The 51927-nt window shown below is 34.0% G+C and carries 46 protein-coding genes and 2 tRNA genes; 13 read left to right on the forward strand and 35 right to left on the reverse strand.

The annotated features are described in order from the left end of the window. From A9G07_RS12065 to A9G07_RS04280, 3 genes are all read left to right on the forward strand, one after another. Positions 1-218 (forward strand): hypothetical protein (locus tag A9G07_RS12065; RefSeq protein ID WP_218059995.1); only part of this gene is annotated, 218 nt, incomplete at its 5' end. Positions 219-251: 33 nt separating this feature from the next. Further along, the gene (locus A9G07_RS04275; RefSeq protein ID WP_065734177.1) at positions 252-506 is read left to right on the forward strand and encodes a helix-turn-helix domain-containing protein; all 255 of its coding nucleotides are present in this window, start codon (positions 252-254) and stop codon (positions 504-506) included. A gap of 396 nt (positions 507-902) precedes the next feature. Then, complete coding sequence (locus A9G07_RS04280; RefSeq protein WP_065734178.1) at positions 903-1469, forward strand: phospholipase D-like domain-containing protein; 567 nt, start codon at positions 903-905, stop codon at positions 1467-1469. A 49-nt stretch (positions 1470-1518) separates the two neighbouring features. On the opposite strand, the gene A9G07_RS04285 is transcribed toward A9G07_RS04280, so the two are convergent. The 5 genes from A9G07_RS04285 to A9G07_RS04305 form a co-directional block, all read right to left on the reverse strand. Further along, the gene (locus tag A9G07_RS04285) at positions 1519-2556 is read right to left on the reverse strand and encodes a zeta toxin family protein (protein ID WP_065734179.1); all 1038 of its coding nucleotides are present in this window, start codon (positions 2554-2556) and stop codon (positions 1519-1521) included. A 27-nt stretch (positions 2557-2583) separates the two neighbouring features. Then, a complete protein-coding gene (locus A9G07_RS04290; protein ID WP_065734180.1) occupies positions 2584-2835 on the reverse strand; it encodes a hypothetical protein in 252 nt (83 codons plus the stop codon). 322 nt (positions 2836-3157) lie between these two features. Continuing rightward, positions 3158-3325 carry a hypothetical protein gene (locus A9G07_RS11990; protein ID WP_176713949.1) on the reverse strand — a complete coding sequence of 56 codons (168 nt, stop codon included), beginning with the start codon at positions 3323-3325 and terminating at the stop codon, positions 3158-3160. 282 nt (positions 3326-3607) lie between these two features. Then, positions 3608-7873, reverse strand: coding sequence for an acyl-CoA dehydratase activase-related protein (locus tag A9G07_RS04300; protein ID WP_081303347.1), 4266 nt, complete (start codon positions 7871-7873; stop codon positions 3608-3610). A gap of 161 nt (positions 7874-8034) precedes the next feature. Further along, positions 8035-8751: an epoxyqueuosine reductase QueH gene (locus A9G07_RS04305; RefSeq protein ID WP_065734181.1), complete on the reverse strand. Its 717-nt coding sequence runs from the start codon at positions 8749-8751 to the stop codon at positions 8035-8037. A gap of 650 nt (positions 8752-9401) precedes the next feature. Here A9G07_RS04305 and A9G07_RS04310 point away from each other — a divergent pair. After that, positions 9402-10790, forward strand: a complete 1389-nt coding sequence (locus A9G07_RS04310; protein ID WP_305082835.1) for an EmmdR/YeeO family multidrug/toxin efflux MATE transporter — start codon at positions 9402-9404, stop codon at positions 10788-10790. A gap of 217 nt (positions 10791-11007) precedes the next feature. After that, the gene (locus tag A9G07_RS04315) at positions 11008-11679 is read left to right on the forward strand and encodes an OmpW/AlkL family protein (protein ID WP_065734182.1); all 672 of its coding nucleotides are present in this window, start codon (positions 11008-11010) and stop codon (positions 11677-11679) included. 43 nt (positions 11680-11722) lie between these two features. Here the strand turns inward: A9G07_RS04315 and A9G07_RS04320 are convergent, their stop codons facing one another. The 9 genes from A9G07_RS04320 to A9G07_RS04360 form a co-directional block, all read right to left on the reverse strand. Beyond that, positions 11723-14581 (reverse strand): valine--tRNA ligase, encoded by a 2859-nt coding sequence (locus A9G07_RS04320; protein WP_065734183.1) that lies wholly within the window; start codon positions 14579-14581, stop codon positions 11723-11725. 182 nt (positions 14582-14763) lie between these two features. Then, entirely contained in the window at positions 14764-15609 is an 846-nt protein-coding gene (gene panC, locus A9G07_RS04325; RefSeq protein WP_065734184.1) for a pantoate--beta-alanine ligase, read from the reverse strand. A gap of 18 nt (positions 15610-15627) precedes the next feature. Beyond that, positions 15628-16470, reverse strand: coding sequence for a 3-methyl-2-oxobutanoate hydroxymethyltransferase (gene panB, locus A9G07_RS04330; RefSeq protein WP_065563502.1), 843 nt, complete (start codon positions 16468-16470; stop codon positions 15628-15630). Beyond that, a complete protein-coding gene (locus tag A9G07_RS04335; protein WP_081303348.1) occupies positions 16467-17312 on the reverse strand; it encodes a Rossmann-like and DUF2520 domain-containing protein in 846 nt (281 codons plus the stop codon). Before A9G07_RS04335 ends, panB begins: the two co-directional genes overlap by 4 nt. Positions 17313-17712: 400 nt before the next feature. After that, positions 17713-18018: a hypothetical protein gene (locus A9G07_RS04340; RefSeq protein ID WP_065734186.1), complete on the reverse strand. Its 306-nt coding sequence runs from the start codon at positions 18016-18018 to the stop codon at positions 17713-17715. Positions 18019-18180: 162 nt separating this feature from the next. After that, positions 18181-18654: a hypothetical protein gene (locus A9G07_RS04345; protein WP_065734187.1), complete on the reverse strand. Its 474-nt coding sequence runs from the start codon at positions 18652-18654 to the stop codon at positions 18181-18183. Between the two features lie 747 nt (positions 18655-19401). Continuing rightward, positions 19402-20853 carry a hypothetical protein gene (locus A9G07_RS04350; protein WP_065734188.1) on the reverse strand — a complete coding sequence of 484 codons (1452 nt, stop codon included), beginning with the start codon at positions 20851-20853 and terminating at the stop codon, positions 19402-19404. A gap of 280 nt (positions 20854-21133) precedes the next feature. Next, positions 21134-21592 (reverse strand): DNA polymerase III subunit chi, encoded by a 459-nt coding sequence (locus tag A9G07_RS04355; RefSeq protein ID WP_065734189.1) that lies wholly within the window; start codon positions 21590-21592, stop codon positions 21134-21136. An 8-nt stretch (positions 21593-21600) separates the two neighbouring features. Further along, positions 21601-23079, reverse strand: coding sequence for a leucyl aminopeptidase (locus A9G07_RS04360; RefSeq protein ID WP_065734208.1), 1479 nt, complete (start codon positions 23077-23079; stop codon positions 21601-21603). A gap of 138 nt (positions 23080-23217) precedes the next feature. On the opposite strand from A9G07_RS04360, the gene lptF reads away from it, so the two are divergent. Both lptF and lptG read left to right on the forward strand, forming a co-directional pair. Continuing rightward, positions 23218-24321 carry an LPS export ABC transporter permease LptF gene (gene lptF, locus A9G07_RS04365; RefSeq protein WP_065734190.1) on the forward strand — a complete coding sequence of 368 codons (1104 nt, stop codon included), beginning with the start codon at positions 23218-23220 and terminating at the stop codon, positions 24319-24321. 10 nt (positions 24322-24331) lie between these two features. Further along, on the forward strand, positions 24332-25396 hold the full coding sequence (gene lptG / locus A9G07_RS04370; RefSeq protein WP_065734191.1) for an LPS export ABC transporter permease LptG: 1065 nt from the start codon (positions 24332-24334) through the stop codon (positions 25394-25396). A 191-nt stretch (positions 25397-25587) separates the two neighbouring features. Here lptG and msrB read toward each other — a convergent pair whose 3' ends face one another. Genes msrB through msrA form a run of 3 tightly spaced genes read right to left on the reverse strand, consistent with a single transcriptional unit; the run spans position 25588 to position 27154 of the window. Continuing rightward, positions 25588-26025 (reverse strand): peptide-methionine (R)-S-oxide reductase MsrB, encoded by a 438-nt coding sequence (gene msrB, locus A9G07_RS04375; protein ID WP_065734192.1) that lies wholly within the window; start codon positions 26023-26025, stop codon positions 25588-25590. A gap of 53 nt (positions 26026-26078) precedes the next feature. After that, positions 26079-26603 (reverse strand): cytochrome b, encoded by a 525-nt coding sequence (locus A9G07_RS04380; protein ID WP_065734193.1) that lies wholly within the window; start codon positions 26601-26603, stop codon positions 26079-26081. Between the two features lie 2 nt (positions 26604-26605). After that, positions 26606-27154, reverse strand: a complete 549-nt coding sequence (gene msrA, locus A9G07_RS04385; protein ID WP_065734194.1) for a peptide-methionine (S)-S-oxide reductase MsrA — start codon at positions 27152-27154, stop codon at positions 26606-26608. 152 nt (positions 27155-27306) lie between these two features. Between msrA and A9G07_RS04390 the strand changes: the two genes are divergently transcribed. Then, positions 27307-27579 carry a DksA/TraR family C4-type zinc finger protein gene (locus A9G07_RS04390; RefSeq protein ID WP_065562498.1) on the forward strand — a complete coding sequence of 91 codons (273 nt, stop codon included), beginning with the start codon at positions 27307-27309 and terminating at the stop codon, positions 27577-27579. Between the two features lie 62 nt (positions 27580-27641). Here the strand turns inward: A9G07_RS04390 and A9G07_RS04395 are convergent, their stop codons facing one another. Continuing rightward, complete coding sequence (locus A9G07_RS04395; protein WP_065562497.1) at positions 27642-28298, reverse strand: DUF421 domain-containing protein; 657 nt, start codon at positions 28296-28298, stop codon at positions 27642-27644. A 194-nt stretch (positions 28299-28492) separates the two neighbouring features. On the opposite strand from A9G07_RS04395, the gene A9G07_RS04400 reads away from it, so the two are divergent. Next, positions 28493-29008, forward strand: a complete 516-nt coding sequence (locus A9G07_RS04400) for an endonuclease V (RefSeq protein WP_065734195.1) — start codon at positions 28493-28495, stop codon at positions 29006-29008. Between the two features lie 194 nt (positions 29009-29202). On the opposite strand, the gene aroD is transcribed toward A9G07_RS04400, so the two are convergent. The 6 genes from aroD to erpA all read right to left on the reverse strand — a co-directional run bounded on the left by aroD (position 29203) and on the right by erpA (position 33654). Next, positions 29203-29967, reverse strand: a complete 765-nt coding sequence (gene aroD / locus A9G07_RS04405; protein ID WP_065734196.1) for a type I 3-dehydroquinate dehydratase — start codon at positions 29965-29967, stop codon at positions 29203-29205. Positions 29968-30061: 94 nt separating this feature from the next. Continuing rightward, entirely contained in the window at positions 30062-30934 is an 873-nt protein-coding gene (locus A9G07_RS04410) for a shikimate dehydrogenase (protein ID WP_065734197.1), read from the reverse strand. A gap of 500 nt (positions 30935-31434) precedes the next feature. Next, positions 31435-32631 (reverse strand): MFS transporter, encoded by a 1197-nt coding sequence (locus A9G07_RS04415; RefSeq protein WP_065734198.1) that lies wholly within the window; start codon positions 32629-32631, stop codon positions 31435-31437. A gap of 304 nt (positions 32632-32935) precedes the next feature. Then, positions 32936-33011, reverse strand: a tRNA-Gly gene (locus A9G07_RS04420). Positions 33012-33033: 22 nt separating this feature from the next. Next, a tRNA-Leu gene (locus A9G07_RS04425) sits at positions 33034-33121 on the reverse strand. A gap of 194 nt (positions 33122-33315) precedes the next feature. Beyond that, positions 33316-33654, reverse strand: a complete 339-nt coding sequence (gene erpA, locus A9G07_RS04430; RefSeq protein ID WP_065734199.1) for an iron-sulfur cluster insertion protein ErpA — start codon at positions 33652-33654, stop codon at positions 33316-33318. A 158-nt stretch (positions 33655-33812) separates the two neighbouring features. On the opposite strand from erpA, the gene hemL reads away from it, so the two are divergent. Both hemL and bcp read left to right on the forward strand, forming a co-directional pair. Continuing rightward, a complete protein-coding gene (gene hemL / locus A9G07_RS04435) occupies positions 33813-35105 on the forward strand; it encodes a glutamate-1-semialdehyde 2,1-aminomutase (RefSeq protein ID WP_065734200.1) in 1293 nt (430 codons plus the stop codon). Between the two features lie 69 nt (positions 35106-35174). Continuing rightward, on the forward strand, positions 35175-35648 hold the full coding sequence (gene bcp / locus A9G07_RS04440) for a thioredoxin-dependent thiol peroxidase (RefSeq protein WP_065562491.1): 474 nt from the start codon (positions 35175-35177) through the stop codon (positions 35646-35648). A gap of 30 nt (positions 35649-35678) precedes the next feature. Here the strand turns inward: bcp and A9G07_RS04445 are convergent, their stop codons facing one another. Further along, complete coding sequence (locus A9G07_RS04445) at positions 35679-36764, reverse strand: AI-2E family transporter (RefSeq protein WP_065562490.1); 1086 nt, start codon at positions 36762-36764, stop codon at positions 35679-35681. A 33-nt stretch (positions 36765-36797) separates the two neighbouring features. Then, positions 36798-38315, reverse strand: a complete 1518-nt coding sequence (locus tag A9G07_RS04450) for a helicase HerA-like C-terminal domain-containing protein (RefSeq protein ID WP_065734201.1) — start codon at positions 38313-38315, stop codon at positions 36798-36800. Positions 38316-38417: 102 nt separating this feature from the next. On the opposite strand from A9G07_RS04450, the gene A9G07_RS04455 reads away from it, so the two are divergent. Further along, positions 38418-38633 carry a YdcH family protein gene (locus A9G07_RS04455; protein ID WP_065562488.1) on the forward strand — a complete coding sequence of 72 codons (216 nt, stop codon included), beginning with the start codon at positions 38418-38420 and terminating at the stop codon, positions 38631-38633. A gap of 372 nt (positions 38634-39005) precedes the next feature. Here the strand turns inward: A9G07_RS04455 and mgtA are convergent, their stop codons facing one another. Further along, entirely contained in the window at positions 39006-41714 is a 2709-nt protein-coding gene (mgtA, locus tag A9G07_RS04460) for a magnesium-translocating P-type ATPase (protein WP_065734202.1), read from the reverse strand. A gap of 685 nt (positions 41715-42399) precedes the next feature. On the opposite strand from mgtA, the gene A9G07_RS04465 reads away from it, so the two are divergent. Beyond that, positions 42400-43089, forward strand: a complete 690-nt coding sequence (locus A9G07_RS04465) for a hypothetical protein (RefSeq protein WP_065734203.1) — start codon at positions 42400-42402, stop codon at positions 43087-43089. A gap of 74 nt (positions 43090-43163) precedes the next feature. Here the strand turns inward: A9G07_RS04465 and A9G07_RS04470 are convergent, their stop codons facing one another. The 8 genes from A9G07_RS04470 to hutW all read right to left on the reverse strand — a co-directional run bounded on the left by A9G07_RS04470 (position 43164) and on the right by hutW (position 51353). Next, entirely contained in the window at positions 43164-45056 is a 1893-nt protein-coding gene (locus tag A9G07_RS04470) for a DNA topoisomerase III (protein WP_065734204.1), read from the reverse strand. Between the two features lie 15 nt (positions 45057-45071). Beyond that, entirely contained in the window at positions 45072-45839 is a 768-nt protein-coding gene (locus A9G07_RS04475; RefSeq protein WP_065562484.1) for a GNAT family N-acetyltransferase, read from the reverse strand. Between the two features lie 36 nt (positions 45840-45875). Further along, a complete protein-coding gene (zntB, locus tag A9G07_RS04480) occupies positions 45876-46880 on the reverse strand; it encodes a zinc transporter ZntB (protein ID WP_065734205.1) in 1005 nt (334 codons plus the stop codon). A gap of 77 nt (positions 46881-46957) precedes the next feature. Further along, the gene (locus A9G07_RS04485; RefSeq protein WP_218058400.1) at positions 46958-47731 is read right to left on the reverse strand and encodes a heme ABC transporter ATP-binding protein; all 774 of its coding nucleotides are present in this window, start codon (positions 47729-47731) and stop codon (positions 46958-46960) included. A gap of 16 nt (positions 47732-47747) precedes the next feature. Next, positions 47748-48734, reverse strand: a complete 987-nt coding sequence (locus tag A9G07_RS04490) for a FecCD family ABC transporter permease (protein ID WP_141677474.1) — start codon at positions 48732-48734, stop codon at positions 47748-47750. Positions 48735-48757: 23 nt separating this feature from the next. Next, a complete protein-coding gene (locus A9G07_RS04495; RefSeq protein ID WP_065734206.1) occupies positions 48758-49396 on the reverse strand; it encodes an NAD(P)H-binding protein in 639 nt (212 codons plus the stop codon). Positions 49397-49413: 17 nt separating this feature from the next. Beyond that, positions 49414-49914: a heme utilization cystosolic carrier protein HutX gene (hutX, locus tag A9G07_RS04500; RefSeq protein ID WP_065562481.1), complete on the reverse strand. Its 501-nt coding sequence runs from the start codon at positions 49912-49914 to the stop codon at positions 49414-49416. Between the two features lie 11 nt (positions 49915-49925). Next, positions 49926-51353, reverse strand: coding sequence for a heme anaerobic degradation radical SAM methyltransferase ChuW/HutW (gene hutW / locus A9G07_RS04505; protein WP_081303349.1), 1428 nt, complete (start codon positions 51351-51353; stop codon positions 49926-49928). Between the last annotated feature and the right edge of the window lie 574 nt (positions 51354-51927).

The following is a 51927-nucleotide window of genomic DNA, read 5'->3' on the forward strand; positions in this document are numbered from 1 at the left end:
GGTTTCTTATATTTAAATTTGAATCAAAATTAATTGCACGTTTAGCTAACACAACAGTAACTCATGTTTTTAATACAAAACAAAAAGTTAAAAATTTATTCAATTTACCGATAGATACACTTATTTATAACGATAGTTTTAAAAACTGGATATTTAATTTTCACGTTAATTGTAATATCGAAAACACATCAATTTTATTAGATGAAATAGATATTTAATTAATTTAATTAATTTAAATAAGGATAAGGACAGTGAATATTAGAAATATTAAAAATGATGACATTATTATTAATGATTTAACAAAATTGAAAAACGTTAGATTAAAAGCTAATTTACGTGTGTTAGATATCAGTCTGAGTACTGATATTTCAATAGGTAATGTATCTAATTTAGAGAACGGCAATAGAGGTAATCCCAAAATTGAAACATTAAAAAGATATCTTAAACCATGTGGTTATGAATTAGTACTTATTGCCAGAAGAACTTACAACCCTAAAAAAAAATAAAATTCGATTTAGCTAGTGATAACTCAAAATTTCACAGGAGTAAAACACAAGCTTCAGCTTGTATCCTATTGAGTTATCCTCAGTAAATTTCTGCGTTATTTTTATTTAATATAATTAAGAAATCTTATTAAGATTTAATTAAGCTTATCAAGATGAAAAAAATACTCAACTTCCAATTCATTAATAGAAGGGGTGACAAAGACTCAAAAATATGCAAAATAGAGTTGAAGTACTTTATGATGTAACTAAAATGTTTGTACAAGCCCACCTAAGTGAGAAATATAGCCTACAAATATTTTAAATGACAAAAAACGACTCGTTGAAATCTTACATGCATTGCAATGCACGTAAAAATCATCAACATGGTGAAAAGCAAAATAATGGAATGAAATTGTAATGAATTTTTTAACTAAACTTTTCAATAATGACTTTGTAAAAGTCTGGGGTACTGTTATTTTCATTATTATATTGTTGCAATTTTGGGGCGGTAAATCGCAACTTGAACCTGTTGTTAATATTATAGAGAGTGAAAAAAATAGATTAAGAAATGTTGTGGACAGAGTTAATTATCATTCTGAGTTTTTGATAGATAACTCACAGATTAATTCATCTATTAGCGAGTTGATAGATAATTCTCAATTTGAAATTGATTTAATACTCCCCTCTTTTGACTTAGCTTTATTAGATAGAATTAAAATGGCAAACAACAGGGGGGTGAGAGTAAGAATTATAACCAAAAGCATTTATAAAAATGTTATCGATGATTTAAAGAAACAAGGTATTACTGTCAACTACAATAATCATCTTGATAATGGAATAATTTATATCGATAAAAGAACTGGAGCTAATCTGATTTCATTTAACAATTCTTTTTTATTAACTATATTTCAAGATAACAATAGTTTACAACGATACCAGATACTGATAGACCAACAGTTTTTAAAAAATAGGGAAATTTTTTAAAATTAACAATAGTCTAAAACTGTAAAATATATTTTAAGTTTGTTGGCGCTTAGAGGCTAAAATCAGATTCATTTTGATTTGATTGAGTTAAGTGTTGAGCAATTAATTGTCCATCTTTGTTTATTGTCATATCTTTTAGTAAGCCTTTATTAAAATCATTAGTTAATAAGCAACTTTGTAACTCTTCAGAATAATTTGATAATGATTTATTTTTTAATAAAATAGACAACGTTTCAGGATAATCATTTAGATATTCTCGTCCATCAACACCATTAATTCTCATTAACAATTTGTCAGGCTGTTTTTTGTCTTCATAACTAAACGTCAGTATAAATGTATTAGGTTCCCGATTAATTTCATTGTTAACTCGATTATGAAGTATACATCCCCTATCTAACTTTGAATTAAAAATCAACCCTTCACGACTAAATACTCTAAAAGAATTTATATCAGATTTAGTTTGTTCAAAAACACTAACAACACGTTCAGTTAGAACATTTACAACACTATCATGAAATGATTTTTCCACAAATCGAGGATATTCCCTTATGTTGAAACGTTTTACAATTTCTTTCATTAAATTATATCGTTGTAAACAGCCATGTTCCCAGCTTTCTTTTTGTGGACATGTTTTAATTAGTATATTTATTTTGTAACCAGCTTCTTTGCATTGTTTAACCATTGATAATGGTATTTCTTCTCGCCGAAAAGTTCCTTCAATAACAAAATTATATTTCTCACTAATCGCTTTATCTCTTATAAGATTTGCTATACTGCCGGAAAATAGCCCCGTATGTTTAGACGCTTCATCTCCATATTGGTGTTGAATTTCTTTATATTTTGGATGGAACATACGGTATTCATCCGGATTAATTATAATGATGTTATTATTTGTTTCTTTTTCAGCTAGTTTTAATAAATCCGACTTGCCTGCTCCTGGTTGCCCACCCACAATATATGCTGACGGCTCAAGAATTGGTTTAGCCTCAATTTGTTTTTGTTCCCATAGATCATCGAATGCTTTTTGACATTTTTGGGCATCGTCGGAGCTGAATCCTTCTTTTATTGCTAAGTCAAAAATGTTCATTAGTGTATTCCGTTAACAACTTTTTCCTTATTCATTATTTGGTGTATTGATCAATCTTTTTTCTGCTTCATCATAAGTATCTTTAATTTTATCTAACATTACATAAAAATCTAAATCTTCACATTCTGAAGAATAAATTTGTTTACGAATTTTAACGAGATTAAGCCTAATATCTAAATAATCTTTTTCTGAAAGTCTATCTTTATATTCAGCAAACAATCGACCTAGACAACCAGCTGTAACTTCGATTAATACATCTTTGTGCATGATAGTAGTCATATATTCTCCTAAATTTTATGATTTTTATATTTTGACCATACTTTTTTACTGTAGATAGACTACAACTCAATAACTCTGCGGTCTTTTTTATACTCATGCCAGAAGTTCACTGTTCAATAATTTTTTATGTAATATGATGTTAGCTTAACGCCCTTTATATTTTCCATGCGCTTTAGCAATTGCTAACCCCTCATTTATCGTTATCTTCTAATTTGATAATCGCCCAAAGCAACTTGTAATAATATTTTTAACAACAAGTCTTGCATTGAATCTATAACTATTCTCGTTACACCACATGTTTCAGATTATATTTCTGATGAATCTAAGATATTAGGTGTACGCAGTTTTGCCCTTTTTCTTTACTTGAGTCAAATAACCCTAGTGCTTCATCGATGGGTAAACGAATGATCCTATCCACTCCAGCTATCATAACATCTCCTTGTTGTAAATCACCAATCATACGTTGAAGCTCTGATCTAAATACTCTCATATCAGATGCTTTTTCTTTATACATGATTACAATCGTGATAACATCAATTTTTCGTATGATCAATTATTCTTTTTTGTCGTTCAAGCTCTCGTTCTTTTGTGATGAGTTTTAAATATATTTTAGCAACGTTTATTCTTAGACCTAAATCTTTAGCCCTATTTCGTCGTTATGATTTTATTCTTTTAATCAATTACTGTAGAAATTGATGGCAATATTAACATATCAAAATCGGCTAAACTGTTTTAACTTTTTATTAGATATTTATTAGCCGACTTCAAATCATTAGTTATCATAAGTATACTTTAATGAACTCACCATAAAATGCAAACGGTTAAGCACATTAACTTCACCTGCGCCATCATCAAAATCCAAATAAAGCAAATTAAGTTTTGGATTAAGGTCACGCATACGTTTCTCTACCCCTTTTGAAACAACATGATTAGCAATACAGCCAAAAGGTTGTAGACTAATCACATTATTAATACCGTGTTGAGCAAAAGTCATAATACCAGCTGGAATTAACCAACCTTCACCATATTGATTAGCTAAACTAAGAATTTCTTCCGCTTTTGTCGCCATATCACGAATATTGTGGAATGGTTGATAATATTTAAAGCCCGATAAAATCTGATTAGTTTGATCAATGTACTTCTGCGCTACTTTTTCAAAAAAGTGGACAAAATAAGCAACAAAACTCTTGTTGATAATATAATTATCAACATTACTATCATAGTTAACAAAAGACTGAGCAAAAAACTCGATCATTGGCGGAATAACCGGTTCTATTCCCTGTTCAACTAGCCAATCTATGCTATTTTGATTTCCGAAACCGTTATATTTGACATAAATCTCCCCAACAATTCCAATTTGAGGGCAATCTTTATTTAAGGTTTCGATTTGATTGAAATGATCGACAGCTTCTTTTAACAGCAAAAAGATCGCCTTTTTGCCTTTATGTTGATTGATAATTTGCTGTAACTTTCTAATATAAAGTTCTTTTAACTGATTAGCTTGCTGTTTATATTTTGCTCTAGGCGCAATCGAATAAAACATCTTTGAAATCGAATCGGCAAACAGCATAGCAAAAAAAGTTGTTGGTAATGTTTTGAGCCAGTTAAGTTTAAAGCCTGGTTGTTCGATTTCATTAATATTACCTGTACTTAGCGACACAATCGGAATATCTTCATAACCATTACTAATCATTGCTTTCTTAATTAAAGAGAGATAACTACTCGCCCTGCACTGGCCTCCTGTTTGGGTAATACCGATAGCCACTTCATCACGCTGATATTTACCTGAATTTAGCGCTTTAATAATATCTCCAACAATAATCGTTGCTGGATAACAAATCTCATTATTACAATATTTAAGTCCCCACTCGACCGAACTTTTGTCTGGTTTTGGAAGGATTTCAAGCTTATAGCCAGACAAAGCAAAAATTGGAGGTAACAATGGAGAATAAAAATCTGAAATAAATGGCGCCAATATAGTACGGCGCTGTTTGTCTTGCTTAGCAAAAATAGTCGTATTTTTACGCTTAACTATTTTTAATGGTTGTTGATGATTCATACGGATTGATTCAATAATCGAACGCAAACGCAAACGTACTGAGCCAGTTGCGGTGATCTCATCGACACGAATAATCGTACATGTTTTACCTTTGGATTCTAAAATCGCCTTACACTCATCGGTAACAATTGCATCAGGACCGCACCCAAAAGAATTAAGTTGCACAAACTGAATATTTTTTGGTTGCTCAGCAACAAAACTTGCTGCTGCATACAATAGATTTGGATAACTCCATTGTGAACAGATTTGTAACTCTGGCGATAATCGACTGATTTCACCCAACACGGAATCCTCGGTTATGACATCACAACCTAACGCATTTAAAATCTCAGGTGTTTTATGATTAATTAAACTATCGCTATGGTAAGGTCTACCCGCTAAAATAAACACATAACGACCAGTCTCGTTAGCATTATTCAACACCTCAACAGCTTTTTTATTCAGTGATTGTTTATATTCAGCTTGAGCAACTAGTGCATCTGCAAAAGCCTGACTCGCCACATTTTTAGGAATACCGAGCGACATTAAATAATTGATACATCCTTTTTTCAGTAACTTCTGATCACTAAAATTAATTACTGGATAATCCAACGGCACATTATATTTCGTCTTTGGATTGATCGCGCTATTTATCACCTCAGCATAACTACTCACAATCGGACAGTTATAACTATTAATTGCATTATCAAAATGGTCAGACTCAAATACCACCATCGGCATAAAAATGCGATCAACCTTCTGCTCGATCAACTCCAAAATATGGCCATGAACAAGTTTGGCAGGAAAACAGATGCTATCTGACATCACGGTACCTGCCCCTTTCTCATAAAGATCATATGTCGAATAGGGTGAAAGCGTCACATTTATTCCACTTCTAGTTAACAACGTATGCCAGAATGGAAAATTTTCATATTGCCCTAAAACACGAGGGATTCCGATATGAAGTTTAGCGTCAACATTATGCGTATTAGCTCTATCGAATAACAACGCATTCTTATAATCAAACATATTAAATGCATTTTTATTTTGATGCTGATTATTGCTTAAAAATCGCTCACACTTATTACCGGAATAATAACGTTGACCATTAGCAAAGCGATAAATCATAATATCGCAATTATTCTCACACCCCTTACAGCATGAAGGTTTAGCTTTATTATCTTCAGCTTTCTGTAGATTATCTAAGCCAATAAACTGCGAAGGTGTTTGATTATTTATATAATGATTTTTCGCAACTAGCGCTGCACCATAAGCCCCCATCAATTCAGGAATATTGGACATAGCGATTTGAGCACCAGTTAACTGCTCTAAAGCACGAAACACAGCAGGATTCTTAAAAGTACCGCCTTGAACCACAATATGATCGCCAAGCTTACGCATATCATGAAGCTTAAGCACTTTATGAATCGCATTTTTAATCACCGAAAAAGCAAGTCCAGCTGAAATATCCCCAACAGTCGCATTTTCACGTAGTGCTTGTTTCACTTTAGAGTTCATAAATACCGTACAACGCGTTCCTAAATCACAAGGATTATTGGATTTACACGCTGCATCAGCAAAATCGATAGTATTGGAATTAAGGGATTTAGCAAAAGTCTCAATAAATGAACCACAACCTGACGAACAAGCTTCGTTAAGCTCAATATGATTTACCACGCCATTGGCTATAAAAATGGCCTTCATATCCTGACCGCCAATATCCATGATGAAACTCACCTTAGGATCGATATGTTTAGCCGCGGCAAAATGAGCCATTGTCTCAACCAAACCATCATCGATGGCAAAAGCTGCTTTCAACAACTCCTCTCCATAACCAGTAACACCAGTACGAACAATTACAATCTCTTTACCAGATGCCTCAATCTCATCCTTAAGTACCGTTAGCCCTTTAATTAATGCCTTAATTGAATGACCATTATTGGGTGCATAATAGGTAAAAAGTAGCTCATCATTCTCACTAATTAGCGTAATCTTAGTCGTTGTTGAACCACTATCGATACCTAAATAGGCGTTTTGCTTTTGATAAGAGGTTAAAGCTAGGCGAGGAATTTCGATATATTTGCGTTTTTGTTGCCAATCATTAAATGATAGCGACTGGTTAAATAACGGTTTTAAGCGAAAAGATTGATTGACTTGAATCTTATTTGACGCACTTAGCCTATCAATGAAATCATTGATAGTAAGTTCACTACGTTCAATAGCATGGATTGCCGCTCCCCAAGCCGACAATAACGTAGGATGCTCTGTAGTAACAATTTGTTCCTCATTTAACTTTAACGTTTCTAATGCGGCTTTGCCTAAAGTTGGAATAAATGAAAACGGCCCGCCAATCAGCATCACTTTTGGCACAATATCATAACCACGCGCTAGCGTATTCACTAACTGAATACAAACTGCATGTAGAACAGAGTAAGCAATATTTTCTTTGGAAACATTACGGCTAATTAAATTTTGCACATCGGTTTTCGCAAACACACCGCAACGAGAAGCGATGGGGTAGACTTTATCGTGTTTGGTTGCAAGCAGGTCAAATTCCTGCACAGGGGTATTAAGTAAAGTTGCCATCTGATCGATAAAGGCACCGGTTCCTCCAGCACAACTCCCATTCATACGAATATCGGGCGGACGATCAGGAAAAAAGAAGATCATCTTACTATCTTCCCCACCGATATCAATTAGAGTTCGCACCTCAGGATATTTGCGTTGTACCACTTCCGATGCTGCTACAACTTCCTGAATAAAAGCGATACCGGCCTTCTCAGAAATCCCCATCCCAGCAGAGCCTGTCACCTTAACCGACACAATAGCATCATCACCAATCTGCTGTTTAATTTCATCTAACAGGGATAAAGCGGTATTAACAATATGGGTGTTATGACGAACATAATTGGTATAAATAAAATTATCCTGTTCATCGAGTACAACACACTTAGCTGTTGTAGAACCCACATCCAATCCAAGCCTATATATTTTTGGCATAAACAAACTCACATTTTGCAAAATTAGACTTAACCAATAATAGGATTACAAATAATTATTATTCTTCTTTTATAAAATTATTATAGCGAAATCTTTCAGATTTTTAATCAATTTGTTAGGGAAATGACATTTTGGATGTTTTGAAGAGGATCAATATCGAGTTATACTTTCTCCAGCCCTTGCTTAGCGATAGCAATTACATTCTTCAGATCGACACCTTGTGCTTTTGCAGCAAAAATACAACCGCAATAACATTGACGATAAACATCGTACTCCTTACAAAGTTCGATAGAACGCTTATAACCATTATTCTTTTTGAAATCGGAAGGTAAATAATTAACTGAAAAAATTTCCTGAATTTCGAAACCAAGTTGGTTGATTTTTTGACTATTCTTTTTAGGACTCAGCGTTAACGCACTAGCAAAATAATCAAAGCCCAACTCTTGCGCCTTAATCGCCGCCAAATCTAACCGCATCTTATAACAAAGATGACACCGCTCACCACCTTCTGGCGCATCACGCAAATGCTCTACCTGTTTAATAAACTCAGCCGGTTGATAAGGTGCTTCTAAAAACTGCACCTGGTTGCCAGTCTTTTGATTAAAGTCAGCAATAAACTTCTGTTGAACGACACTGCGATACTCATATTCCACGCGGGGATGAATATTTGAATTGGCAAAATAGATCGTGATATCAGCATACTGTGCTAAATATTCCAGCACATAAGTACTACATGGTGCACAGCAACTATGGATTAACAACTTAGGTCGAGCCGATGCCAACTGCCAATCAGCAATCACTTCTTTTAAAATTGAATCATAATTCACTTTATTATGAGGATTTAATTTTTCGAGAATATCTTTGGCGTTGATTAACATTCGTACTCTTTAACGTTTGCTTAAGTAAATAATGGAAAATAAGGCAGCTATAATATAGCGAACTGAAAAAGCGTTCAAGTTTAAGGCGAAAAGATCGCTTTTTGAAGAAAATTAAAGCTTCAAAAACCCCGCTCCTCAACTTTTTTTTGTGATTATCTCTTCTTATTTCAACATTACTTTTTAAACACTTAAAAAAGATTTATGACCTTTACTTAATTATGTATTGAAATTTTACTATAGCCAAATCATATTTTAATGGATCAAGTTTGATCTTCACGCACTGAAATCATATAAAGATAAGCTATCTTTTTACATAATCACTATAAATGTGTAGTGAAAATTTCATCCTTTTATAATTTGGTGATTAAGATTTAGTTACTTAGAAAAAAGCATCTTCTTCAAGCACCACTTATAACAAGTTCTCTAGAGAAACAGCAATAAGCAGCTCTAAAATTACCTAATCATTTAATTTTTAATCTTAAATATCATAGATTAAAGAGACAATGCACTGACAATGTTGAGTATTATATCAATTAAAATTGATAGCCATTTTTTTAAAACATAATTTCATTTTTATCACATAAAGGCGTTATAATAGCCACAAATTATCGAATAAAACTTTAGGCCTTAAATTGGATGTTCTAAGTCGATTGAAGAATCTTCAACTTTATAAAAAACGACGTTCAAACAATGTGCTATTTTGGCGCGAAATATATCCTTTAGCAATGCCAATTCTGATTGAGAATTTGTCTGTCATTTTAATGGGTATATTCAGTACTTTTTTAGTAAGTTGGATTGGTAAGGCCGAGATGGCTGCCGTCGGTTTGGCCGAAAGCTTTAATATGATTGTGATGTCCTTTTTTATGGCGGTTGCACTCGGAACATCCGTCGTAGTCGCGTTTAGTTTAGGACGACATAATCGTAAAAAAGCGGTAGTAGCAGCAAGACAATCTATTACGCTATTAGTAATAATCTCAATTTTACTATTTTTGTTCGTTGAGTTTTCAGGCTATTGGATTGTTGAGATTATTGCCGGTAAGGCTGATCCTGAAGTTAAGGAATTAACACTAACCTTTCTAAGATTAACCGTTTTAGGTTACCCCGCCCTTGCCTTTATTTTAGTTGGTTGTGGCGCTTTGCGTGGCGCTGGCAATACTAAAATTCCAATGTATCTAAATATCCTTATGAACATTCTGAATCTATCGATTAGTTATGTACTAATTTATGGTGCTTTCGGTTGGCAAGGACTTGGGTTTATCGGTGCAGGTATTGGTTTAACTACATCTCGTTATTGTGGGATGTTTTTTATTTTGTTGGTGTTGACCATCAAACCAAGCCGGGCATTATTTATCCCACTTCGCAGTTATTTTCATTCGTTTAATGGCAAGATACTGATTGATATTTTAGGGATTGGCATTCCGGCTAGCGTTGAGTCGGTAATGTTTAATATAGGAAAATTACTCACGCAGACCTTTGTTGCTGGCATGGGCACATCGACTATTGCGGCAAACTTTATCGCGTTTTCAATTGCTGGATTGCTTAATTTGCCAGGTGGAACACTTGGCGCAACCTCAACCATAATCGTTGGTAAGCGCATTGGTATGGGGCAAATCTATCAACCAACCCGGCAACTTAAGTATATCTTTCATTTAACCAGTTTATTACTCTGCTTTTTAGCATTTTTATCCATTCCGTTTGCTGGATTATTAAGTTCGCTCTATACCGATGATCAGGAAGTTATCGAAATTTCCAAACATTTACTTTGGTTTAATGCCTTATTTACCCCATTCTGGGCGTCATCCTTTGTTTTACCATATGGTTTTAAAGGGGCCAAAGATGCTAGCTATACCATGTGGGTCGCTATCGGCAGTATGTGGATGTGCCGTATTGTAGTGGGCTATATTTTTGGTGTTTATTTCGGCTTTGGTGTGATTGGTGTTTGGTTTGGTATGTTCTTAGATTGGATTATACGAAGCATCTTCTTTTATCATCGACTTATCAGTGGCAAGTGGCTTTGGCGTCATCAAAAGCGAATTTAAATCAAATTGACCTATTGAATCTGAATCAATTGAACAAAAAGCACTATTAATTAATTCATCTAAAAAATCTACCATATCATTACTCATGTTATGGTGCTAAGATATTCATCAATACCTTTAGGTAATCCTTTTAAGCTTTATATTAAAGAACGGTCTGTTAATGAAGCATATATCACGCTCAGTTAGCAGTTTATATAAATATAATAAGGAGATAAAAATGAGAGTATCGTCAATTGCTATGCTAGTTACTTTCGGATTAGCAAGCTCAGCCGCTCTGGCGCATAGTGCCGACCAAATAATCATCCGTGGTGGTCCTGTCTATGTTCATCCTCAAGATAAAAGTGATCATGTTAAAGTAGGTGGTGCAAAGAGTGATCTTAAGGCTAAAGCCGATAATGACACGCAACTAGGCCTGAATTTTCAATATATGATTACTGATAATTTTGCTGTTGAATTATTAGGTGCCACACCTTTTAGTCATCAAGTGAAACTTGGCGGTGGTAATTCTACTGGTTTATCCGGTGCTCATTTAGGAAAAATTAAACATTTACCACCAACATTGAGCGCACTGTGGTATCCGCTTGATAGTAGCTATGAGTTCCAACCTTATGTTGGCCTTGGTGTTAACTATACTTTCTTTTTTGATGAAAAACTTAGTGGTGAAGCTAAGAAAGCAGGCTTTCATGGCTTAGACTTAGATAATTCCTGGGGCTGGGCTGCACAAGTGGGTGCTGATTATTCTTTAGATGAGAATTGGCTAATTAACGCGCAAGTCCGTTATATCGATATTGAAACTAAAGCTAAAACTCATTTAGGTAATACTAAAGTCACGGCAAAATACGAACTCGATCCTTGGGTTGTAATGCTCGGTGTCGGTTACAAGTTTTAATCATAAAAAAACCTCTCATATGAGAGGTTTTTTATTGATGTCCTTAAAGACTTTTTATTGCTTCATACTGCTCTTGTAATTTAGCTTTGTCAGCAACATAGCCTTGTTGTTTCTCTTTCTCTTTAGCCACTACAGCTGCTGGTGCTTTATCAACAAAGCTAGCATTGGAAAGCTTGTTATCAATACGTGCAATTTCGCCTTCAATGCGAGCTATTTCTTTTTGAAGTCGAGCTAGCTCATCATCTTTATTGATCAAACCAGCCATTGGAATAAGTAGCTCTGCACCATCAACCAATTTGGTTACCGATAATGGCCCTGCTTCACCTTCATCTAACAAGACAATTTCTGATAATCTTGCTAAAGACTCTATAAAGGTGACATTGTCACTAATAATACGATGCACAGTCGGTGATGCTTTTCTGATCAATAATTGTAACGGTTTGCTTGGCGCAATATTCATTTCAGCACGAATATTACGAACAGCGATAACGGCATCTTTAATCCAATTGATATCAGCAACTGCTTTATTATCAACTAATTTGCTATCAAAGGCTGGCATTGGTTGTAACATAATAGTATCTGCTTTGATGGCCATTAATGGTTTTACACTTTGCCAAATAGCTTCAGTTATAAATGGAATGATTGGATGAGCCAAACGCAAGAGTGCTTCAAGGACTGTTACTAACGTATGACGAGCTGCTCGTTGTTGATTTTGCTCGCCATTAGCTAATACTGATTTGGTTAACTCCAAATACCAGTCACAGAACTGATTCCAAGTAAATTCATATAAGATATTAGCCGCTAAATCGAAACGATAAGTATCAAATGCTTCGCGGTATGTTTTCACCGTTTGATTAAACTCCGCTAAGATCCATTTATCCGCTAATGAATACTCTAAATCACCACCTTTAAATCCACAATCGTGATCTTGAGTGTTCATTAATACATAACGGCTAGCATTCCATAGTTTATTACAGAAATTACGATAACCTTCTAAACGTTTTAGATCCCAATTAATATCACGACCAGTGGACGCCAGTGCCGCTAAAGTAAAACGTAATGCATCAGTACCGTGGGCTTCAATGCCATTAGGGAACTGTTTTTCAGTACGTTTGGCAATTTTTTCAGCAAGCTGTGGTTGCATCATGTTACCAGTACGTTTTTCTAATAAATCAGCAAGTGATATCCCATCAATCATATCTAAAGGATCAATAACATTCCCTTTAGATTTTGACATTTTTTGCCCTTCTTCATCACGAATCAAGCCAGTTACATAAACTGTTTTGAAAGGTACTTGAGGTTTGCCATGTTCATCTTTGATGAAATGCATCGTCATCATAATCATTCTTGCGACCCAGAAGAAGATGATATCAAAACCAGTTACAAGAACATTCGTTGGATGGAAAGTCGCTAAATCATCGGTCTTTTCTGGCCAACCTAAGGTTGAGAATGTCCACAGCGCTGATGAGAACCAAGTATCAAGTACATCATCATCTTGTGATAACTCGATATCAGCAGATAGACCGTTTTCACGGCGAACTTCAGCTTCGTCACGACCAACATAGACATTACCTTGATTATCATACCAAGCCGGAATTCGGTGTCCCCACCATAATTGGCGCGAAATACACCAATCTTGGATGTCATTCATCCATGAAAAATACATGTTTTCGTACTGTTTAGGTACAAATTGAATATCGCCATTTTTTACAGCAGCTATTGCTGGTTCAGCTAAGACTTTAGCGCGAACATACCACTGATCGGTTAACATTGGTTCAATGACCACGCCACCACGATCACCATAAGGAATGGTGAGATCATGTGGTTCAATTTTTTCTAAAATACCTTGAGCTTCACACTCTGCAACAACTAATTTACGTGCAGCAAAGCGTTCTAAATTTTGGAATTGTGTCGGAATCTCAGTTGAGTAAGCGGTGCTTGACTCACCATTAGTATCAAATACTTCTGCTTGCGTACGAATCTCACCATCAAAGGTAAAGATATTAATCATCGGTAATTGATGACGACGCCCTACTTCATAGTCATTAAAGTCATGAGCAGGTGTGATTTTTACACAACCGGTACCTTTTGTCATATCCGCATGTTCATCGCCAACAATAGGAATACGACGATTGACAAAAGGTAATATAACAAATTTACCAATGAGATCTTTATAACGAGGATCTTCAGGATTAACCGCCACACCAGTATCACCAAATAGTGTTTCAGGACGAGTCGTTGCGACAACAAGATAATCTTTACCATCTGCCGTTTTCGCACCATCCGCTAATGGGTAACGCAAATGCCACATTGATCCTTTAACTTCACGATTTTCAACTTCAAGATCTGAAATTGCTGTGCGTAATTTTGGGTCCCAATTCACTAAGCGTTTACCGCGATAAATCAAATCTTCTTGATAAAGTCTTACAAAAACCTCTTTAACAGCATTAGAAAGGCCTTCATCCATCGTAAAACGTTCACGATCCCAATCAACAGAATCACCTAAACGTCTCATCTGCTTAGTAATACTTCCACCTGATTCAGCTTTCCATTGCCAAATTTTTTCGATAAAAGCATCTCGACCATAATCATGGCGAGTTTTATTTTCTTCAGCGGCAATTTTACGTTCTACCACCATTTGGGTAGCAATACCTGCATGGTCAGTACCTGATTGCCAAAGCGTGTTATTACCTTGCATACGGTGATAACGAATTAATGCATCCATAATAGTTTGTTGAAATGCATGTCCCATATGCAAACTACCCGTTACGTTAGGTGGTGGAATAGCAATGCAATAACTAGGCTGAGATTTGTCACCATTAGGCTTAAAGTAACCACTTTCTTCCCAATGTTGATAGATAGGCTGTTCGATTTCTTGTGGATTATAAGTCGTATTTTTCATAATAAAGGCATCAATCCTAATTCAAGGCATAAAAATGGCTATTATTCTACAGTAAAAAGACATAACAATAAATTGCTAGACGAATAAAGTCGTTGATTAAATCGATTTTCCTAGACGGTAGGAATATGGTAAACAAAAGATCGCTTGTCGATAAGCGATCTTTTATCTCAATAAAAGGATTGCTAATGATGATAAATAAAATTATCGATCAATCTAGTTTTACCAATATAAACCGCTAAAGCGCATAGACTATCTTGCTTTAATACATCAACATTGGTTAACGTTGCAAAATCAACAAATTCAATATAGTCAATTTTAGCTAATGGTTCATTATTTATAACGTTTTGCATGGCTTTTAAGATGGTCGCAACTGATTTTTCACCCGCTTTGATCATTTGCTTAGCCTGTTCAATTGAACGATATAAGCAAATAGCGGCTAGGCGTTCTTGTTCAGACAAATAGCTATTGCGCGAACTTTTAGCCAGTCCATCACTTTCACGCACAATCGGGCAACCAATAATTTCGATGGGAATATTGAGATCTTGTACCATTCGTTGAATGACGGCTAATTGTTGCGCATCTTTTTGTCCAAAATAGGCACGATCAGGTTGAGTAATATTAAATAGTTTGGTGACAACCGTACAAACACCTTTAAAATGTCCTGGTCGCTTTTTTCCACAAAGCGCATCAGTTAAACCATTAACATTGACATAGCTATTGAAATTCGCATCATACATTTCATCGGCGGACGGACAAAAAATCAGATCAACGCCCATTTGCTGACAGGCTTTTTTATCTCTTTCTAAATCACGTGGATAGCTAGCTAAGTCTTCTTTAGGTCCAAACTGCATTGGATTAACAAATATGGTAACAATCACTCTTTGATTATCTTTTTTAGCACTAGCCATTAAGCTTTGATGACCTTCATGCAGATACCCCATAGTCGGCACTAAACCAATACTTTCGCCATTGTTACGCCATGATTTAACCTGATCGCGAACTTCATCGATAGTGGTTATAACTTTCATGTTTATTATCCTTTCAAGCTAGTTTGAAAATTCAGATTTGAGTTTGGTCATGATCTCATCATCAATAGCAAACTCATGAATAGGTGCAGGGAATTGTTGCTGTTTAACTTCTTGGCAATAATCCGCAAAAGCCTGTTTCATTTGATCACCCATTGGGGCAAAAGATTTAACAAATTTGGACGATACACCATCATACATAGATAACATATCTTGATAGACTAAAACTTGCCCATCACAACCATGACCAGCGCCAATTCCAATAGTAGGCACGCTAACAAGTTCAGTTATAAATTTAGCTAAATCAGCAGGTACACATTCGAGTAAAATTGCCGCAGCGCCTGCCTGTTCAACAGCTAAAGCATCTAAAATAATCGCTTTGGCTGCTTGATAATTTTTACCTTGTACTTTGTAACCACCTAATGCTAATACTGATTGTGGCATTAAGCCAATATGGGCAATGACAGGTATTGAGGCTTGAGCGATCATCTTAATATGCTCACAAAATGCTTGTCCACCTTCAAGCTTCACCGCCTGAGCATTCCCTTCTTGTATCAATCGTCCAGCATTATGCACGGCATCATAAACAGATGCATGGTAAGACATAAACGGTAAATCGGTTACAACCAATGCTTTTTTAGCGCCTCTGGCTACGGCTTTAGAGTGATGGATCATATCGTCCATAGTGACTGATACTGTGCTTTCATAACCCAGCATAACCATACCTAATGAATCACCCACTAATAAACAGTCGACACCGCTATCATCCATCAATTTTGCTGTCGTATAGTCATACGCGGTTAGCATGGTGATCTTTTCTTGATTTTGTTTGCGTTGTTGTAAAGTCAAAATTGTATTTTTCAAGGTAACAGCTCCATTTCTAATTGATGATAATCCCTATCCGGATGTTTTTGACGACTGATATTAACTAATATTGTCGATAGTTGTTGATATAACGGTTTAATATCATTCGGTAAGTTGGCAAGATGTTGTTTTATCGTTTTGATATCATTTCGTTCAACAGGACCAGTTAATGCTTCGATTGGTCCTACATTACAAATATTTTTAGCATTATCTAAAAACAGTGTATGCCATGCTTGTTGGCAAAAACTGCTATCTAATCCACATTTTTCTAGCATATCACTGCCCACTTGAGCTAATGCGACTACATGATTACTCAACATCACACAAGCTGCATGATAAAGCGCTTTATGCTCTGCTGATAATATCGCTATCGAATTACTCAAAGGCGACAATAATTTTTGTAATGCCGGTAATAGCGTTGGATCAGCTTCTAAAGTAAAAGATATTTTTTCCATGCTTTTATAGCTGGTAAAACGATCGTAGATAGCCGATAAAGGATGGAAAGAAAACGAGAGTGGATGAACAGTTTGTTGAATGGTGAATATTTGTGAAGTTAGTAAACCACTGCAATGACCAATCCATTTATCATTGATAGGTAACTGACTAAGTGACTGCCAAACCAGACTAATTTGACTATCTGGTACCGTTAAAAAGAGACAATCACAATCATCAACTAAACTTGGTAACGTTAAATAGGTTTTGCTCTCTATAAAATCACTTGCGATTTTCGCTTGGTCCACATTACGACTATAAAAACCAGCAACTTGTAAGCCATTGTGTTTAAAATATTTAGCCAGCGTACAACCTACTTTACCCGCACCGATAAAACCAATATTCATCATAAATAACAAAATTTAAACAAAGCGGCATTATAGCCTAATTTGATTGAGATTCAATTTTTAACCCAAAAACAAGATAAGATTCAAGAACTACTCACTAATTAAACCTCAAAAACCCCGCTCCTCAACTTTTTTTCTCATCAATTTTAAAAAGCAATATATGCGATTCAGCAAGAACTACTCGCTAATTAAACCTCAAAAACCCCGCTCCTCAACTTTTTTTTATTAATTTTAAAAAGCCATACACGCGATTGATAAAGATTAATAATAATCTGGAAAAGTTAAATATCGTCATCCCTGAATTATCATAATGCAATCCTATAAATAATAGATAACATATAATTTATTATTCTTTCCCAAATTATTTGCACATCTTTTTGATGAATTTGCATCTTCTTTTTTCTTAATCTTTTTTATCTTTCCTGCTTTCTGAATTAAGTTGTTTTTTACGTTTATCTTCTTCCAATTTTTTATTTTTCTTTGATTCTTCATAGTTTTTGTTAATATGATATAAAATAGAACCAACTGCCATGGCGAATAGTAAAATGATAACTATAGTGGCATAAACTTCTCCGCCACCGCTTGAATGATGACTATGATAATAAGGCGTATGAATTCGTGGGGTATAAGTTCTGTGATACCTAATCCCATACGCATTTTGCATCAAACTAATTAAAAATACTAAAGCGACTATTATTTTGATTTTCATTATTTGTACATCCTTGTAAAGACCAAATTATCCTTAATTCGAATCAATATTAATCTTCTAATTATTCAATATATTATTATACCATCAGCTATTCTAAAAATCCTTTTAATTCAAAATACGATGCATCTTCCTACAACAAAAAAACGCAAAAGGAAGTTAAATTCAAGGTACACGTTTACAAGTAGCTTCAATATTAAATTCCATAAAGGTTCTTCTTGGATCACAATGTTCATATTTTGTAAATGAACTCTCTTTTAATTCATCTTTTGAAATAAACTTATACTCAATTTCAGTTATAATATTATTGATTTGATCTATCGATTCACATTCAATTGCACCATTGAGTTTTGCGTAGTTATTATCAGCAGAAATAGGCGCAATAAACGCATAATATTTTGTTTCTACTGCGAATCCTTCTTCCTGTTTCTCAATAAACGCTACATAACCTGTATTATTGAGTGTATAAGATTGTATTCCTTTCAATTTTGAGTCGTAATAATGATAGCTTGTACCGCGACTATCGTCGACTTTACAATCCCAAGTTCCTTCTAGCATTTCAGCAGTAACTTTTTGTCGCTCTTGACAACCAACTAGAGTCAATAATGATATTGAGAGCGCCAATAAATTTTTAAACATTTTACTTCCTGTATAGAATTGGCTATTGTCTATTATAACAAACAATTTAATAAATTCTTCATTAATTTAATAAGTTACACATAGCGACAATATTATTCATAGGTGTAATTTACATACAATAAAGCTTTGCCAACCTTCGACTAAGGTCTTTTTATAATTTGTGATGCTGATAGGATTTTGAAATTTTATTGAGCAGATTTTCCAGCTCCTGATGCCGTCTTTATATAGTATTACTGATGCTAGAACTATCTTGCCACATCAGATATAGCCTTTCCTTGTAATAATAAATTTATTGATAACAACCTTATTTTTATAAATTTAAGAACATAAAATTAGGATGGTTTTTAGGTTAAATCTAGCTTCTTTGTAGGTTTTATATCTTTATCGTGCTTGCGATTTTTATTGTTCTTCAATGGGGACAACGTCAATAATATCGCGATATACGCCAGCAAATTCAGGGTTTTGCTCTTGTGTTTAATATTCCACTGTTATTTTACAAAATTAAAAATACAACTTTGCGCCTTAATAAAGTTTGCCTAATTAGTTAGTCAATCATGCTAAAAGCGATGGTGAGATACGCGTTGGTATATAGACTTTTTACAAAAAGCAAAGCGGAAGAATTACCAATTCAATAAGGCTGAGTTTGTGAGTGGATTAATGGTTATACAAAGAAAATAGACTGTTAAATTATCTTTAAAAAAACCTTATAACAAAAATTGCTATAAGGTTTTTTCTCAACAACGATAATTACCAAGCCACACAACTGCTTAAGAAATTATTATAGCTGTCGGTTCTGAAACCAACAACGCCAGTTCCTGATTCAACTACGTAATGATTTTTGGGACTATGGACGGTCGCAGCCCAATAATATGCGTCACCATAATCACTATCATAAACTATCCAATCACTATCCGGATAATATTCCCTGGTTACCTTACCCCATTCAGAGAATATACCACCCATCCATTCGGTAGTCGCACTGTTTCGGTAGCTAATCTTCCTACGGTAAATTTCGCCAACTCCTGGTACACCTTCTTCCCAGTTAATTTGGTTGCCGGATGCGTCGACTTTACGATTAGAGTTTGTAAAATCCCATACTGCCGGTAGATGGTATGTACCATTTAAGGTATTACAACGATCAGAACTAGCAGCCCAATTTTCTGAAGGGCCATCCGGGAAGGCGATCATCCAGCGTTGAATAAAAAATGAATAAAATACATTAGTTTTGTTGCGATCGGCGTACAATTTAAAAACTGAAGGTACAAATTTACCGCCATTGCTTGCAGCTGAAGGCCCTTTTAAGGTCACTCGCAATTTTCCGTTATGCTCACTTAAGACTAAATGTACCCCTGTTCCGCCAAGAGATGAAACGTTAGTACCGTTGATATCAATAACTTCAGCAACACTTAAACCGGCAAGTTTAAGGTCGAAAAATAAGTTGTTAGATCCGATCGTTGGAAAATTGTTTTTCGGATTATCGGTATCATTCATCGTAAAACCCTTGCCTCTAACCCATGTGTTATCTATATCATTTTCATTATTAATATTTGGTTGTGCATAACAAAATTTAACCCCAGAAGCGACTTTCGGGTACATATAATAAGCGTGTTGTTCTCCGATAAAAGAACTTTGGTTAGGAATGCCATATTGCGTAGTGATCGTGCCGTTGTCAGCAGATACCAATAACTTAAAAGGGGCATCACAAGGATCTAATACAGCATTTTCATTATTTTTAACAAAATGGGTAAGATCGTTACCGTCACCGTCGGTCCAGTTTACTCGTAAATCGCCGGTTATTACTGGGTTATAATCGCCGTCATCATCACCCCAAAAATTAGAATTGAGGATGATATTTTGAATAGGTAGTCGAGGGTAATTCGCGTTTTGCGCAGGCAATGTGACGATAGTTTTTATATCGGAGAACTTGACATCTTCGTTATCAAATTTAATCGGATTTTCACTCGTTGAGGTATCAGTATACGTAGTGATTTCTTCACCATTGGGTAATGTGATTGACAACAAAGGGGATAGATACTCCGATTTGGTTTGTCCATTATCAAATGATACATAAGGTGGGTAACCTTCGATACTTTTTAAGGTGGATACCGAGATTGACGTAGCTGAATTAGATATAGTAAGCAAGCCTAAAGTTGATAGTAATATCTTTTTCTTTTTAAGAAGAAAATTGTATTTGAACATATTTTAGTCCTTTTTGATTACAATTTGTTTTTTATTGTTTTTTTTATTGTATTTTGATCTTTCCTGATCTTTTCGAGAGTATAAATTAAAGATATTTGTTAATCAATTTGTTATACCTATCGTATTAGTCAGAGAAAATTAATCTTGGATATTTTTGAACACAATCTAGAGGATTTGGATTTAACGCTACAGTGATGAAGAGAAACTACATAAATATTACAGGTATAATCGACTCAACTACTGGAATTCCCCATCTCTTTTACTGATAAATCTAGCAATGCTAGCTAATTAAGATCGGAATGGTTTTAAGATTAAAGCCTGCTTGTTTATAGGTTTTATACCTTTCACGGGCTAGCGATTTTTGTTGTTCTTCGATAGGGACAAAGTCAATAATATCGCGGTATACACCAGCAAATTCAGGGTATTGCTCTTGTAGATTGATAAGTAAGTGACGTGAACCATTGCTACTGCGCTTTTGTGGCCAACAGATTTCGACAGGTGATCCGCTTTTCAGGCCTTCGCCAGCTAGATTATGGGGAACAAAATTTTCAGTATCGAGTTGCCATAAATATTCATCAATACGTTCAGCTTGAGCTTGATCTTGACAGGCCACTAACACACGTTGCCGATTTTGCCATGCTTCAACAATTTTTTCACACGCTAGCTTTTCTTTGAATAAAACCCCGGCTTCATTGGCTGGGGTTGGGTTTTCAAGTAGATAAAATATCACTTTTTTCATGTGTTTACTCATTTTTGGTTAAGTAAGTATTGAATTAACATCGCGACTGGTCTGCCTGTAGCACCTTTGTTTGCACCCGATTTCCAAGCTGTTCCTGCAATATCAAGATGTGCCCATTGGTATTTTTCAGTAAAGCGAGATAGGAAACAAGCGGCTGTAATCGTTCCTCCATCTCGACCACCAGCATTGACAATGTCAGCGCAGGTTGATTTGATTTGTTCTTGGAAATCACTATCAATCGGTAATGACCACGCTTTGTCTCCTGCTTGATTTGAGGAATTTACCAATTGTTCAGTAAGCTCTGCGTTATTACCCATCACGCCAGTGTAATGATGACCGAGTGCAATGATACAAGCACCAGTAAGTGTAGCAATGTCAATCACAGTCTTGGGTTGGAAACGTTCAACATAAGTTAAAGCATCGCATAATACTAAACGACCTTCTGCATCGGTATTGATGATTTCAACGGTGGTGCCCGACATGGTGGTTAAGATATCACCAGGACGGTATGAATTACCATCTGGCATGTTTTCACAACCAGCCATCACGCCAACTACGTTGATAGGTAGTTTTAATTCAGCCACAGCTTGCATTACACCAAACACAGTGGCAGCACCACACATATCATATTTCATTTCATCCATACCGGCTGAGGGTTTGATGGATATGCCACCTGAATCGAAGGTTAATCCTTTACCAACTAATACATATGGTTTGGCTTTTTTGTCTTTGGCACCATGATATTCTATGACCGTCATAATTGATTCGTTGGCTGAGCCTCGTCCAACCGCTAAATAAGCGTTCATGTTGAGTTTAGCAAGCTCTTTTTCACCTAAGCATGTCACTTTCAAGCTTGAATGCTGTTTACCTAAACTTTTGCCCTGCTCTGCTAAGTATTTAGCATTGCCGATGTTAGATGGCATGTTGGCAATGTTTTTGGTACTGACAATAGCATTTGCAATAATTTGTCCTTGCGATAATTGACTTTCTACATGCTTGATTGTTTTTTTATCGCTATAAAGTAGCGTTACTTTTTGTAAGCTTGGTTTTTCTGATTTTGTTGATTTGAATTGGTCAAAACTATAGGTTAATTCGCTAGTAATTTGTGGTAGTTGTTTAGCAATTTCACCACTTATTGCAGGATTTAGAGTCAGAATGTCCCAACTTATATTTTTAACTTGTTTTGTTATTAACTCTTTTGTAGCTGCTTGTATCATTTTTTTTGCAGCGTTAATATCAAAATTTTTTGCTTGGCCACACCCTACAACTAATATTTTCGGAGAATTCGGGCAAGCGTATAAAAAGGTGGTTTTACCTAATTCGCAGTTAATGTCACCTGACTTGATCAGCTGACTAATCATACCCTTGGTTAATTCATCTATATCCTTGATTAAACTAGTTTGTTTCTTGCCTAATTGGACAGTTACCACTAAACATTCTTCTTTTTGTAATGTGATTAATGAGCTGTTTTTGATTGAGTATTTCATAGCGTTCTCTTGTAAGATTTTTATGGTGAATAGTAACATTTTATCGGTTCATTAAACGATAGCAACAAAAAGATAACGAAACAACGCAAATCAGATTATAATAGTGCGATTTGATAAAACGGATAGATAGGTAAAAAAGTGATAATTCGCCGATATTTAATTAAAGAGACAATGAAAACACAAGGTGCAATACTGTTTATTTTATTGCTAATTTTCTTTTCTCAAAAATTAATCAGAATTTTATCCAGCGCTATTGATGGCAGTATTCCACGTGATTTGATTATGCCACTTTTAGTGTTAGGTGTGTCGAATATGGCTGATCTTATTTTGCCACTAAGTCTGTTTTTAGGTGTGCTTGTTACCTTTGGTCGGCTTTATTCGGACAGCGAGATGGTCGCAATGCATGCATGTGGGATTAAGAGAAGACTTAACTATCAGGTTGTGCTATTTCTGTGTGTGATCACCTGTATATTCACAGCACTCAATAGCCTTTGGTTTGGGCCTTGGTCTAGCGTGAGACAAGATCAGCTAGTCGAAAATGCCAAGATTAATCCAAGTTTAGCCGGTTTATTAGCTGGCCAATTTCAACAAACACCTGATGGCAACTCGGTAATTTATATTGGTAATGTTGATCATAATAAGCTAGATAACGTATTTATAGCCCAAATCAATCCGAAAAATGCTCAACGCCCTTCTATTATTATTGCTAATAAAGGAAAAACTGAAGAAGATAAAGATGGTAATCAAATCATCACACTTGAAAATGCAAATCGTTATGAAGGCACGGCACAATTAAAAGATTTTAGAATTTCGAATTTTCATAACTATTTAGGTATTATTAAACCTAAGGAGCTAGAAAGCAATGTTGATGATGATAAAGTGGATGTTCAGCAATTAGGATTGCTTGAGCTTCATGAAAATCCAACACCGAAGGCTAATGCTGAATTTTATTGGCGATTGACGTTGATAATTTCGGTTCCTTTGATGGCTTTTTTAGTGATTCCATTGAGTGTGTCAAATCCAAGACAAGGAAGGCTTGCACAAATTTTACCAGCGTTACTGCTTTATTTAGTCTATTTTTTACTTTCTAGTTCGGTTAAAGCTAATGCTGGTAAAGGTCGCTTAGATCCCGCTTTGTGGTTTTATCTGATTAATCTAGGGTATTTTGTTCTGGCTTTGATTTTAAATTGTTGGGATAACTTATTTATGCGTAAACTTCGTTTAAAATTTATTGCGTCTTAAGGGGAGAACGATGTTTTCGATTTTAGATCGCTATATTGGTAAAACTATTTTAAATACCATTGGCATTTGCTTATTTTTATTAATTAGTTTGTCAGGAATTATTCGTTTTATTGACCAACTTAGAAAAATCAAAGTTGATTATGATGCCTTGTCAGTTGGTTTTTATTCTTTGCTAATGGTACCTAAAGATATAGAAATATTTTTCCCTATGGCAGCACTTTTAGGCGGCTTAATTGGTTTAGGGATTTTAGCTTCAAGAAGCGAGCTTATTGTGATGGAAACTTCAGGCTTTAGCCGTTTTAAAATTGCATTAGCTGTGATGAAAACTGCTCTCCCTTTAGTGCTTATAACAATGGCAATTGGTGAATGGGTTGCTCCTATCAGTGAACAAACCGCTCGTAATATGCGCTCAGAAAAGCTTTATGGTAATTCTTTATTAGCTCAACAAGGCAGTTTATGGGCGAAAGATGGTAATGATTATATCTATATCGACCATGTTAATAATGATAGTTCTATCTCAAATATTGATATTTATAAAGTTGATAAAAATAAATTACTATCGATTACTCATGCTGATAGCGGAGTGTTTGAAAATGGAAGTTGGACGTTATCACAAATCGAGATGAATGATTTAACCAATCCACAACAAATAACGGGTACAAACTCACTTACTATGCAGTGGAAAACTAATATCACACCTGATAAGTTGAGTATTGTAGCTTTTGACCCTGATTCATTGTCAGCATCAGGACTCTATCAATATTCGCAATATTTGAAAAATTCGGGCCAAGATACAAAATATTATGATTTGTTATTTTGGAAAAAGCTGATTAAACCCGTTTCAGTTGCAGTGATGTTGTTGTTGGCCTTATCTTTCATTTTTGGACCATTACGAAGTGTATCTATGGGTATTAGGGTGATTATAGGTATTACTTTTGGCTTTATCTTTTATATCGCCGATAATCTTTTTGCTCAAGCCAGTATTGTGATGGGCATTTACCCTATCGTTGGATCTATGCTAACTAGCTTTGTGTTTTTGTTAATCAGTTATATTTTATTTAAAAGAAAAAATTAAATTATAGCTTTGATCTCCTACGATATTGGCATATAAACTTGATAAGTTATATGCCAATTTCATCCGCAATATTCTTCAAAATTTCCTTTACGTATACCAATTAAGTTAAACAATGATTTTGTAGGCTTCAGGCTAAGGTTGATTGGTTTAGTTCGCACCCTTTATTTAAATAAAGGATGCGTAAGATTAATTTATTTAAACAATTTTAAGTAGTCACCATAGCCTTGAGCTTCTAATTCTTCTTTTGGTATGAACTTTAGCGCTGCAGAGTTGATACAGTAGCGCAATCCTCCTAAAGCTGCGGGCCCATCATTAAATACATGACCAAGATGTGAATCAGCTTCTAATGAGCGGACTTCTATCCTACGCATTCCATGGCTGTTATCTTCCTTTTCAACAATTTGTTGCTGTTTAATCGGTTTAGAGAAACTTGGCCAACCACAGCCTGAATCAAACTTATCTAGTGAGGTAAACAGTGGTTCACCAGAGACGATATCAACGTAGATCCCATCGCGGTGGTTAGCGTTATATTGATTATCAAATGGAGGTTCTGTACCATTTTGCTGCGTAACATGATATTGCATTGGTGTTAGTGCTGATATAGCTTTATCTTTCATTGATTTGTTCATGTTGTATCTGCCTCACGTTATAAATGTGATATAAATAAACGTTTAAATTTGTGTTAATCATTGCTACTTAACATTGATTGCAATACTTTATCTTTAACCCAAAAATAGTGGTACAACGCACCTAATACATGAAATATAACTAAAATAGCTAGTACATAAGAACTAATCAAATGTAATGAATGAAACATTTGGTGATATGGCATATCAATAGCAGGGATCGATATTAAACCAAATATATTAAGGTCCCTTCCACTCATTAAATACCCCGATAATGGCGTAATTAGCAGTAAAAGGTAGATCACACCTTGAGTGGATTTTGACAAAATTCGTTGCAGTTTTTTGTCTTTCGGTAAGACATCAGGCACACCTTGACTGCGGATCACCATAATTCGCCATATTGTTAATAGCAAAACAAGCACTCCAAAGGATTTATGTAATAAATAGACTATTGCCATTCCACCCAATATATGTGACATTGTCACTTTAATTAAAAGGAGCATGGTTATCATTATGACAAGTAAAGCCGATGTCCAATGAATCCATTTTTGTTTACTGCTATATTGCGGGTACTTTTGCATATTTACTCACTTTTGGTTGTTGACTTATCTTGCCAGTTATCTGCAATAAAATTAGCTCGTCCAGATAATTGATAATAACGGTTATAATGTTCTGGCTGTTTTTTATAGTAATCTTGATGATACGCTTCGGCGGGATAAAATATTGCTGCCGGTTCTATAGCAACATCAATCGGATGATTAAATCGTTTGCTTTCTTCAAGCGCTTGTTTAGATGCGATCGCTTGCTGTTGTTGTAATTTGTTATGATAAAATATTACTGGACGATAAGAATCGCCACGATCGGCAAATTGTCCTTGCGAATCTGTCGGGTCAATTTGTTGCCAAAAAATATCCAGTAATTTTTTATAGCTGATCATCGTTGGATCAAAGGTAATTTGCACCGCTTCTGTATGGCCTGTGTTGCCTTGGCAAACTTGTTGATAAGTTGGATTTTCCGTATGACCACCAGTGTAACCTGAGATCACATTAATAACGCCTTCATATTTGTCGAAAGGTTTTACCATACACCAGAAACATCCACCTGCAAATGTTGCTTGTTCATATTGTTGCATAAAAACCTCCAATTAACTTACATTAACAGAAACGATCTTTATAAAAAATACAACACTTACTTTGCTTTTTAAATGATGTGTTCATATTACTTGAAACTGGTCAAATAAGCACCATATTATTCATCTAATATAAATTTTTAGGAGGTGTAATTATGGCTAGTGGCTGGGCATCTGACGATGCCGTTAACCAACAGATCGAAAGTACAATCACAGATGCTATCGAAATCGCCAGACGCCAACTAAAACACGATAAACCTAGTGCCGAGTTTTGTGTTGAATGTGGCGATACTATTGCAAAAGCCAGACAAATTGCCTTACCAGGTGTGCAATACTGTTTAGCTTGCCAACAAGAAATAGATAAGCAATTGGCAAAATCTGCAATATTATATAATCGACGTGGTAGTAAAGATAGCCAACTAAGATAACAAGCTCTTAATAAGGGGAATTGAGTAAAACTCCTTCCCCTTTTATATTTTGCTTTCCTCAATTATTCTTTATTTTTTGAATTACGAACTTCATCATAAGGGTAAACTAATAATTTACCATCAAACCATTCTGCACAAAAAACTTCATCAATATCTTTATAACCTTGTTTTTTGATTTCATTCTTAAGCCATGTTTCACTTTTGTGGAGTTGTTCAAGGTTGTCTTGACTAATAGCGCCATTTTCAATCACCAGTACTGCGATATCTTTATCTCCTTTCTTGATAATGGTTAAAGATCCATTTAATTCGTACCACACTTGTTTTAATTCACTAAATGCGCAAATTCCTTGAATATTGATTAGCGTTTCAAAATCTCTAACAGGTAAATTCGCTTTTTTGAAATTTTCAGAGATTAGATTGCCATTTTTGATTAATTGTATAGGTTCACCATCAATAGCATCTCGGAGTTTTGAATTTTTAGATTTGATAAATCGCACTAAGATAAGAAGACCTGCCCAAATCGCCACAGCTCCAGCGGCTTCCCACGCAGAAACATTAGCATTAAGTAATGTTCCACCTACCAATGCACCAATAACCATGCTACCAACCTGATCCAGCTGTGACATCGGTGCGATTTGGCTTTTTCCTGATAATTTGACATAAATAAGTAAAATGATAAGTGCAATTAAAAATTTTGGTGCCATTTCAAGTAAATACATTCCTGCCTCCAAGTGTAGATCCAATCTAAACGACCATTGCTTTGCTATCTGGTCTAATCGGATAAATAAAAGATGTATTACGAATTAACTAAATTTTTATTTATTTGAAATCAATGACTACTTGTTTTTTAATAGAGATTAGAAAGTTTAATACGAGAGCATTGTTATTCTACTCCAAAAAGGATTTTAAAAAAATGATACTTGCAATAGATGTTTACTATTTAAATGATAAGGCAAAAACTGTTGGCATTTTATTTGAGCAATTTACTGATGGTATCAATGAGATAAAATCTGTTATCAATGATTATCAATCGAATGTTATGCCTTATCAATCAGGCCTATTTTATAAACGTGAATTACCTTGTATATTAGCATTATTGTCTCAGGTTGATCTCAATTCGATTGATGTGATTATAGTCGATGGTTATGTTCATTTGAATGGTGGTAATCTTGGTTTAGGTGGTCATCTTTATGAAGCACTGGATAAAAAGATACCTATTATCGGCGTTGCAAAAAAATCTTTTACCGATAATAAACAATATGCCATTGAAGTAATGCGTGGTAAAAGTAATAATCCAATCTATATAACATCATTAGGAATGTTACTTAAAGAGGCAGCAGATCATATTCAATCAATGGCCGGCAAATATCGCATACCAGATTTACTGACCTATTTGGATCAACAAACTAAGTTGTTTAAATTCGAATAATACAATAAAAATGGTTAAACAGGTTTATGTTATTAATTCACCAAAATACTATTGATATAGATTTTGATATAGATTTTAATATAGTCTTCATATTAGTCATTTAATATTAATAATTTGCACCAAGGAGTTTATATATTGACTATCTTTCGTTTATCTTTTTTTAACTTAAGTTATTTATTAAAACGCTAGAATTTTTAAGCCAAACTTTTATGTAATATATTTAAGATGTTTCTTAGATCTTTTACATCTAGCTGCCCTGGTGCAGATGCATTTTTTGCTGCACCAAAAGTGAGGTCTGACCCAAAAGTTTCACCTGCAATTCGGCTAATCGCACCTGTTCCAGCCATTGCCATAGTAATTAGTGGTTTACGAGCATATTTGTCTTTCATTTCAGCTGTTGCAGCAAGTAAGTTAATTACATCTTCACGCGAACGTGGCATTACGGCAATTTTAGGAATATCTACACCAAGATCCTGCATTTTGCATAATCTTGCTACAATTTCATCTTTTGGCGGAGTCTTATCAAAGTCATGATTGGAGGCTATCACTAAAACGTTATGCTGATGAGCTAACTGGACAATTTCTTCAACATATTTGTCACCAGTAAAAACTTCGATATCGACAAGATCTATTAAACCACTTTTTATCATCTGTTTATTAAGGTTGATATAAAATTCAATCGTAGCAGGATAAACTCCGCCTTCATTAGCGGTGCGGAATGTAAATAAAATGGGTTTGTAGCCAATGATTGTTTGTAATTTATTTGCTGTTTGTTTTACTTTTTCAACATCATCAACTTTTTGAAAATGGTCTACTCTCCATTCAACCATATCAAAGTCAATTTTTGTCAAAAATTCAGCTTCATTAACTAATTCTTGCTCTGTTTTTCCTACAATTGGAACAATAATTTTAGGCGCTCCAACACCAATATCTAAACCTTTAACTGTAATTTTTGACATCTATCCACCAATTTATCTTTTCTACTCTCTTAATTTAATTGACTGAGAGAATAGTCTGTAGTTATAAATAATTTTAATAAGTTAACTAAAATTTTTAGTCATTAAAGCCCATTTTTTCTTTAACATAATCAATTGGAGCTTCTTTTCCTGTCCAAATTTTAATTTGTGCATGACCTTGCCATAACATCATACCTATACCGTTTAACGTTTTACAACCTTGCGATTCGGCTAGTTCTAATAATTTTGTTTTACGTGGACTGTAAATACAATCGGTTACGACGAGATCTTTTCTTAGCATAGTTGGATCGGTAATTAAGCTTTTTCCTTCTGACGGCTTCATACCAATACCAGTAGCATTGCATAATACTGCACTTTCAGCAATTTCCTGACGTAATTTTGAGTGATCAGCTAAATCATAAACTACTGCTTCACAGTCAGTTTTTGCATTTATTCGGTTAACTATTTCTACAATTTTGTCAAAGCATTCATCTTTTTGATTAAAAATTGAAATCTTTTTAACGCCATCTAATGCGGCTTGTACGGCAATAGCACTTGCAGCACCGCCTCCACCAAGTAAAGTCAACTTTTTACCTATAACATCAACACCCGCCTCTTTTAATGAGCGCATATATCCTATTCCATCAGTATTATATCCGGTTAATACTCCATCATCATTTGAAATGGTATTACAGGCTCCAATAAGCTCTACTGCTGGTGTTAATTTATCTAAATATTGGCACACGAGTTGTTTATTCGGCATTGAAACAGCACTACCGCGTAAACCTAATGCACGTAAGCCTTTTATAGCATCAGGTAATTTTTCTTGCGTCACTTCAAAAGCTAAATAGACATAGGGAATATCTAATTTAGAGTAAATTATATTTTGCATTTTTGGTGATAAGCTGTGCCGAATTGGATATGCCATTAATCCAATTAATAAAAAGTGTCCATCAATATTAGCTCTCATGCTTCTCTCCAATTATTAATGATTAAAATTCAGCGAGTTTTTTAAGTAATCTTTTCGTATCTTATAGATACATTTTTGCTCATTCAATTGGAGAATGACTCAATAAAAATTCATCATCACTACGCTAAATTGAAATTGGCATTTCATGTAAAGATTTTAGTAATGTTATTACCTCAATACCACCTCGCTCGGTGATAATTGATAATTCTTGCTTAATAAAGTAACTCCTAACTGTTATTAAGCTTTTCTCAAATTATATAATCGCATTTGATAATTCTTAGATGTTTTTTCAAACCTAGGATTAATACTAAAAACACCAACATTAAGCCATAAAAAACACGAAAATCAACGATAAATACTTTCCAGTATTATTTTGATATTTAAGATAACTTTCTAAAAATTCTAGGCTTACTAATTTACCATTTTTTTTACTTTAAATTACTTATCATCGTAAAGCACCTTATCGTGATAAGGTGCTTTTTTAGTATTGCTGAAAGTCATTAAATTTTATTCATATCAATAACTTTTTTGAAACGTGAATAAACAATTAATCCTAATATTACACTTGATAATGCAACAACTAGATCGACTAAGATAGCATAGCTAACATTGATTAATGCTAACTTAGGGACTATTAGTGGAATGACAATAAATGATAAACCACTGAAAGTATACATTGTTCCAACTGCAAACCCTTTACGATCAGGAAATAGCTGCTGCATAACAACTAAAGTGAGTTGTAATATACCTCCTGCTGCTGTTAATCCCATTCCTATTGCCACAATTAAACTCATTGTAGGATTAAGATTAAATAAAAACATTAATAAAGTTAATGCAGAAAGTAACGGCAATATAATAATGCAATAAATTGGTTTTATGAATTTTTTAACAATATAGGCTGTTGTAAACACAGAAATTATTGATGCAGTACTATAATAACTGATCAATTGTTTAGAAGCGATTGGTTCCATTCCTATACCTTTCTCTGCAATCGCAGGTAGCCATTGTAAAATGATGACAAAGGTTGCAGTGGTGGTGAAGCCCATAATTATTAATAAAATACCTTCAAAGAAAATATTCGGTTTACCAATGAAATAGTCACTATGGCCTTCATTGCCACAAATAACTGTATTTTTGGAAGGAAATGTTCTTGGCGCTAAAAGTAAAAAATTAATAATGATAAAAGTAACAAAACCGATGAAAGCATAGCCATACCATAAATCATAAGCATGAAAGAATGTAACAATGAATGGTAAGACTAACGTTCCTATTGAAATAAATGCTTTAATTAAAACACTTGCAGTACCTGCCGAACGAGGAAAGCATTCGGTTAAAGCAGGCATGGAGCCGGTATCTAAAAATGAGTTTCCAGCACCAATAAACATAGCCAAACAAAATGCAACATGTATATTGTGACAAAAGAGAGTCCCAACGAAAAAGATAATATAACAAGACATGCCCATAAGGATAAATGGTTTGCGTCCAAATTTATCAGATAGTATTCCTCCAATAAACATTAATAATATTTTTCCATATCCTATTCCTGATGCAACGTAACCAATACCTATAACATCATCAGTTTTTAATTGTGCAGAAATTTCGACAGAAAATTGCATAATTACTATTAAAGCAATACTTTGAATAATGTAATTAGCATAGATAGAGCCAGCTATCGAATATGAGCTGTGATTACTCATTAGTTAATACTCCATTACAAATTTAAAAATCTTATAAAACTAACTGGCTCAATATTAGCGGTAAAAGTATCTGAATAAAAGGAAAAATAATCTTTGAAATAGTTTTATTAATTAATTATTGTTAATTTAGATAAATTTTTTAAATAATCATCTCAGAATTGAAAAATGGAGGAGCATTTTTTAAAAGATTATAAAAAATTGAATATTTCTAGCTATGAAAAAAATCTAGATAGTTTATTTGTAATACGAATTGAGTAATGAATTTCAATGATAAATTTGATTGAGGATAATGATTGAAAAAAATTGGAGCGGGAAACGAGGTTCGAACTCGCGACCTCAACCTTGGCAAGGTTGCGCTCTACCAACTGAGCTATTCCCGCTTACAAAAAAAAGTGTTTTTAATGGTGCCCGGGGCGAGACTTGAACTCGCACGGCCAAAAAGGCCGAGGGATTTTAAATCCCTTGTGTCTACCGATTTCACCACCCGGGCTCAAAACTTATTACCGAAAGGTAACTGCGTTTTGGATGCTGTGCATTTTACCTATCTTAAAATTTACGTCAATAAAAAAATTAAAATAATTGTCTAACTGCTCAATGTTTGTCACATTTAAGGAAATTTTAATCAATTCCCTTAAAATTTGGATTTAATATAAATAAAAATTTTGGCTAATGTTTTGTTACTAATTAGACGCTGAAAGATGATCCACAACCACAGGTTGTAGTTGCGTTTGGGTTATCAACAACAAAACGAGAACCCTGCAATCCTTCAATATAGTCTATAGTTCCTCCAACAAGATATTGTAAACTCATAGGGTCAATAATAAGTGAGACACCATTTTTTTCGATCGCCAGATCATCTTCATTTACTTTTTCATCAAATGTGAAACCATACTGGAATCCACTACAACCACCACCAGTGATATAGACTCTTAATTTAAGATTTGGATTTTCTTCTTCCGTTACTAAAGTTTTTACCTTGTTTGCAGCAGCATCAGTAAAATTAATGGGTAACGCATCGCTCATTTTATTCTCCTACTTTAAGTACTGATATATTATATACTCTTGAAAAAATAAAATACAAAATGAAAACATCAATTAGTTAAATTTGTAATAGCTTGCTTGAATTTAAGTTAATTTTATGAATAAATACGACAACAATTACTATAAAGAAGACCATAATTATGCTTAAAACATTTAAATCTGAAATACTTTACCGCGAAGCAATGGCTTTTATGCCAGGTGGTGTTAATTCACCTGTACGTGCTTTTAATGGAGTTGGTGGTACGCCATTATTTATAGAGAAAGCTAATGGTGCTTATATTTATGATGTTGATGAAAAAGCTTATATTGATTATGTCGGATCTTGGGGACCTATGATTTTAGGTCATAATGACCCTGATGTTGCCAATGCAGTTATTAACGCTGTTCGTAATGGTTTGAGTTATGGTGCGCCAACCGAAATCGAAACAAAAATGGCTAACCTAGTTACACAATTGATTCCATCAATAGAAATGTTACGTATGGTGAATTCAGGCACTGAGGCAACTATGAGTGCAATTCGCCTTGCACGAGGCTATACAGGACGTGACAAAATAATCAAATTTGAAGGTTGTTACCATGGACATGCTGACTATTTGCTTGTTAAAGCCGGTTCTGGCGCGCTCACTTTTGGACACCCTACTTCACCGGGTGTGCCTGAGGATTTTGTTAAACATACATTAGTTTGTGATTATAACGATTTAGAATCAGTAAAAAAACAATTTGAGCAATATCCTAATGAAATTGCTACAATTATTATTGAACCTGTGGCAGGCAATATGAATTGTGTCCCAGCTAAAAAATCGTTCTTACAAGGATTAAGAAGCTTGTGTGATACTTACGGGGCTTTATTAATTATTGATGAGGTAATGACTGGGTTTAGAGTTGCACTTGGCGGAGCTCAAGAATATTATGATTTAGTTCCTGATTTGACTTGCTTAGGTAAGATTATAGGTGGCGGTATGCCTGTAGGTGCTTTTGGCGGGCGTGCTGAAATTATGCAACAATTAGCACCAACTGGACCAATTTATCAAGCAGGAACACTTTCAGGGAATCCTGTTGCTATGGCAGCGGGTTATGCCACGTTGACAAAGTTAATGGATGTTGGTATTTATTCAGAGTTAGAAGAAAAAACTGCCTCACTAGTTAATGGCCTATATGCAGAAGCAAAACGATATAATATTCCGTTTGTGGTTAATCATGCAGGAGGAATGTTTGGATTTTTCTTTACAAATGCTCTAGAAGTGAGCAGTTATAAGGATGTAATGAATTGTGATGTTGAATTATTCAAAAAATTCTATCATCATATGCTCGCCGAAGGGGTTTACTTTGCGCCTTCAGCTTTCGAAGCAGGTTTCATGTCACTTATGCACACAGATAAAGAAATCGATCATACGATTGATGCAGCAAGTCGTTTTTTTAAAAACATAAGTTAATTTGATAAAATATAGTAAATTATACCCATAGCGATTAAAATTTTAACTATTAACATAGGTAATAAATTTATGGTTAATCCTTTAAAAGAAGGTGAAAAAGCACCTCAATTTTCTCTGCCTGATCAGGATGGTGAGCTAATTAGTTCAAAAGATTTCAAAGGTCAGCGTATTTTGCTCTATTTCTATCCGAAAGCGATGACTCCTGGTTGTACAGTACAAGCTTGCAATTTACGAGACAGTGCTGACGATTTTAAGAAATATAATGTAGTTGTTATTGGTATTAGTACGGATAAACCTGAAAAGCTATCGCGTTTTGTTGATAAAGAATTGTTGAATTTTACGCTACTTTCAGATGAGGATCATAAAACCTCTGAAGCGTTTGGTGTTTGGGGCGAAAAAGAGTTTATGGGAAAAACTTATGACGGTATCCATCGTATAAGCTTTTTGATTGGTAAAGATGGTAAGATCGAGAAAGTCTTTGATGACTTCAAAACGACCAACCATCACACTGTGGTTTTAGATTATCTTAAGAACCATAGTTAACACTTCTAATTAAAGCAGATTATATTTTCATTAATCTGCTTTTTTTTCACTTTTAATATTATTAATCTCTTCAAGATTTGGCCAAGCATTTATAATCGCTTTAACTAAAGTTGCTAACGGTATAGCAAAAAATACGCCCCAAAATCCCCATAACCCGCCAAAAATGATAACAGCTACAATAATCACTAAAGGATGCAAGTTAAGTTTTTCAGAGAAAAGATAAGGAACCAATAAATTGCCATCAAGAGCCTGAATAAGGATATAAAAGAACATTAAATATCCAAATTGTGCAGTTACCCCCCATTGGAAAAGTGCAATTAGGACAATAGGGATACTTGAAATAATAATACCAATGTAAGGAATAAGTACTGAAACACCAACTAACACTGCTAACAATAATCCATAATCTAAACCAAAATACCAAAATGGAATATAGACACAGGCAGTTAAAATAATGATGTGTAAAACATTACCGACTATGTAATTAGATATTTGTTGATCCATCTCTGTAGCTACTTTGTTTAATATTGTTCGATTTTTTGGTAATATTTTCGAACAATATCCCCATATCTTAGATTTATCTTTCAATAAGAAAAACATAATAATCGGAACTAATACCGCATTTATAGCAACAGAAACTAAGCTAAACAGTGAGCTGATTGAAAACTGGAGCAATGAGTTACCTGTTTGCATGACTTTATTAGTTATACCTTGGAGTATTGAGTCAAATAGACCAACATCGATAAGCTCCGGATAATGTTCAGGCAATGATGTGATGAATTTATTTACAAAATTCAACATATTTGGGATATTTGTTATTAAACTAACACCTTGTTGCCAAATCAATGGTAACAAAATCATAATTCCGGTTAAGCCGACAAACATAAATACAAATAGTACAATAACAACAGCTAATGTGTGAGGAACTCTCTTTTGTTGTAAATACTTAACCGGTCTATCTAGTAGATAAGATAAAACAATAGCAATCAATATAGGCAGTAAAATTTTATTGAAAAAATAGATGATAAAAAATAAAACAATGATAACAATCATTAACGAAACCACATGAGGATCGCTAAAGCGTTTTTTGTACCATTCAATAAACAATTTTAACATCTATAACTCCTTTTTGTAGTTTATTAATCTAACCTATTTTTTGAAACCACCCAAGATTCCTCGAGTAATTTGTCTTCCAATTTGATTTACCATCTGTCTAGTCGCACTTTTAGCAACACTTTGAATGATACCGTCATGCTGTCCACCTTTTGGGCCGGTTCTACCAAAAATAAGTGAACTTAAAAAGTCCATTATACCACCATGTTCCTCTTTATCAGATGGATTCTGATTGGAATCAGTTTCTATTGAATTTTGACTATTTTCAGTATTTATACTAAAACCCTGTTTAAGTTTTTCGTAGGCTGATTCGCGATCGATGGTTTTTGAATATTTATCATAAAAGCGAGATTTTTGAATAATCGTCAACTGTTTTTCTATATCCATAGGCCCCATTTTTGATTCTGGCGCTATTATCATTCCGCGTTGAACAATATTAGGGCGCCCCTTTTCATCTAGAAATGAAATTAAAGCCTCTCCTACCCCAAGCTCCATAATAGCTTTTTCAGTGTTAAAATTTGGGTTAGCTCGCATGGTTTGGGCTGCAACTTTGACTGCTTTTTGATCTTTAGGTGTAAATGCTCGTAATGCGTGCTGCACTCGATTACCCAATTGACCAAGGATAGTTTCTGGAATATCGGTTGGGCTTTGTGTAGCAAAATAAATCCCCACTCCTTTAGAACGAATAAGGCGAACAACTTGTTCGATTTTTTCTAATAATGCGGGAGAAATATCATTAAAAAGTAAATGTGCTTCGTCAAAGAAAAAAACAAGTTTTGGTTTATCAAGGTCACCTACTTCTGGTAAATGCTCGAATAGTTCTGATAATAACCAAAGTAAAAATACTGAATATAATTTTGGTGAATTATATAATTTACTGGCAGATAAAATATTAATAACACCACGACCATCAGCATTAGTTTGCATTAAATCATGTATATCAAACATCGGCTCACCTAGAAAGAATTCAGCACCTTGCTGTTCTAAAGTAAGCAATCCACGTTGAATAGCACCAATAGTTGATAAACTTATATTGCCATATTGGGTAGTAAATTTTTTAGCGTTATCACCAATAAATTGGATGAATGTTCTTAAATCCTTAAAGTCTAGTAATAATAATCCATTATCATCGGCAATTTTAAAAACTAATTGTAGAACGCCAGATTGAATGTCATTGAGATTTAATAATCGACCTAATAATATAGGACCTATATCGGAAACTGTACTGCGAACGGGAATACCATTTTCACCAAATACATCCCATATTTCTAAAGGAGAAGAATCAGGAAGCCAATCTTTTACACCAATACTTTCTAGCCGTGCTTTTAATTTTTCAGATAATAGGCCATTTTCCCCTAAACCGGTCAAATCACCTTTTACATCAGCAAGAAACACGGGTACACCAATCTGCGAGAATTTTTCCGCCATCTTTTGTAGGGTTACGGTTTTACCTGTACCTGTTGCACCAGTAATTAAACCATGGCGATTAGCCAACGATGCAAGGATGTATAAATCATTACCTTCACTTTTTGCAATAACGATCTTTTCATTCATAGACATCTCCCATTCAAAAATTGCTATTAAAACAATTGAGAATATTGTAAGCTGAATTATTGTTAACTGCTATTATTTTAATTAATCTTATAAGGAGGCTGTATGTTTCCAGAATACCGTGATTTAATCTCTAAACTAAAAAACTCAGATTTACATTTCCAAAAATTATTTGATGAGCACAATGAGCTCGATCAAAAAATTAAAAATATCGAGTCTGGTATTGCAATTGATACTTCGGAAACGATTGAAAGTCTAAAAAAACTGAAGCTAAAATTAAAAGATGAACTTTACGAAATTTTGAAAAAAGCTTCTAAATAACTCATCAAATATAAGCTTATAAAGCTTTATTGTGTTATAAAACCCCAAGCTGTGGGGTTTAATTTTATAGCAATTTTTTGCAAATCATTTATAGAAAGTTATTTATTAACTTTCTCTTGTTCTTTTTTCAGTTTGCGATGTTTGATTAGTGTAATTAAATTTTTGTGTGGGGTTTTCATTTTTTACTCCTCTTATTGTTATTTATAGGCTCCTTAAAAACATTTCTAAAAAGCTCGATTATTTATACAAATATTATTATCAATTATATTTATCAAATGTGTACTCATCACTACTATAACACACTAGTTCAATATTTATACTTCTTTAGTTAATGATGTAAGCAACATCGTCACTTACATCAATTTTGTTATTTTAGAACCATTGTCCAAAGCGTTTTATGTAAATCCTTTTCATTATTTGAGCAACCACACAGTAACTTAATAATGTTGCAACTAACCATGGAAAATAGGACCATGGTAATGGTTGAAGACCAATTAGGCTACCTATTGGTGAAAAAGGAATATAAATACCCACCGCCATAATTAGCATAGTCATTACTATTACTGGGAATGCCGCGGTACTTTGTATAAATGGTATTTTCTGAGTCCTTAGCATATGTACAACTAAAGTTTGTGATAACAATCCTTCGATAAACCAACCTGAGTGAAACAATGATTCAGCTGCAACACTATTAGCACCAAAAACAAACCACATCAATGCATATGTTGTTATGTCAAAAATAGAGGATGTTGGTCCAATCCAGATCATAAAACGTCCAATATTTTGTGCATCCCATTTACGAGGTTTTTGTAAAAACTCTTCATCCATCTTATCCCAAGGTAATGATAATTGTGAGATATCATATAATAAGTTTTGGATAAGCAAATGAATCGCAAGCATTGGTAAAAATGGTAGAAATGCACTAGCCACTAATACAGAGAAGATGTTACCAAAGTTAGAACTTGCGGTCATATTTAGGTATTTCATAATATTACCGAAAGTTTCGCGTCCGCAAATTACACCTTCTTCTAATACAAGTAAGCTTTTTTCAAGCAAAATGATATCAGCTGATTCTTTAGCGATATCAGTAGCGGTGTCCACTGAAATACCAACATCTGCATCTCTCAACGCTGGCGCATCATTAATACCATCACCTAAAAATCCAACAGTATGACCATTACTTTGTAACAATCTAATGATTCGAGATTTTTGTAATGGAGTCAACTTAGCAAAAATAGTGCGTTGCTCAATTTGCTCTTTTAACTCAGCGTCACTCATTTTTTCAATGTCGTTACCAAGTAAGGGTATACCCGGTTCTAAGCCAACTTCTCGGCATACTTTAATCGTGATGATTTCATTGTCACCAGTTAGAACTTTAACGCCAACACCATGTTCATTCAATGCAGAAATAGCTTCATAAGCACTCTCTTTAGGTGGATCTAAGAAAGTCAAAAACCCACGAATGGCTAATGATTTTTCATCTTGGACACTATATTGAGCTTTAGTTTGTGATGCTGAAATATCTTTTACACCTACTGCTAACACTCTAAATCCATCTTTATTATAATTGTGTGCAAGTTCAATCAATGCTTGTTTACGATTTTCGTCTAACGGTAAGTATTCGCCGTTTTCATAAACAAAATCTGAAATAGATAGCATTTCTTCAACTGCACCTTTACAGATCATTAAGTGATTTTCATCATTGCCTTGTACAACAACCGATAAACGACGGCGAACAAAATCAAACGGTAATTCGTCAATTTTTTTATAAAGACCAACACCTACTTTTTTAACACTGGTTTTTTCTTCAGCAAAACGGATGATCGCTTTATCCATCAAGTTTTTCATTCCACTTTGATAGTAACTATTGAGCCAGGCCAGTTGTAAAACAGATGGATCAATCTGCCCATTAATGTCTAAGTGATGTTCTAAAATAATTTTATCTTGTGTTAAAGTACCTGTTTTATCAGTACATAAAATGTCCATCGCGCCAAAGTTTTGAATAGCATTCAAACGTTTTACCACAACTTTTCGTTTTGCCATGCCAACAGCACCTTTAGCTAGATTTGCACTAACAATCATCGGTAACATTTCAGGCGTCAAACCAACAGCAACAGCTAATGCAAATAATGTTGCTTCCCCCCAATCGCCTTTGGTAAATCCATTTATTAGTAATACAATCGGAACCATCACTAACATAAAGCGAATTAGTAACCAACTTACGCTATTTACACCGCGATCAAATGAGGTTTCGGCTCTTGAACCCACTATTGATTTTGCTAATGAACCAAAATGTGTATCAGCACCTGTTGCAACAACAATAGCTTTAGCTGTTCCACTCACTACATTGGTGCCCATAAAACAAATATTGTTTACATCAAGTACATTGTCCTTATCAATTTTTGAAGAATCTATCTCTTCTGTCGTTTTTTGCGATACCGCGCCTAAGGTGTCATATTTTTCAACTGGAATTGATTCACCGGTTAACACCGCTTGACTCACAAATAAATCTCGCGATTCGATTAAACGAATATCGGCAGGAATCATGTCCCCAGCTGATAAAAACACAATATCTCCAGGAACGATATCGCTTAAAGGAACTTCAATATGCTCAGTTGGCATATTTTTATTACGACGGCGTAGAACTGTGGCTGTAGTTCGGATCATTGACTTTAATGCTTCAGCAGCTTTATTTGAACGAAACTCCTGCCAAAAACGCAATAATCCACTAAGTGTTACCATGGTTAAAATGATAATAATTCCAGTTAGATCTGTCTCTTCACCGTTTTGTAATGGCAACCAGTAATCAGTAAAAAAACTTACCAGTGCTAATATTAATAGTACAAATATAAATGGGTTCTTAAAAGCTAAAAGTAACTGAACAAAAGCTGATGGCACTTTTTCTCGAGCCACTTCATTTTTACCATACTGTTCCAATCGAGATTTTACATTTTCTTGAGTTAACCCCGAAAGACTTGATTGAAATTTAGACAAAATGCTATCTAAGCTATTCTGAGCTTCTTCAAGTGCTTTTATGTTTAAAGTATTATCTGTCTTTACTTGAGATGTTTTTTTAATCATAGTTTGTACCTATCTATTTTTCAGGCAAAAGGAACCCGCTCTTAGTTAACGTTAAACTAGGAGTTATTAAGTTCTTATCGACTAAAATTTAAACGTAAAGCAATAACTAACCATTGCAGTTAAGGCTTAACATGAAATAAAAATATTAAAAATAATATTAATTAAAAGTTAGATACAACTAGGTGGCTCTAAATGCTTATCTGTCAGATATAACACTCGCAAAAGTGCTTTATGAGCACAAAGGTATTTTGAATTTGTGTGATAGCGTGTAGAAAACTGCATATCGTTCACCGTTACCGTTTTTATCAATTTCGGCTTGTGAACTGAAAAAATAACTATTTAGACAGGTTCATTAACCGATAATGATGTGTTTGAATTTATCTCCCCATAGTTTGGGGTGACCCGATTGACTGTCCATATTTCTCCTGTAAATTGAACTCATCACTTTGTATTTCAACTTTTCTTAAACCTCATTTTTAACCATCTCTTATCGTTAAAAAAGTAAGAAAAGCTCAAAGGCGAGCACTTTATACGCTTTTGCATTCAAGAAGTCAACCGATTACTTGTAATAAAGTTGCAATTGATTAAAAACACCACTACTAGGATGATGAAATGTAGAATTAATACCCGTTTTACATAATATCAGTTACAATTAACCAATTGTTAACAACACTGGTTAAATTGGATGGATATTACTCAATTGTTGCAAGATAATTGGTTTAATTTATTTATTATCTTCGCTCTATCAATTATTGGCTTTATTTATAAAAGAAACACACCTAATAATTACTTTGACAATATTATTAGATATACAGATATATTAGAAAAAGTACCTCAACCTAGTTATCAAAAAGATTATTTAAACAATATCAAGAAAAAACTGATTTGGGAAAAAGTTTGTTTTTATAAACCAGGCAATATTAACAAAGAAAGAATTGCTATTTCTGTTGTTAATGCAGATATTCATAATGTTATTGAATTGAGTCAATTAAATCAATTAACTCAATATTTCGGTATTGAAAAAAACCGTATTACATTTCTTAGACCTTTTTTAATTAAAGACGTGATTTTAACTGCTGCTGTTAGTCTATTTACCTTTTTTATGGTTATATATAATCTCCATACTATTTTCAAATCAGAATGGATTATTAATGTCATTATTTCTGTATTGACGATTTTTGTTCTAATAATCATTATTGCGCAATTTGCTAAAGGACCATTAAAAAGATTAAATAGTTACCGCATCCTTTTAAAGGATAGACAATTTTTAATTAGAGCAAATAAAGTATTTGCTAAAATCCTCGATGAAAATAGACCAATTGATACACTCTCTAAAGAAATTGACAAAAAAGAGTCTACGGATTTAGAAGAATAATCATTATTTAGATTTTATTATCAGACAGGACAATAAATAATAAAACTATTTAATGTCCTTTTGCTAATAGAAATTTATGATTGAATTTTCAATCTTGAATTTTTTAACTGTTCAACTAATGTAAGCAAAGACGAATTTAATTGATACATAAATTGTTGATAACTGAATTCTTTTTTACTAATTTCCTCTAGCTGTAACTCCCAATGTGCAGTCATATCTGGCATTGAAACACTTTCCGGTAATGATAAAATCAAATTTTGGCCTACCTTCGTTGAACGAATTGATTTACCTTGACGCGTTAAAAATTGACGTTTAAATAAAAGCTCAATAATACCAGCTCTTGTTGCCTCAGTACCTAATCCATCAGTTTCGCGTAATATTTTTTTTATCTCAGGATCTTTAACAAATCTAGCTATACCTGTCATTGCAGAAAGTAAAGTCGCATCCGTAAATGGTCTTGGAGGTTGAGTTTCTTTACTGAGTAATTCGGTATCAATACATAGGACTGATTCGCCTTTTTTAACTAATTTAGTTAATAAACCATTATTCTCACTATTATCGGTATCGTTCTCTGCTTGATAATTTTTACTTCTAAACAGTACTTTCCAGCCTTCGTCCAACATTTGATTGGCTTTAGAGATAAATTTACCACCATTGATATCAACATCAATCTGTAACTCAGCATATTTATAAGCTGGATAAAATTGTGCTAAGTATTGTGTAGCAATCACTTGATAGACGGCTAACTCATTACTAGATAAACTTTCGGTTCTCACTTTACGCAATGTTGGAATAATAGCGTGGTGAGCCTCAACTTTTTTATCATTCCAAGCTTTAGAACGTAAAGTGAAATCAGCATTATTAATTGCAAGTTGTAACGCAGAACAATTGTTTTCAATCGCAGATTTTACACCATTAATTTGTGTTAAGTGCTCTTCCGGCAAAAAACGACAATCTGAACGAGGATAGGTAATTAATTTATGTTTTTCATATAATGATTGGCAAATATCAAGCACATCTTGTGCACTTAGACCATTTCGTTTTGCCATTTCAATTTGTAAAGCAGATAAATTAAATGGCATAGGTGGTGCAAGTTCTTTCTTTTTATTACTTACTTTATCAATAGTGCCTGTCTGATCTTTAATTCGTTGACAAACGTTTTCTGCTAAACCTTTAACTAAAACTCTGCCCTCTTCATCTTGATAAGGTTCACATGCCTCGCTTGGTTGCCATTTGGCCTTGAAAGTTTCGTTATCCTTGGTTTGTAATATGGCATAAACTTCATAAAATGGTTTAGGAACAAATTGCGCTATCTCTAAATCTCGTCTAACTACTAATCCTAAAATCGGCGTTTGTACGCGCCCAATAGATAGTACACCACGATAACCGCTTCGTTGCCCCACAAGAGTACAAACACGACTCATATTCATCCCATATAACCAATCAGCTCTTGCTCTTGCTAAAGCAGAAGTAGATAATGGGATAAAATCTTGATTACTACGTAATTGCTCTAGTGATTTTTCAACAGCGCTAGCATTCAAATCGCTGATTAAACAACGTTGAATAGTTTTCCGCTTTTCTGGTGGTAACTGGCAATAGTTAAGTACTTCATCAACTAATAATTGCCCTTCTCTATCTGGGTCACCCGCATGTACAATTTGTTCAGCTGATTTAATCAATTCAACTAAGGTGTTAAATTGTTTTTCGGTACTATTTTTGGGTATCAATATCCATTTTGCAGGAACAATGGGTAGATCGTCTAAAACCCATTTTTTATAGCGTTCATCATATATTTCAGGTGTTGCTTGTTCTAATAAGTGCCCAATACACCAGCTAACAATATCACCATTACTGGCTTTGATAAATCCATTTCCCTTTTGGTGGGGTTTAGGCAAAACATCAGCAATAGCTCTAGCTAAGCTCGGTTTTTCGGCAATAAATAGACGATAAGGTTCTTTAGATTGCATAATAATTAGTGTTAATCATAAATTCCAAACGACATAAGCATTATAGGGTTGATTTAAAATATAACCCAACTCAGTAGCAAGCTTTAAAGAGGGCTTGTTGTGAGCATCCCAGTTAGGTGTTATTTGACGATCTAGGCAAGCTAAAATTAACTTTGCCGAACTAATCAATGCAAGTCCTTTTCGTCTTTCCTCAACTATTGTATCGACTTCAATGTCGATACTATTATTATATGCTAAATAAGATGATGCACCAGAAACAATAACATTATCTTTTAAAATAATAAATCCCAATCCTGATTTTTCAAAATCCAAGTATGAGTTAAAGTTTTTACACAAGTCTTTAGCCCATTCAAGATTGAGAATTTGCTGATAATACTTTTCATCAATAGCTTTTAATTGATAGTTTTCAGGTAATTTTGAGATAATTAATTGTAGTTTCTGAATATCAAATTCTGTAGGAGTATAAAAACTATAACGTGTAATTTTTTCATAATTGTTGCGATATACATTTTCAATTAAATTTTGCCAAGTTTTATCAATAGGGATAAGAATTGCATAATCATCACTATATACTTTTGGAATATAGTGAAGCATTTGCTGGTTTGGTTGACCTGCTAAAAAAAAGAAGCAACCAAGATTAATTGCTACTGATGTAGGCCGCAATAAATCATCAGCATATGCAAAACCGATATTTCCTTCCCAATAAGCTTGAATAATTGTTTGAGTTGTACTTTGAAATAATGATTCAATATCTTTTTTATTAATAATTTTATCAAAATACATCAATATATTTCCTTTTTCATATTTAAGCTTAATTTTTTACCACCATTTTTTTAGCTTAAGCCATACCACTGAAAGTATACTGATCAGAATTAATAGTAATATTAACCCAATAAATGACCACTCTTTTTCATTGAACGGAATGCCGGCCAAATTAACACCAAGCAAACTAGTGATAAAAGTAATTGGTGTAAAAATGATGGTAAACAAGGACATTAAATAAATACGTTTATTGGTCGATTCGGCCAAAATGCTATTAATTTGTTCCATAACGGAACCAATTCTAATCAAACAACTATCAATTTCAGAGACATAGTGATTTTGTTGGCTAGAAATGTCATGCAATCGCTGGCGATCATTGTCATCAATCCAAGATATTCTTTCAGTCGAAATTTTGACAAATATATCGCGCTGTGGGGAAAGTAAACGACGTAATATAAAAAGTTGTTTACGAACTCTTCCAATTTCCTTGTGAGAAAAAATCCGTTGATTTAATAATAGATCTTCCAATTTGATGATTTTATTGTGAACCCCATCAAAAGATAAATTAACTTGATCACAAATTAATTCAGAAAGTTGAATTAGCCAATCAGCAACATCTACAGGGCCAATACCTTTTTCTAAATTTTCTTTTAATTTGATGATGGCATCAATTTTTTGGTGCCTAGTTGATATTATAAAATTATCAGTTATATAAAATCGGAAAGTGACGATAGGATCAGGTAGCTCATTAGGTGTAAAATTAACACCTTTAAGTACGACTAAAATGCCTGTATCAAAGCGAATTTCTTTAGGAAACTGATTGGGTTTAATCAATTCATTTTTGACAAGATCTGGAATTAAATTTGTTTGGTTAATCCAATTGATTGTTTCGCTTTTAGCAAAATCAAGATGTATCCAATAAGGTTGTGAAATTGAAGCTTCACTTTTATCATTTAAAGGGTTGGCTTTGCCCTTCCCATCCAATTGACAACTAAAGACAGGGTGTGCTGCAAGTAGATCTGAAACCAGAATAGAATTATTACTATTTTCGTTAATCATCATCAGCCCCAATTGTTAAGTTTGCTTAATTATATACTCATTTTGAACGAAAATGGAGCGGATGATATTAGATTTATCCTTTAGGGATTTAAATAGATTTGAGGTATTGATGAATGTTTAGGGTGATTATAAACACCTAATTCAACACCATACCATCGATTGATATTTTCCACAGTTAATACTTCAGATGGTACACCTTGTTCTACAATTTTTCCTTGGTTAACAAGAATAATTTTATCAGCATACAAAGCAGCTAAATTGAGATCATGTAAGATGCAACATACAGCCAATTTCTGTTTAATAGCTAACTGCTTTAATAATCTTAAAGTATGTTGTTGATGATAAAGATCAAGTGCAGAGGTGGGCTCATCTAAAAATAATAATTTTTCATTAGATTGCGGTTGCCACAATTGAGCTAAGACTCTAGCTAATTGGACTCTTTGCTGTTCTCCTCCGGATAAACCTCTATAATCTCGGTCAGCAAATTGTAAACAATCAGTTTGTACCATCACTTCGTGAATTGATTCATCAAAATGTATTTTGCCATAAGGAGCTCGTCCCATTGCTATTACTTCTTTTACTTTAAAAGGAAAAGTAAGTTGGCTTTGTTGAAGCATAACTGTTCTTATTTTTGCTAATTGTTTTTGTGGCCACTGTGATAATGGTTTATCTAATAGATAACATTCACCTGATAATGGTTTTTGATAACCTGTTAGTAAACGCAATAAAGTGGACTTACCTGCGCCATTAGGACCAATGATAATTACAATTTCGCCTGAATTTATTGATAAAGATACATCATTAATTATCATTCGACGACCATAACCAAATGTTAAATTTTTAGCGGTTAACACAATAAATCTCCATCAGTTATTTATGTCTCAGAATAAGCCAAAGAAAATACGGGCCACCAATTAGGCTGGTTAAAAGACCGACAGGAATTTCAGTTGGAGCAACTAATGTTCTAGCTAAAGTATCAGCTAATAAAAGTAAACAAGCACCACCTAATGCAGAGCCAGGTATTAGCCATTTATGGTTTGCACCGACTTGTAAACGAATCATGTGAGGTACAACTAATCCAACAAAAGCAATAATGCCACTCACTGCAACAGAAGTACCAATCAATACAGCACTAAGTAATAATAGATAGCGTTTAGTGCGTTCAACATTGATACCTAAATAATGAGCATCTTCATCCCCCAGCTGTAATATGTTGAGATGATGAGCAAGTTTAATAACACATAATAACGTAGGTAAAATTAAAGAAATGGATACAATGACCAAGTCCCAAGAGCCTTTTCCTAAATGTCCCATTGACCATAACGAAAGTTGACGTAATTGTGATTCATCACTAATGTAACTGAGTCCTCCCAATATTGAGCCAATGATGGCATTAATTGCGACCCCTAACAAAATCATTTTAGCTAAATTACATTGTTCATTAAGACTATAGAGGTATATAAGAATACAGATAGATAAACTACCAGCAAATGCAGCAATCATTTTTCCATAAAGCATCATAATCGGAGGAAAAACGGCAGGAAATAATATCGTTATACCTACCATTAGGCTTGCACCACTACTAATACCTAATAAACCAGGATCAGCTAAAGGGTTTCTGAATAATCCTTGCATAACAGCACCAGAAGTGGCTAATGCCATACCGACCACTACAGCAAGTATAATTCTGGGTAATCGAATGTTACACCAAATATTCCATAATGGATCATCAAATGACATATTAATTAATTGCGTAAAAGATAATTTTAATGCTCCAGAGTTTGCCGAATAGACAATTAAAATTAAAAGTAAAGCAAATAATCCCACTAACAATATTTGTTGACTAGATTTTCGCACCGATTAACCTCATATTTTTAATACTAATAACTCACCGCTAAGCTTGGGTCAACAACACTATATGCTCGGTTATCAAATTGTTGATTAGCAATTTTATCAATGATTATTCTGGCTAATTCTTTGCGATATACAAAACCATGAACTTCCTTAGCGAAATAACATTCACCGCGATTGGTTGTTTCTCCATCTCGTAAACCACCTGGTCTTAAGATCACATAATTTAATGAGCTGGTTTGTAACCAAATTTCAGCTAGTGATTTTTCTCGAACCGCATTACCAAATGCTTGCTTAGCTCGTAAGGATAATGTTGACCATGAATCACCACAACCAAGCGAGGTCACTAATATCATTTGTTTAATTCCAACCTGTTCTGCGCAATCAATGATAATGCGCTGAGCAATGTAATTACCCGTTTCTCCACCTAAAGTTGAAATTACTGTCGCGTCACTACCGTTTTGTTGACATATCTGTTTCACTAATTCAACGTCAGTTGCATCGCCAACATGAGTTTCAATACCTTGTTCAGATAATTGTTTTGCAAAATCGGCATCACGAACTAATACAATACAACGCCACTCAGGGTGGCATTGTTTGATTAATTGAGATACTTGATAACCAGTTCCTAGCTTTGAACTTACACCAAAAATAATTACTGTTTTCATTTTATTGTTTCTTAAAATTAATTGATTTTTTTTGCTAAAGCTCTAAATTTTTCAAGTTGTTCTGCTTTTAATTGATGTTTTTCATCACGCCCAACAAAAATTTTAAACATTGATTGACCTAAATGATTAAGGAATATAATAGAAGCAGTCGACATTTTCATAAATTTTCTTTCAATAAATGCAATATATTGGCAATGTTCTGCTTTTATGTGACCACTTAACCCTTTTTGATGGCGTAAGTTAAAGTATTTTTGGCTATGAGTTCCAGGAGGCAATTCACCTGAAATTTCAGCAATAATGTCACCAGTATGAACTAAAAACAATACGTCACCCCAAGTTGTTACTTCTTCCCAAATTGTATCAAAGTTACTTCCATCTACGATTTTTGCATCAGGTATTGCTTGGATCACTTGCGTCATAGTGACTTTATGATCTTGGGCAATTTTCTCTAGTAATTCTTCAGGGTTAGATTGCATATAAGTTGCAAGACTATTCAAAAGGGTTTGTTTATCTGCCATAGTAATTTCCTTTAATTTTTTGTTTTTACTTGGATGTTTTGCATATGTGGGTGAGATTTAGGCATACCATTACCTTGTTGCATGGCTTGTCTAGCTTGTGCCATCTTGTTTTGTAATTCGATATGCTCAGGATTATTAAGCTGTAGTAAAAGCTGTTGCAAAGCTTGTACAATATTACTTGACCAAAAACGTCCCGATAAAGTCAATCGTAAACAACGATCTTCATTTTGTAGTAATCCTACTCCATGCCATTGCTTGATTAATGGATCAAATAATTCAGCTTGATTGGTAAGTTGCGTTAGATCAACACGCCCTTTTTCTATACCTGCTTGTAATTTATGCAGCCAGTCACCGAGTAATGGTTTACCGGTTAACATCATTAGGGGCTTTTTACCTTGATCTAATAAGGCATAATATTGATTTAAATCACGATGGATCATATATGATTGCCCGTCTAGCTTTCCACCAGCACAAGAACCAAATCCAAAAAAGTGTGAGCCTTGTTTGATTAAAAAATTGTATAAATTCCGTTCGCGACTCGTTTTTGCCCAATGAGCATTGGTTAAATGAGTCCAACCCTGTCTATCTAAATATTTAGCTCCTTGATGATAAAAATCGCACTTATCAGTTACTGTTGGAATCTCTATTCTTTTATTTTCAACACCTTTAGCTAATGGAGTTGTTGGTAAAAGATTTAAGGAGTAAAGATCAACCCCGTCGAGAGGCAATTGATCGGCGATTTCTAAATCTCTTTGCCAAGTAACTGGAGTTTGATTAGGTAGTCCAAACATAAGGTCACAAACTAAAGCAACACTATCTCGTGCAGCAATACGTTCAAAACTTTTAATAATTTCCTTTTCAGAAGACTGGCGTCCTAATCGCTGTCTAATTTCGGTATTAAAGGTTTGAATACCTATCGAAAAACGGTTTGCCCCAGCCTCAATGTAACTATCAATTTTATCCTCATCGAAATCAGAAATTCGCCCTTCTACAGTAATTTCGCAGTCAGGTGCTAGAGGAGCATGTTTTTTTAGATAATTTATTACACGAGCTAATTGTCCTGCAGCTAAAGCTGAAGGTGTTCCACCGCCAAAATAAATAGCATGAATTGGCGCAGACTGCATCGCTTTATTGTTAATTTCTAGGGATATTTCTTGTAATAAGTAATCAATATAAGTTTTGGTATCAAACTTACGCAATGGATTTTGATAAAATCCGCAAAATTGACAATGAATATCACAAAAAGGAATATGTATATAAATTAGACGTTTTCGTCCAGATAGATCTGAATTTTGAACAATACTCCATTGTTGTTCCAATTCTTGAGGTGATACTGGTAAACTTGCTTGTAAAGGCATTACTGCCCAACGATCTTTAAAAGGTAAAACTGAGTTTGAAGCGTAAAACGCACTTACATCAAATGATTTCATAACATCCATTCATAAAAATAATCTCGGTGAATTAAATAATAATTATTATCATTTATCAATATTTTTTTAATTATTTTCTTATTTATCTATTTAAATCTGATTATTTTTTAAAATTTATGCTCAGTTTTCAAACTAAACGCTAGTATTTTCATAAAAAATTAGCAAATAAAAACCTTTTTTTTAATAATGCTGATCGATTTATTGTATTGATTAGTAACTCGTGGAACCTTTATACAAATTGTATTTACATATTTTGCTAAAGATGAAATTACTATGGATAACATTATTGTTTCCCAAATAAACGCTTATCTTGTATTGATATTTCGGTAATTTTAAGTCAATTTTATTTCTTAATTCCTTATAATATTTAGCATAATCGATAATTTTCTTAAGTTATTTAATCAATCAAAACTTGATGATTAAGTGCAAAATGTGAAGCTGGTAAAATAGAATTACTCTATGAAAATATGAGTAAAATTATATTTAAGTTAAATAAACTGAAACAGAAATAAAAAGTACCAAAATTTCCCTACAAGATATCATTCTAATTTTCATATCCCCCAAAATATCAATATATTATTTT

Origin of the sequence: Gilliamella sp. wkB72 (assembly GCF_001693745.1) — a bacterium.
Lineage (GTDB): Bacteria > Pseudomonadota > Gammaproteobacteria > Enterobacterales > Orbaceae > Gilliamella > Gilliamella apicola_E.

Bases quoted from the DNA above. Each gene is read 5' to 3' on its own strand.
- A9G07_RS04475 (WP_065562484.1), bottom strand. From the start codon at position 45,839: ATGTATTTTGATAAAATTATTAATAAAAAAGATATTGAATCATTATTT.
- A9G07_RS04450 (WP_065734201.1), bottom strand. From the start codon at position 38,315: ATGAATGAAAAGATCGTTATTGCAAAAAGTGAAGGTAATGATTTATAC.
- A9G07_RS04320 (WP_065734183.1), bottom strand. From the start codon at position 14,581: ATGAAAAATACGACTTATAATCCACAAGAAATCGAACAGCCTATCTAT.
- A9G07_RS04345 (WP_065734187.1), bottom strand. From the start codon at position 18,654: ATGTTTAAAAATTTATTGGCGCTCTCAATATCATTATTGACTCTAGTT.
- A9G07_RS04355 (WP_065734189.1), bottom strand. From the start codon at position 21,592: ATGAAAAAAGTGATATTTTATCTACTTGAAAACCCAACCCCAGCCAAT.
- hemL (WP_065734200.1), top strand. From the start codon at position 33,813: ATGCTTAAAACATTTAAATCTGAAATACTTTACCGCGAAGCAATGGCT.
- A9G07_RS04340 (WP_065734186.1), bottom strand. From the start codon at position 18,018: ATGAAAATCAAAATAATAGTCGCTTTAGTATTTTTAATTAGTTTGATG.
- A9G07_RS04315 (WP_065734182.1), top strand. From the start codon at position 11,008: ATGAGAGTATCGTCAATTGCTATGCTAGTTACTTTCGGATTAGCAAGC.
- msrB (WP_065734192.1), bottom strand. From the start codon at position 26,025: ATGAACAAATCAATGAAAGATAAAGCTATATCAGCACTAACACCAATG.
- A9G07_RS04360 (WP_065734208.1), bottom strand. From the start codon at position 23,079: ATGAAATACTCAATCAAAAACAGCTCATTAATCACATTACAAAAAGAA.
- A9G07_RS04400 (WP_065734195.1), top strand. From the start codon at position 28,493: ATGATACTTGCAATAGATGTTTACTATTTAAATGATAAGGCAAAAACT.
- lptG (WP_065734191.1), top strand. From the start codon at position 24,332: ATGTTTTCGATTTTAGATCGCTATATTGGTAAAACTATTTTAAATACC.
- A9G07_RS04305 (WP_065734181.1), bottom strand. From the start codon at position 8,751: ATGTTAATCAACGCCAAAGATATTCTCGAAAAATTAAATCCTCATAAT.
- bcp (WP_065562491.1), top strand. From the start codon at position 35,175: ATGGTTAATCCTTTAAAAGAAGGTGAAAAAGCACCTCAATTTTCTCTG.
- A9G07_RS04280 (WP_065734178.1), top strand. From the start codon at position 903: ATGAATTTTTTAACTAAACTTTTCAATAATGACTTTGTAAAAGTCTGG.
- A9G07_RS04285 (WP_065734179.1), bottom strand. From the start codon at position 2,556: ATGAACATTTTTGACTTAGCAATAAAAGAAGGATTCAGCTCCGACGAT.
- A9G07_RS04410 (WP_065734197.1), bottom strand. From the start codon at position 30,934: ATGAGAGCTAATATTGATGGACACTTTTTATTAATTGGATTAATGGCA.
- aroD (WP_065734196.1), bottom strand. From the start codon at position 29,967: ATGTCAAAAATTACAGTTAAAGGTTTAGATATTGGTGTTGGAGCGCCT.
- A9G07_RS04290 (WP_065734180.1), bottom strand. From the start codon at position 2,835: ATGACTACTATCATGCACAAAGATGTATTAATCGAAGTTACAGCTGGT.
- mgtA (WP_065734202.1), bottom strand. From the start codon at position 41,714: ATGATTAAAAAAACATCTCAAGTAAAGACAGATAATACTTTAAACATA.
- hutW (WP_081303349.1), bottom strand. From the start codon at position 51,353: ATGGATGTTATGAAATCATTTGATGTAAGTGCGTTTTACGCTTCAAAC.
- panC (WP_065734184.1), bottom strand. From the start codon at position 15,609: ATGAAAGTTATAACCACTATCGATGAAGTTCGCGATCAGGTTAAATCA.
- A9G07_RS04415 (WP_065734198.1), bottom strand. From the start codon at position 32,631: ATGAGTAATCACAGCTCATATTCGATAGCTGGCTCTATCTATGCTAAT.
- hutX (WP_065562481.1), bottom strand. From the start codon at position 49,914: ATGGCAGATAAACAAACCCTTTTGAATAGTCTTGCAACTTATATGCAA.
- A9G07_RS04335 (WP_081303348.1), bottom strand. From the start codon at position 17,312: ATGATGAATATTGGTTTTATCGGTGCGGGTAAAGTAGGTTGTACGCTG.
- A9G07_RS04390 (WP_065562498.1), top strand. From the start codon at position 27,307: ATGGCTAGTGGCTGGGCATCTGACGATGCCGTTAACCAACAGATCGAA.
- A9G07_RS11990 (WP_176713949.1), bottom strand. From the start codon at position 3,325: ATGAGAGTATTTAGATCAGAGCTTCAACGTATGATTGGTGATTTACAA.
- A9G07_RS04350 (WP_065734188.1), bottom strand. From the start codon at position 20,853: ATGTTCAAATACAATTTTCTTCTTAAAAAGAAAAAGATATTACTATCA.
- A9G07_RS04300 (WP_081303347.1), bottom strand. From the start codon at position 7,873: ATGCCAAAAATATATAGGCTTGGATTGGATGTGGGTTCTACAACAGCT.
- erpA (WP_065734199.1), bottom strand. From the start codon at position 33,654: ATGAGCGATGCGTTACCCATTAATTTTACTGATGCTGCTGCAAACAAG.
- msrA (WP_065734194.1), bottom strand. From the start codon at position 27,154: ATGCAACAATATGAACAAGCAACATTTGCAGGTGGATGTTTCTGGTGT.
- A9G07_RS04495 (WP_065734206.1), bottom strand. From the start codon at position 49,396: ATGAAAACAGTAATTATTTTTGGTGTAAGTTCAAAGCTAGGAACTGGT.
- A9G07_RS04445 (WP_065562490.1), bottom strand. From the start codon at position 36,764: ATGTTAAAATTGTTTATTGAATGGTACAAAAAACGCTTTAGCGATCCT.
- A9G07_RS04465 (WP_065734203.1), top strand. From the start codon at position 42,400: ATGGATATTACTCAATTGTTGCAAGATAATTGGTTTAATTTATTTATT.
- A9G07_RS04395 (WP_065562497.1), bottom strand. From the start codon at position 28,298: ATGTATTTACTTGAAATGGCACCAAAATTTTTAATTGCACTTATCATT.
- A9G07_RS04380 (WP_065734193.1), bottom strand. From the start codon at position 26,603: ATGCAAAAGTACCCGCAATATAGCAGTAAACAAAAATGGATTCATTGG.
- zntB (WP_065734205.1), bottom strand. From the start codon at position 46,880: ATGATGATTAACGAAAATAGTAATAATTCTATTCTGGTTTCAGATCTA.
- A9G07_RS04455 (WP_065562488.1), top strand. From the start codon at position 38,418: ATGTTTCCAGAATACCGTGATTTAATCTCTAAACTAAAAAACTCAGAT.
- A9G07_RS04470 (WP_065734204.1), bottom strand. From the start codon at position 45,056: ATGCAATCTAAAGAACCTTATCGTCTATTTATTGCCGAAAAACCGAGC.